Source organism: Pantoea sp. BJFS-204 (assembly GCF_049310725.1).
Taxonomy (GTDB): domain Bacteria; phylum Pseudomonadota; class Gammaproteobacteria; order Enterobacterales; family Enterobacteriaceae; genus Pantoea; species Pantoea agglomerans.
On record NZ_JBMOWE010000002.1, the window covers coordinates 400062 to 455672 of the forward strand.

57 protein-coding genes, 3 tRNA genes, 1 other RNA gene and 1 riboswitch (1 of these 62 cut by a window edge) are annotated in these 55611 nt (G+C 57.9%); of the genes, 21 read left to right on the forward strand and 40 right to left on the reverse strand.

Going from position 1 to position 55611, the window contains the following annotated elements; translation table 11 throughout:
• The 4 genes from ACO6VX_RS08550 to ACO6VX_RS08565 all read right to left on the reverse strand — a co-directional run.
• On the reverse strand, positions 1 to 219 hold the beginning of the coding sequence (locus ACO6VX_RS08550; protein WP_010260279.1) for an MFS transporter. It extends 969 nt beyond the left edge of the window; the window shows 219 of its 1188 coding nt (coding positions 1–219); its start codon is at positions 217 to 219; its stop codon lies beyond the left edge, outside the window.
• Positions 220 to 289: 70 nt separating this feature from the next.
• On the reverse strand, positions 290 to 1240 hold the full coding sequence (dusC, locus tag ACO6VX_RS08555) for a tRNA dihydrouridine(16) synthase DusC (RefSeq protein WP_022626007.1): 951 nt from the start codon (positions 1238 to 1240) through the stop codon (positions 290 to 292).
• Positions 1241 to 1242: 2 nt separating this feature from the next.
• Complete coding sequence (rhlE, locus tag ACO6VX_RS08560) at positions 1243 to 2622, reverse strand: ATP-dependent RNA helicase RhlE (RefSeq protein ID WP_422458079.1); 1380 nt, start codon at positions 2620 to 2622, stop codon at positions 1243 to 1245.
• 217 nt (positions 2623 to 2839) lie between these two features.
• Positions 2840 to 3232, reverse strand: coding sequence for a YbhQ family protein (locus tag ACO6VX_RS08565; RefSeq protein WP_010669681.1), 393 nt, complete (start codon positions 3230 to 3232; stop codon positions 2840 to 2842).
• Between the two features lie 179 nt (positions 3233 to 3411).
• On the opposite strand from ACO6VX_RS08565, the gene ACO6VX_RS08570 reads away from it, so the two are divergent.
• The 3 genes from ACO6VX_RS08570 to ACO6VX_RS08580 are packed head-to-tail and all read left to right on the forward strand — an operon-like array spanning position 3412 to position 6379.
• The gene (locus ACO6VX_RS08570; RefSeq protein ID WP_022626009.1) at positions 3412 to 4173 is read left to right on the forward strand and encodes an endonuclease/exonuclease/phosphatase family protein; all 762 of its coding nucleotides are present in this window, start codon (positions 3412 to 3414) and stop codon (positions 4171 to 4173) included.
• Positions 4170 to 5414: a cardiolipin synthase ClsB gene (clsB, locus tag ACO6VX_RS08575; protein ID WP_010260263.1), complete on the forward strand. Its 1245-nt coding sequence runs from the start codon at positions 4170 to 4172 to the stop codon at positions 5412 to 5414. Before ACO6VX_RS08570 ends, clsB begins: the two co-directional genes overlap by 4 nt.
• A complete protein-coding gene (locus tag ACO6VX_RS08580) occupies positions 5414 to 6379 on the forward strand; it encodes a lysylphosphatidylglycerol synthase domain-containing protein (RefSeq protein WP_033757029.1) in 966 nt (321 codons plus the stop codon). Before clsB ends, ACO6VX_RS08580 begins: the two co-directional genes overlap by 1 nt.
• Positions 6380 to 6429: 50 nt before the next feature.
• On the opposite strand, the gene ACO6VX_RS08585 is transcribed toward ACO6VX_RS08580, so the two are convergent.
• Positions 6430 to 7137 carry a Bax inhibitor-1/YccA family protein gene (locus ACO6VX_RS08585; protein ID WP_422458080.1) on the reverse strand — a complete coding sequence of 236 codons (708 nt, stop codon included), beginning with the start codon at positions 7135 to 7137 and terminating at the stop codon, positions 6430 to 6432.
• A 246-nt stretch (positions 7138 to 7383) separates the two neighbouring features.
• Positions 7384 to 8478 carry a DUF1615 domain-containing protein gene (locus tag ACO6VX_RS08590; protein WP_422458081.1) on the reverse strand — a complete coding sequence of 365 codons (1095 nt, stop codon included), beginning with the start codon at positions 8476 to 8478 and terminating at the stop codon, positions 7384 to 7386.
• Between the two features lie 106 nt (positions 8479 to 8584).
• Between ACO6VX_RS08590 and ACO6VX_RS08595 the strand changes: the two genes are divergently transcribed.
• Entirely contained in the window at positions 8585 to 9370 is a 786-nt protein-coding gene (locus tag ACO6VX_RS08595; protein WP_033785489.1) for an OBAP family protein, read from the forward strand.
• Positions 9371 to 9475: 105 nt separating this feature from the next.
• On the opposite strand, the gene moaE is transcribed toward ACO6VX_RS08595, so the two are convergent.
• From moaE to moaA, 5 genes are all read right to left on the reverse strand, one after another.
• Positions 9476 to 9928 (reverse strand): molybdopterin synthase catalytic subunit MoaE, encoded by a 453-nt coding sequence (gene moaE, locus ACO6VX_RS08600; protein WP_010260246.1) that lies wholly within the window; start codon positions 9926 to 9928, stop codon positions 9476 to 9478.
• A 1-nt stretch (position 9929) separates the two neighbouring features.
• Entirely contained in the window at positions 9930 to 10175 is a 246-nt protein-coding gene (gene moaD, locus ACO6VX_RS08605; protein ID WP_010260243.1) for a molybdopterin synthase sulfur carrier subunit, read from the reverse strand.
• On the reverse strand, positions 10168 to 10653 hold the full coding sequence (moaC, locus tag ACO6VX_RS08610) for a cyclic pyranopterin monophosphate synthase MoaC (protein ID WP_159227192.1): 486 nt from the start codon (positions 10651 to 10653) through the stop codon (positions 10168 to 10170). The genes moaD and moaC overlap by 8 nt, the downstream gene beginning before the upstream one ends.
• Before the next feature lie 2 nt (positions 10654 to 10655).
• The gene (gene moaB / locus ACO6VX_RS08615; RefSeq protein WP_033766726.1) at positions 10656 to 11171 is read right to left on the reverse strand and encodes a molybdenum cofactor biosynthesis protein B; all 516 of its coding nucleotides are present in this window, start codon (positions 11169 to 11171) and stop codon (positions 10656 to 10658) included.
• Positions 11172 to 11185: 14 nt separating this feature from the next.
• On the reverse strand, positions 11186 to 12172 hold the full coding sequence (gene moaA, locus ACO6VX_RS08620; RefSeq protein WP_022626014.1) for a GTP 3',8-cyclase MoaA: 987 nt from the start codon (positions 12170 to 12172) through the stop codon (positions 11186 to 11188).
• Positions 12162 to 12295: riboswitch (molybdenum cofactor riboswitch) on the reverse strand. (Overlaps the previous gene by 11 nt.)
• A gap of 204 nt (positions 12296 to 12499) precedes the next feature.
• On the opposite strand from moaA, the gene ACO6VX_RS08625 reads away from it, so the two are divergent.
• Positions 12500 to 13423, forward strand: a complete 924-nt coding sequence (locus tag ACO6VX_RS08625) for a gluconeogenesis factor YvcK family protein (protein WP_010260233.1) — start codon at positions 12500 to 12502, stop codon at positions 13421 to 13423.
• Here ACO6VX_RS08625 and uvrB read toward each other — a convergent pair.
• Positions 13407 to 15428, reverse strand: a complete 2022-nt coding sequence (uvrB, locus tag ACO6VX_RS08630; RefSeq protein WP_010260230.1) for an excinuclease ABC subunit UvrB — start codon at positions 15426 to 15428, stop codon at positions 13407 to 13409. The genes ACO6VX_RS08625 and uvrB overlap by 17 nt on opposite strands.
• Before the next feature lie 2 nt (positions 15429 to 15430).
• Here uvrB and ACO6VX_RS08635 point away from each other — a divergent pair, with 2 nt between their 5' ends.
• Entirely contained in the window at positions 15431 to 15628 is a 198-nt protein-coding gene (locus ACO6VX_RS08635; RefSeq protein WP_022626015.1) for a hypothetical protein, read from the forward strand.
• Between the two features lie 693 nt (positions 15629 to 16321).
• On the forward strand, positions 16322 to 17044 hold the full coding sequence (locus ACO6VX_RS08640; RefSeq protein ID WP_010260222.1) for an ABC transporter ATP-binding protein: 723 nt from the start codon (positions 16322 to 16324) through the stop codon (positions 17042 to 17044).
• A gap of 146 nt (positions 17045 to 17190) precedes the next feature.
• Here the strand turns inward: ACO6VX_RS08640 and bioD are convergent, their stop codons facing one another.
• Genes bioD through bioB form a run of 4 tightly spaced genes read right to left on the reverse strand, consistent with a single transcriptional unit; the run spans position 17191 to position 20780 of the window.
• Entirely contained in the window at positions 17191 to 17862 is a 672-nt protein-coding gene (gene bioD / locus ACO6VX_RS08645; RefSeq protein ID WP_064704682.1) for a dethiobiotin synthase, read from the reverse strand.
• The gene (gene bioC, locus ACO6VX_RS08650) at positions 17859 to 18614 is read right to left on the reverse strand and encodes a malonyl-ACP O-methyltransferase BioC (RefSeq protein ID WP_033771181.1); all 756 of its coding nucleotides are present in this window, start codon (positions 18612 to 18614) and stop codon (positions 17859 to 17861) included. The genes bioD and bioC overlap by 4 nt, the downstream gene beginning before the upstream one ends.
• The gene (bioF, locus tag ACO6VX_RS08655; protein ID WP_033766721.1) at positions 18598 to 19749 is read right to left on the reverse strand and encodes an 8-amino-7-oxononanoate synthase; all 1152 of its coding nucleotides are present in this window, start codon (positions 19747 to 19749) and stop codon (positions 18598 to 18600) included. The genes bioC and bioF overlap by 17 nt, the downstream gene beginning before the upstream one ends.
• Positions 19749 to 20780: a biotin synthase BioB gene (bioB, locus tag ACO6VX_RS08660; protein ID WP_340278105.1), complete on the reverse strand. Its 1032-nt coding sequence runs from the start codon at positions 20778 to 20780 to the stop codon at positions 19749 to 19751. Before bioB ends, bioF begins: the two co-directional genes overlap by 1 nt.
• An 85-nt stretch (positions 20781 to 20865) precedes the next feature.
• On the opposite strand from bioB, the gene bioA reads away from it, so the two are divergent.
• Together bioA and ACO6VX_RS08670 are read left to right on the forward strand one after the other, a co-directional pair.
• Positions 20866 to 22170, forward strand: coding sequence for an adenosylmethionine--8-amino-7-oxononanoate transaminase (gene bioA / locus ACO6VX_RS08665; protein ID WP_122889083.1), 1305 nt, complete (start codon positions 20866 to 20868; stop codon positions 22168 to 22170).
• 75 nt (positions 22171 to 22245) lie between these two features.
• Entirely contained in the window at positions 22246 to 22722 is a 477-nt protein-coding gene (locus ACO6VX_RS08670) for a kinase inhibitor (RefSeq protein WP_013357177.1), read from the forward strand.
• Between the two features lie 343 nt (positions 22723 to 23065).
• Here ACO6VX_RS08670 and pgl read toward each other — a convergent pair whose 3' ends face one another.
• A complete protein-coding gene (pgl, locus tag ACO6VX_RS08675) occupies positions 23066 to 24067 on the reverse strand; it encodes a 6-phosphogluconolactonase (RefSeq protein WP_010669667.1) in 1002 nt (333 codons plus the stop codon).
• A gap of 155 nt (positions 24068 to 24222) precedes the next feature.
• Here pgl and ACO6VX_RS08680 point away from each other — a divergent pair, with 155 nt between their 5' ends.
• On the forward strand, positions 24223 to 25041 hold the full coding sequence (locus ACO6VX_RS08680) for a pyridoxal phosphatase (RefSeq protein WP_010260198.1): 819 nt from the start codon (positions 24223 to 24225) through the stop codon (positions 25039 to 25041).
• Here the strand turns inward: ACO6VX_RS08680 and modC are convergent, their stop codons facing one another.
• The 4 genes from modC to ACO6VX_RS08700 form a co-directional block, all read right to left on the reverse strand.
• Positions 25042 to 26100 carry a molybdenum ABC transporter ATP-binding protein ModC gene (gene modC / locus ACO6VX_RS08685; protein WP_422458082.1) on the reverse strand — a complete coding sequence of 353 codons (1059 nt, stop codon included), beginning with the start codon at positions 26098 to 26100 and terminating at the stop codon, positions 25042 to 25044.
• Positions 26100 to 26789, reverse strand: a complete 690-nt coding sequence (gene modB, locus ACO6VX_RS08690; protein ID WP_069025957.1) for a molybdate ABC transporter permease subunit — start codon at positions 26787 to 26789, stop codon at positions 26100 to 26102. The genes modC and modB overlap by 1 nt, the downstream gene beginning before the upstream one ends.
• A complete protein-coding gene (gene modA / locus ACO6VX_RS08695; RefSeq protein ID WP_422458083.1) occupies positions 26786 to 27559 on the reverse strand; it encodes a molybdate ABC transporter substrate-binding protein in 774 nt (257 codons plus the stop codon). The genes modB and modA overlap by 4 nt, the downstream gene beginning before the upstream one ends.
• Positions 27560 to 27703: 144 nt before the next feature.
• Positions 27704 to 27859, reverse strand: a complete 156-nt coding sequence (locus tag ACO6VX_RS08700; protein WP_010260183.1) for an AcrZ family multidrug efflux pump-associated protein — start codon at positions 27857 to 27859, stop codon at positions 27704 to 27706.
• Between the two features lie 136 nt (positions 27860 to 27995).
• On the opposite strand from ACO6VX_RS08700, the gene modE reads away from it, so the two are divergent.
• From modE to gpmA, 6 genes are all read left to right on the forward strand, one after another.
• On the forward strand, positions 27996 to 28778 hold the full coding sequence (gene modE / locus ACO6VX_RS08705; protein ID WP_022626025.1) for a molybdenum-dependent transcriptional regulator: 783 nt from the start codon (positions 27996 to 27998) through the stop codon (positions 28776 to 28778).
• Between the two features lie 69 nt (positions 28779 to 28847).
• Positions 28848 to 30320 carry a molybdate ABC transporter ATP-binding protein ModF gene (gene modF / locus ACO6VX_RS08710; RefSeq protein ID WP_061901650.1) on the forward strand — a complete coding sequence of 491 codons (1473 nt, stop codon included), beginning with the start codon at positions 28848 to 28850 and terminating at the stop codon, positions 30318 to 30320.
• Between the two features lie 237 nt (positions 30321 to 30557).
• Entirely contained in the window at positions 30558 to 31604 is a 1047-nt protein-coding gene (gene galT, locus ACO6VX_RS08715; protein ID WP_010669661.1) for a galactose-1-phosphate uridylyltransferase, read from the forward strand.
• A complete protein-coding gene (gene galK, locus ACO6VX_RS08720) occupies positions 31601 to 32749 on the forward strand; it encodes a galactokinase (protein ID WP_010669660.1) in 1149 nt (382 codons plus the stop codon). The genes galT and galK overlap by 4 nt, the downstream gene beginning before the upstream one ends.
• A complete protein-coding gene (gene galM / locus ACO6VX_RS08725) occupies positions 32743 to 33777 on the forward strand; it encodes a galactose-1-epimerase (protein WP_422458084.1) in 1035 nt (344 codons plus the stop codon). Before galK ends, galM begins: the two co-directional genes overlap by 7 nt.
• A gap of 151 nt (positions 33778 to 33928) precedes the next feature.
• Positions 33929 to 34681, forward strand: coding sequence for a 2,3-diphosphoglycerate-dependent phosphoglycerate mutase (gene gpmA / locus ACO6VX_RS08730; RefSeq protein WP_033756988.1), 753 nt, complete (start codon positions 33929 to 33931; stop codon positions 34679 to 34681).
• Positions 34682 to 34883: 202 nt separating this feature from the next.
• On the opposite strand, the gene aroG is transcribed toward gpmA, so the two are convergent.
• On the reverse strand, positions 34884 to 35936 hold the full coding sequence (gene aroG / locus ACO6VX_RS08735; protein WP_033785477.1) for a 3-deoxy-7-phosphoheptulonate synthase AroG: 1053 nt from the start codon (positions 35934 to 35936) through the stop codon (positions 34884 to 34886).
• 287 nt (positions 35937 to 36223) lie between these two features.
• Between aroG and ACO6VX_RS08740 the strand changes: the two genes are divergently transcribed.
• The 4 genes from ACO6VX_RS08740 to zitB all read left to right on the forward strand — a co-directional run bounded on the left by ACO6VX_RS08740 (position 36224) and on the right by zitB (position 41292).
• The gene (locus tag ACO6VX_RS08740) at positions 36224 to 36592 is read left to right on the forward strand and encodes a YbgS-like family protein (RefSeq protein ID WP_022626030.1); all 369 of its coding nucleotides are present in this window, start codon (positions 36224 to 36226) and stop codon (positions 36590 to 36592) included.
• A gap of 98 nt (positions 36593 to 36690) precedes the next feature.
• Positions 36691 to 37272 carry a response regulator transcription factor gene (locus ACO6VX_RS08745; RefSeq protein ID WP_022626031.1) on the forward strand — a complete coding sequence of 194 codons (582 nt, stop codon included), beginning with the start codon at positions 36691 to 36693 and terminating at the stop codon, positions 37270 to 37272.
• Entirely contained in the window at positions 37254 to 40331 is a 3078-nt protein-coding gene (locus tag ACO6VX_RS08750; protein ID WP_422458085.1) for an ATP-binding protein, read from the forward strand. Before ACO6VX_RS08745 ends, ACO6VX_RS08750 begins: the two co-directional genes overlap by 19 nt.
• A complete protein-coding gene (gene zitB, locus ACO6VX_RS08755) occupies positions 40309 to 41292 on the forward strand; it encodes a CDF family zinc transporter ZitB (protein ID WP_422458086.1) in 984 nt (327 codons plus the stop codon). The genes ACO6VX_RS08750 and zitB overlap by 23 nt, the downstream gene beginning before the upstream one ends.
• On the opposite strand, the gene pnuC is transcribed toward zitB, so the two are convergent.
• The 3 genes from pnuC to ACO6VX_RS08770 form a co-directional block, all read right to left on the reverse strand.
• A complete protein-coding gene (gene pnuC / locus ACO6VX_RS08760; protein ID WP_010260155.1) occupies positions 41286 to 42008 on the reverse strand; it encodes a nicotinamide riboside transporter PnuC in 723 nt (240 codons plus the stop codon). The genes zitB and pnuC overlap by 7 nt on opposite strands.
• A gap of 24 nt (positions 42009 to 42032) precedes the next feature.
• Entirely contained in the window at positions 42033 to 43094 is a 1062-nt protein-coding gene (gene nadA, locus ACO6VX_RS08765; RefSeq protein WP_022626034.1) for a quinolinate synthase NadA, read from the reverse strand.
• A gap of 126 nt (positions 43095 to 43220) precedes the next feature.
• Complete coding sequence (locus tag ACO6VX_RS08770) at positions 43221 to 43763, reverse strand: methylated-DNA--[protein]-cysteine S-methyltransferase (protein WP_010260149.1); 543 nt, start codon at positions 43761 to 43763, stop codon at positions 43221 to 43223.
• 158 nt (positions 43764 to 43921) lie between these two features.
• On the opposite strand from ACO6VX_RS08770, the gene ACO6VX_RS08775 reads away from it, so the two are divergent.
• The gene (locus ACO6VX_RS08775) at positions 43922 to 45397 is read left to right on the forward strand and encodes an AlkA N-terminal domain-containing protein (protein ID WP_191913726.1); all 1476 of its coding nucleotides are present in this window, start codon (positions 43922 to 43924) and stop codon (positions 45395 to 45397) included.
• Positions 45398 to 45760: 363 nt separating this feature from the next.
• Here the strand turns inward: ACO6VX_RS08775 and ACO6VX_RS08780 are convergent.
• The 15 genes from ACO6VX_RS08780 to cydA form a co-directional block, all read right to left on the reverse strand.
• A non-coding RNA gene (locus ACO6VX_RS08780) (RtT sRNA) lies at positions 45761 to 45894 on the reverse strand.
• Positions 45895 to 45937: 43 nt separating this feature from the next.
• A tRNA-Lys gene (locus tag ACO6VX_RS08785) sits at positions 45938 to 46013 on the reverse strand.
• Between the two features lie 46 nt (positions 46014 to 46059).
• Positions 46060 to 46135: transfer RNA gene (locus tag ACO6VX_RS08790), tRNA-Lys, on the reverse strand.
• 70 nt (positions 46136 to 46205) lie between these two features.
• Positions 46206 to 46281, reverse strand: a tRNA-Lys gene (locus ACO6VX_RS08795).
• 164 nt (positions 46282 to 46445) lie between these two features.
• Positions 46446 to 47234: a cell division protein CpoB gene (cpoB, locus tag ACO6VX_RS08800; protein ID WP_187499863.1), complete on the reverse strand. Its 789-nt coding sequence runs from the start codon at positions 47232 to 47234 to the stop codon at positions 46446 to 46448.
• Positions 47235 to 47243: 9 nt separating this feature from the next.
• A complete protein-coding gene (gene pal / locus ACO6VX_RS08805; protein ID WP_010260771.1) occupies positions 47244 to 47774 on the reverse strand; it encodes a peptidoglycan-associated lipoprotein Pal in 531 nt (176 codons plus the stop codon).
• Positions 47775 to 47824: 50 nt separating this feature from the next.
• Positions 47825 to 49120, reverse strand: a complete 1296-nt coding sequence (tolB, locus tag ACO6VX_RS08810; RefSeq protein WP_340278099.1) for a Tol-Pal system beta propeller repeat protein TolB — start codon at positions 49118 to 49120, stop codon at positions 47825 to 47827.
• 115 nt (positions 49121 to 49235) lie between these two features.
• The gene (gene tolA, locus ACO6VX_RS08815; protein ID WP_163792456.1) at positions 49236 to 50537 is read right to left on the reverse strand and encodes a cell envelope integrity protein TolA; all 1302 of its coding nucleotides are present in this window, start codon (positions 50535 to 50537) and stop codon (positions 49236 to 49238) included.
• A 27-nt stretch (positions 50538 to 50564) separates the two neighbouring features.
• Positions 50565 to 50993, reverse strand: a complete 429-nt coding sequence (gene tolR / locus ACO6VX_RS08820; protein WP_010260764.1) for a colicin uptake protein TolR — start codon at positions 50991 to 50993, stop codon at positions 50565 to 50567.
• Between the two features lie 13 nt (positions 50994 to 51006).
• Complete coding sequence (gene tolQ, locus ACO6VX_RS08825; protein ID WP_010260762.1) at positions 51007 to 51693, reverse strand: Tol-Pal system protein TolQ; 687 nt, start codon at positions 51691 to 51693, stop codon at positions 51007 to 51009.
• Positions 51690 to 52094 (reverse strand): tol-pal system-associated acyl-CoA thioesterase, encoded by a 405-nt coding sequence (gene ybgC, locus ACO6VX_RS08830; RefSeq protein ID WP_010260759.1) that lies wholly within the window; start codon positions 52092 to 52094, stop codon positions 51690 to 51692. Before ybgC ends, tolQ begins: the two co-directional genes overlap by 4 nt.
• Positions 52095 to 52272: 178 nt before the next feature.
• A complete protein-coding gene (ybgE, locus tag ACO6VX_RS08835; RefSeq protein ID WP_422432120.1) occupies positions 52273 to 52566 on the reverse strand; it encodes a cyd operon protein YbgE in 294 nt (97 codons plus the stop codon).
• Positions 52566 to 52670 (reverse strand): cytochrome bd-I oxidase subunit CydX, encoded by a 105-nt coding sequence (gene cydX / locus ACO6VX_RS08840; RefSeq protein WP_010260755.1) that lies wholly within the window; start codon positions 52668 to 52670, stop codon positions 52566 to 52568. Before cydX ends, ybgE begins: the two co-directional genes overlap by 1 nt.
• Positions 52671 to 52685: 15 nt before the next feature.
• Positions 52686 to 53825, reverse strand: coding sequence for a cytochrome d ubiquinol oxidase subunit II (cydB, locus tag ACO6VX_RS08845; RefSeq protein ID WP_010671299.1), 1140 nt, complete (start codon positions 53823 to 53825; stop codon positions 52686 to 52688).
• Between the two features lie 11 nt (positions 53826 to 53836).
• Complete coding sequence (gene cydA, locus ACO6VX_RS08850) at positions 53837 to 55408, reverse strand: cytochrome ubiquinol oxidase subunit I (RefSeq protein ID WP_422432122.1); 1572 nt, start codon at positions 55406 to 55408, stop codon at positions 53837 to 53839.
• Positions 55409 to 55611 lie beyond the last annotated feature (203 nt).

Genomic DNA, 55611 nt, shown 5'->3' on the forward strand with positions numbered 1-55611 from the left:
CAGACGGCCCGACTGCGGACGGCTGAGCAGCGTCGCAAAATATTGAATGCTGATAATCAGTCCGGCGATAAAGGAGCTGAAGCCAAGATGATTTTTGACGAAGCCTGGCAGCACGGCCAGCGGCAGTCCGACAGAGAGATAGCAGAAGAAGGTGAAGATAATAACAGAGAGGATTCGTTTGTTGAGCTGGCTGTTGCTCAACACAGCGGAGTCAGACATAGCAGGCAAGGGGTCCAGGAAATTTTTCCCACTATACCGTCAGGCCGCTAAGGGGTCGCCTGATTTTTTATCACAAACCATGAACATGTGCGTGACGATCAATCGCCTGTGCAATGTCGCCCGACGATTTTAACGCACGGATTTCGCTGAATAAGCCATCGGCTTCGCCATAGGCTTTGCGCAGATAACCGAGCCACTGTTTGATACGCGCCACGTGATAGAGGCCGGTATCGCCCTGCTTTTCCAGCCGGCTGTATTTCTGTAATAACCGCACCACATCAGGCCAGGCCATCGGCGGCTCGTTATATTTCACTACCCGGCTCAGGTTGGGGATGTTCAGTGCGCCACGGCCAATCATCACCGCATCGCAGCCGGTTACCGCCATACAGTGTTGCGCGCTTTGCCAGTCCCAGATTTCGCCATTAGCAATCACCGGAATGCGCAGCCGCTGACGAATGTCGCCAATCGCCTGCCAGTTGATCGCCTCTGCGCGATAGCCCTCTTCTTTAGTCCGCCCATGCACCGCCAGCTCGCTGGCACCGGCCTGTTGCACCGCATCGGCAATCTCCAGACTGCGGGCGCTGGAGTCCCAGCCGAGCCGCACTTTCACCGTTACCGGCAAATCTGCAGGCACCGCTTCACGCATCGCTTTCGCGCCGCGATAGATCAGATCGGGATCTTTAAGAAGAGTTGCGCCGCCTCCGCTGCCGTTGACCAGTTTAGAAGGACAACCACAGTTGAGATCCACACCCCATGAGCCCAGCTCCACCGCACGTGCGGCGTTCTCGGCTAACCATTCGGGATGCTGCCCCAGCAGCTGCATACGCACCCGCGTGCCGGAAGGCGTGCGGCTGGCGTTATGCAGTTCGGGGCAGAGACGGTAGAAAGATTTTACCGGCAGCAGTTGATCGACCACGCGCAAAAACTCAGTGATGCAGAGATCGTAGTCGTTCACTTCCGATAACAGCTGGCGCACCAGTGAATCCAGCACGCCCTCCATCGGTGCCAGTAAAACCCTCATACTCAGACGTTTCCGGTACGCTTCGCTGCTGCCGGACGACGCGGACGGGCTGCGGGCCTATCGCCCTGAGGAGCGGCCTGGCTCTGACGACGCGCCTGAGGACGCTTTTCGCCGGATGAAGATGAGCGCGATGCGCCTGCACCCTGTCCGCCCTGGCTGCGACCACGGCCGCCGCCACCGCCACCTGCACCACCGCGAGACTGCTGCTGACGACCGTTGATGATCGGCTCCGCTTTGATGCTCGGATCGGGTTCATAACCTTCAACGGCCAGACGCGGGATTTCACGCTTCAGCAGACGTTCGATATCACGCAGCAGTTTATGCTCATCGACGCAGACCAGTGACAGTGCGACACCGGTCGCCGCCGCACGGCCGGTACGGCCAATACGGTGAACGTAATCTTCGGCGACGTTAGGCAGCTCATAGTTCACGACGTGTGGCAGCTCTTCGATATCCAGGCCACGGGCCGCGATATCGGTGGCAACCAGGACGCGAATTCCGCCTGACTTAAAGTCGGCCAGCGCGCGGGTACGTGCACCCTGGCTCTTGTTGCCATGGATCGCGGCGGCGGAGATGCCATCTTTGCCCAGCTGCTCGGCAAGATGGTTCGCGCCGTGTTTGGTACGGGTAAAGACCAGCACCTGCTGCCAGTTGCCTTCGCCAATCAGCTGCGACAACAATTCACGCTTACGCTTCTTATCAACGAAAGCCACCTGCTGCGCGACCTGCTCGGAGGCGGTGTTGCGGCGAGCCACTTCAATCATTTCCGGGTTGGTCAGCAGTTTCTCAGCCAGGCCTTTGATCTCATCAGAGAAGGTGGCAGAGAACAGCAGGTTCTGACGTTTAGCCGGCAGACGCGCCAGTACGCGACGGATGTCGTGGATAAAGCCCATATCCAGCATACGGTCCGCTTCATCCAGCACCAGAATTTCGACCTGTGACAGGTCAACCGCATTCTGTTGTGCCAGATCCAGCAGGCGTCCAGGCGTTGCCACCAGGATATCGACGCCGCCACGCAGTTTTACCATCTGTGGATTGATGCTGACGCCACCAAACACCACCATGGAACGCAGCGAGAGATATTTGCTGTAGTCGCTGACGTTTTCGCCAACCTGCGCCGCGAGTTCACGGGTTGGGGTCAGGATCAGGGCGCGCACCGGGCGACGACCGCGGATGGGCGTGGCAGAGGCAGAGAGTTTTTGTAACATCGGTAAGGTAAAGCCGGCTGTTTTGCCGGTGCCGGTCTGGGCGCTCGCCAGCAGATCGCGGCCTGCCAGCACAACAGGAATCGCCTGGCGCTGGATAGGTGTGGGTTCGCTGTAGCCTTGTTCGGCGACCGCGCGCAAAATATCGGCACTCAGGCCGAGAGAGTCAAAAGACATTAAGTGATTTACTCCGGTCCGCTCTGACCGTGATTCACGGTGTAGTTTTCAGAGGGATAGTGACGCCAGCCAGGGCTGACGCGTGAAAAGGGCGCAAACTACGATGCGTAAGCGGGCGAGTGTAACAGCTTTGAGAGCAGTGTGCGAGATAGCTCACATTTCCTGACACAACTTAACCGCCTGAAAACAGGAAGGCCACCTTCCGGTGGCCTTCAACTTAACTACGTTTGTTTTCGATTCGTCGCGGTGGCTCTTTCACCAGCAGCGAGACCAGCGCCGGACCCAGCAACATCACTACGCCGAGACACGCCAGCAGCAGGTTGTTGTGGTAAATCCGCGACACCAGGAACAGTGTCATCATGGCGGCGCCAAAGTAGTAAGTGGTGGTCGCTTCTTCAAGATAATCGCCGAGAGTACGTAAACGGGCAATGCGCTGTGTCACCAGCATGGCAACAAAAACCAGTGCGTACATCGCCACCAGCGTACTGCAGACATCAACCAGCGCTTTGTGCTTCCAGCCCCAGATCAGTGCAGCGATCACCAGCAGATGCATAGCAATATGCAACAACGTTTGACCCGTGATAATTTGAATACGATTAGACCATTTCATTCAGTTCTCCTGGCAGACCCAACAGGTCGCCCAAGTGCTACCGGCACAAGCCGGAAACGATTTCCTCAATGTAAAACAATTTTCGGATAACGCCCTAATTTTCGCCCTCTTTCACCACCCATTTGTGACAAAGACTACACTTTGATTCTATTGATGATGAAAAGGAGTGCGTCGCGAGTATGCCACAAAACAAGCAAGGATTTTCAATAAAAGTCCTGACGATCAATACACATAAGGGTTTCGCCCCTTTCAATCGCCGCTTCATCCTGCCCGAATTACGCGACGCCGTTCGCGCAACGGAGGCGGATGTGGTCTTTCTGCAGGAGGTGATGGGCACGCATGCCATCCACTCCCTTAACCATGAGGAGTGGCCCGATTCTCCTCATTATGAGTTTCTGGCCGACACCATATGGAACGATTTCGCCTATGGGCGTAATGCGGTCTATCCGGAGGGGCATCACGGCAATGCGGTGCTGTCTCGCTTCCCAATCGCCGACTATGAGAACCGGGATATCTCGGTGGCGGGCAGTGAAAATCGCGGCATGCTGCACTGCCAGATCGCCCTGCCCGAGCCGCACGGCACGCTGCATGTCATCTGCGTTCATCTGGGTCTGAAAGTGGCCCATCGTCACGCGCAGATGAAGAAAATATGTGAAATGGTTAACTCACTGCCGCCCGACGCGCCGGTGGTGGTGGCGGGCGATTTCAACGACTGGCAGCGACGCGCTAACTCCATTCTGAAACATGGCGCAGGCCTGAAAGAGGTATTCAGTATGAAAACCGGACGCCCGGCGCGCACCTTCCCGGCGCGCTTCCCGATCCTGCGGCTCGACCGCATCTATGTCCGCAACGCCACCGTCAGTCATCCGTGGGCGCTGCCGCGCAAGCCCTGGTCCCATCTTTCCGACCATGCGCCGCTGGCGGTGGAGATTCACCTATGAATTTTAGCTGGCAGGAAGGCAACCGGCTGCTGTTGCTGGAAAATGGCGAAGCGTTTTTCCCGCGGGTCTTTGGCGCCATTCAGCGGGCGGAACGTACGGTATTAATCGAAACCTTTATTCTGTTTGAGGATGACGTGGGCAACGCCCTGCACCGCGAACTGCTGGCGGCAGCCCAGCGCGGCGTGCGGGTCGAAGTGATGGTCGATGGTTATGGCTCTGCCGAACTCTCCGACAAATTTGTTAACAGCCTGACCAGCGCTGGCGTGCGTTTCATCTATTACGATCCGCGTCCGCTGGTGATGGGGATGCGCACCAACGTTTTCCGCCGCCTGCACCGCAAAACCGTGGTGGTGGATGACGTGGTGGCCTTTGTGGGCGGCATTAACTTCTCGGCCGAGCACAACACCGATTATGGCCCGGAAGCCAAACAGGATTATGCGGTGCAGGTCAAAGGCCCGGTGGTGGGCGACATCGCCCGCTATCTGCAACAGGCGATTGGCAGCGAACAGAATACCCGCCGCTGGTGGGGATCGCGCTCTCATCGTCCGGCGGTCAACGCCACGCCCGGCGATGCTCAGGTGCTCTATGTTTATCGCGATAACGACGAGCATCGCGACGACATCGAAGTCCACTACCTGGAGATGCTGCGCGAGGCGAAGCGGGATGTGATTATCGCCAACGCCTACTTCTTCCCGGGTTACCGGCTGCTGCGTGAGATGCGCAACGCCGCGCAGCGTGGCGTCCGGGTACGACTGATTGTGCAGGGCGAACCGGATATGCCGATTGTGAAAGTGGGCGCGGAGCTGCTCTACAACTATCTGGTCGATGGCGGCGTCGAAGTCTACGAATATATCCGTCGCCCGCTGCACGGCAAGATCGCGGTAAAAGACGACTACTGGGCCACCGTCGGCTCCAGCAATCTCGATCCGCTCAGCCTGTCACTTAACCTTGAAGCCAATCTGATCATCCACGACAGGCCGTTTAACCAGACGCTGCGCGATAACCTGGAAGCGCTGCTGGCCAACGATTGCCAGCGCGTGCAGGAAGATCGCTTACCGCCGCGCAACTGGTGGCAACTGAGTAAAAGCGTGGTGGTATTCCACTTCCTGCGCCATTTCCCGGCCATCGCTGGCTGGCTGCCGGCGCATACGCCGCTGCTGGCCCAGGTGGGTGAGCCGGTACAGCCTGAAATGGAGACGCAGGATCGCGTTGAAACTGATAACCCGGGAGCAAAATCCTGATGGCAAAAAAACATCCACGCTGGCAACTGGCGAAAAAAATTCTCACCGTACTCTTTTTCATCGCGGTGGTGGTTCTGCTGGTGGTCTACGCCCGCAAAGTGAACTGGGAAGATGTTTATGACGTCATCGTTAACTACAACCGCTTTGTGGTACTGACCGCCGCCGGACTGGTGGTGCTGAGTTACCTGGTGTATGGCTGCTATGACCTGATTGGACGCGCCTACTGCGGCCATAAGCTGGCGAAGCGGCAGGTGATGCTGGTGTCGTTTATCTGTTACGCCTTCAACCTGACGCTGAGCACCTGGGTAGGTGGCGTCGCGATGCGCTATCGGCTCTATTCACGGTTAGGGCTGGATAGCGGCACCATTACCCGCATCTTCTCTCTGAGCATCGCCACTAACTGGCTGGGTTATATTCTGCTGGCGGGCGTGGTATTCAGTGCGGGCATGGTGTCGATCCCCAGTGGCTGGTTTATTGGTGAAACCACCCTGCGGCTGATTGGTGGCGCTCTGCTAGTGCTGGTGGCGGTCTACCTCTGGGCCTGTGCCTTCTCAAAGCAGCGTCGCTGGACGGTAAAAGGCCAGACGCTGCAGCTGCCCTCGCTGCGCATGGCGCTGCTGCAGTTTGCGGTTTCCTGTGCCAACTGGATGGTGATGGGGGCGATTATCTGGCTGCTGCTGGGACGAGACGTCGGTTATCCGATGGTGCTGGGCGTGCTGCTGATCAGCAGTATTGCCGGTGTAATTATTCATATTCCGGCGGGCATTGGCGTACTGGAAGCGGTCTTCCTGGCGCTGCTTAGCGGTCAGCACGCCTCGCATGGCACTATCATTGCGGCGCTGCTGGCTTATCGCGTGCTCTACTTTATCCTGCCGCTGCTGTTAGCGCTGGTGCTCTATCTGGGGCTGGAGAGTCGGGCGAAGCATCTGCGTCAGAAGAACGAGCAGAAGTTGCAGAAGTCGTAATAAAAAAGGGGAGGCGCAGACAGTGCACCTCCCCCGCTACTCCCTCAGGCTTAACGGCGGTTGCCGAAAATCCGCAGCAGCAACAGGAACAGGTTGATAAAGTCGAGATACAGCGTCAGTGCGCCCATAATCGAGTAGCGACGCAGGTTTTCCGTATCGCGGGCATCGATCTGCTCACCGATATTTTTCAGTTTCTGCGTGTCATAGGCCGTTAATCCCACAAATACCACCACCCCGATGTAGGTAATCGCCCACATCAGCGCCGGGCTTTTCAGCCAGAAGTTCACCAGCGACGCCAGCACGATGCCAATCAGCGCCATAAACAGCAGGCTGCCAAAACGGCTGAGATCGCGTTTGGTGGTATAGCCGTAGAAGCTCATCGCGCCAAACATACCCGCCGTGATAAAGAAGGTGCTGGCGATCGAGGAGTTAGTGTAAACCAGGAAGATACTCGCCATGGTCAGGCCGGTCAGCGCCGAATAGAGCATAAACAGCCCGGTTGCCACGGCCCCGCTCAGGCGATGCACCATGCCTGACAGGAAGAAGACCAGCCCCAGCTGCACGATAATCAGTCCGAAGAAGGTGATGCGGTTAGCAAACACCAGCTCCATGATCGCTGGCGTGCGCGCAGCGTACCAGGAGACAAACGCCGTCAGTAACAGACCGCAGGTCATCCAGCCATAAACCTGCGCCATATAGGCTTGTAAACCGCGAGATGCGGATTGAACAATGGAATCATTTCGTGGATATCGGTCCATGATGCACCTCTTGTTAAACGGATTAGGACCGGCTCCACACAGGGAACCGGATGAATAACCTGGTCTGGCAGGCATACGTTGTTTCTGTTTCAGCCCGTTGGGCCAGCGACAGCGCGACACAACCGCCACGGGCCCATACGGCCTTATGAGGATGCGCACAGTTCAGGGCCAGAATAACAATAAAAGTCGCCCGGAACTGGCTCTAAGTGTGGCACAGCTCAGCTCAACTGCGCCACAACATGCCGCTTAACGTTGCGACAGGCACTGCTGATAACGGCTGTCGACACGCTGCGCAAACCACGCCGTGGTGAGATTACGGGTAATTTTCGGGCTTTCCAGCTTGATGCCCGGCAGCATTTCACGCGGTAATTTTCGACCCGCCATTTTATCCGCCAGGGTAAAGACCTGTTTCCAGAGTTCGCTGTCGCTGAACGACGCTTTCTCCCCTTTCTCCAGATCGCGGCGAATGTCGCTGTTGCTCATATCGATCTGCTTCGACAGCGTGCGCACCGCCAGTTCGGTACCGCCCGCCGCATCCGATCCATAAAGAATCAGATCGCCATCCAGTGCCAGCTTCATGCCGGTGGCGCGCGACACCGCCGCCTGGAAGGCCGCATTGCGGCTGGCATACCAGCCCGCATTGTAGTCGGCAAAGCGGTAGAGCGGCTGGCTGTAGTCAGCCGGATAGCCGAGCAGGTGCATCGTCCCGAAGTAGATCCCGCCATGACGGGTAAAGACTTCACGCCGGATGGTGCCATCGATCGGCCACGGGTAGCCTTTGGCATGCGCTTCGGCAAACGCAATGCTGACCTGCATCGGCCCGCCGGTGTGGATTGGATTGAGATTACCAAACAGCGTCTGGCCCATCGGCACCATATCGATCAGGTCATCGAAAATAGCGCTCAGCTCTTTCTCACTGCGTACTTTGTCCAGCCGGGCGGCGTAGCTTTCACCGGTAGGCGATTTGATCTGCAGCGCGGTACGCACCAGGAATGCCGGAACGTGCACCTGCGCCGCACGGCGATTGATCTCGCCCCAGGCGATTTTTGGCAGACCCGGCACGGCGGCCTCGGCGCTGAAGTTGCTCTCCTGATCCGCCACGGCGATCACCGCGCAGAGGTTGCTGGCGCTGGGATCGATCTGCTGAGTGCGGAAGGTGGTGTAGATATCGTCGCTCCACGCCGCTTTATTGCTGACGTGCGACGGCAGCAGCCGCTGGATCTGCGCTTTGACATCTTCAGGCTGCCGCACCGGCGCCTCAGGGGTTTTCTTGCTGCTACAACCTGCCAGCACCAGGGCGGCGACCAGTGTCAGACGTTGCAGAATCGGGGTGGATGACATGCCTGTCCTCAGAATGAACCAAAGCTCTACTCTACCATCGCCAGAGTTTCACAGGCAGGCGAGAACTGAACTAAGGTTATCTTTTTTACCGTTAAAGGAACTTACGATGTTTAAACTCTGGCCTGTTGCGGCGTTCAGCCTGTTATTAACCGGCTGCGGCGCTAATAATACGCCTGCCCAGGTAAAATCTCCGGGCGCCCCCACCACCTCCTCGCTTAAGGTGCTGGAGACCGGCGCCAGCGTGATGCAGTCACGTCCGCCCATCGACGCCATCAACACCTATCTCGACGGATTCCATTTTTATAACGGCGATAAGAACGGTCAGATGGAGGCGCACCACTATGTCACCGTGCTGAATGACGATGTGATGCAGGCGGTGATTTACGACGGCAACACGCGCGATGCACGGCTGATGGGCGTGGAGTACATTATCAGCGAACGGCTGTTTAACACCCTGCCGCCCGAAGAAAAGAAGCTCTGGCACAGCCATCAGTATGAGGTGAAATCGGGCACGCTGATTGCACCAGGCTTACCGGAAGCCGCCGACCACGCCCTGATGAAGCGCATTGTGAACACCTACGGGAAAACCTGGCACACCTGGCACACCGATCGCGACAAAACGCTGCCGATCGGCATTCCGGCGCTGATGATGGGCTTTACGGAGGATGGTCAGATGGACTCGCGACTGCTGGCGGACCGCGATCGTCGTTTTGACGTCGACAGCAAAAAGATCCGCGCCCAGCGTGCGGATATCGTGGCGCATCCTGCCGCAGCAGGTGCCAATGCCTGGCAACAGGGCCAGGTCATTCAGCTGAAGCGCACCGCCGGCGGCGGCGAACACAGCCACGGTCAGACCGGTTTTGGTCCGGCTGAGCAGCTAAAGCAGCCTTAATCCCGCGCTAAGCGTCGTGATGTCCGGGGATGCGGGCAGCGGCGTGTCTGCGGTTAACGGCTCAGCGGGCGCAGACACTTCTGCCCGCTAAGCCGTTAATACAGCTTAGTCCCAGCGCTGAGCCGCCTGGTGGTCGCTGTCGCGGGCATCCACCCAGCGATCGCCCTGCTCTGTCGCTTCTCGCTTCCAGAACGGCGCGCGGGTTTTCAGGTAATCCATGATGAACTCTGCAGCGGAAAAGGCGCTGCCACGATGGGCACTGGTCACGCCCACCAGCACGATTTCATCGCCGGGAAACAGTTCGCCCACGCGATGGATCACCGTGACGCGCTGCAGCGGCCAGCGTTCGCGCGCCGCATCAACAATCTCCTGTAGCGCTTTTTCGGTCATGCCGGGATAGTGCTCCAGCGTCAGTGCCGCGACGTCGTTGCCCAGATTGTGGTTACGGACTTTGCCGGTAAAGGTCACTACCGCACCATCTTCATCACAGGCCGCCAGCCAGCGATACGCTTCCGCCATATCAAAGGGCGCGGGACCGACGCGAATCTGCGTTTCCATCTTAGCCTCCGGTCACGGGCGGGAAAAAGGCCACTTCATCACCGGCGTGCAGCGGATGACTCATCGGCACCAGCGTCTGATTCACCGCCGCCAGCAGCTTGCCCGACTCGAGCGCCAGCGCCCAGCGGTCATCGCGATCTGCCAGCGCACTGCGCAGCGCGGCCACATCCGGATAATCAGCACCGACCTCAAGCGATGAGGTGCCGATCAGCTCACGGACCTGGGCGAAAAACAGCACCTTAATCATGCGCGACCGCCTGGAAATCGCCGCTTTTGCCACCGCTCTTGCTGATTAACCGCAGCTGATCGATAACGATATCTTTCTGCACCGCTTTGCACATGTCGTAGATGGTGAGCGCGGCAACAGACGCGGCCGTCAGCGCTTCCATCTCCACGCCGGTTTTGCCGGTCAGGCGACAGAGCGTGGTGATGCGGACCCGGCTGTGGTCCGGTTCAGCCTCCAGGTTCACTTCCACTTTGCTCAGCATCAGCGGATGACAGAGCGGAATCAGTTCCCAGGTGCGTTTCGCCGCCTGAATACCGGCGATGCGCGCGGTGGCAAAGACATCCCCTTTGTGGTGGCTGCCTTCGATAACCATCTGCAGCGTTTCTGGCTGCATTAGCACCAGCACTTCTGCCCGCGCTTCGCGCACGGTTTCCGCCTTGGCGGAGACATCCACCATGTGCGCTTCGCCCGCGGCGTTAATGTGTGTGAGTTGAGACATACTTACCGTTTCTTAAGATGTGAGACAAAATTACAGGGCACGGTGCGCGCATCAAGCTGGTCAGCGATAATGCGTTCCCAGGCGGTGCGGCAGGCACTGGTGGAGCCCGGCACGGCCAGGATCAGCGTCTGATTAGCCAGACCGGCAATCGCACGCGACTGCAATGTCGAACCGCCAATCTCTTCATAGGAGATCATCCGGAACAGTTCGCCAAATCCATCAATCTCGCGGTCGAACAGCGGCAGCAGCGCTTCCGGCGTGCTGTTTTTCAGGTTAAAGCCGGTTCCGCCATTAATAATCACGACCTGAACATCTTCACTGGCGATCCAGCGCGACACAGTGGCGCGAATACGATAGAGATTATCCGGCACGATGGCGTGATCGACCACCTCATGCCCCGCTTCGGCTGCGGCTTCGCGCAGATAGTCGCCGGAGGTATCGTCACTGGCATCGCGACGATCTGACACTGTCATCACCGCAATCTGCACTGCCTGAAATTCGCTGGCTGGTTTACCCATACTGCCTCCTGAAATTAGCCGCCAATGTAAGAGAGATTCTGTGTGATGCCGGTGTTGCCCTGATGCAGAAAGTGCGTCTGCTTTTTCTGCCCCAGACTGCTGGCGATGCGCGCCTGCAGTTCGGCTTGCTGGTCGTCTGACGCCAGCAGATCGCGCAGCGGCACACCGCCGTCACCAAACAGGCATAGGTGCAGATTACCGTGCGCCGAAACGCGCAGACGGTTGCAGCTGGCACAGAAATCTTTGGCGTAGGGCATGATCAGACCAATCTCGCCGACATAATCGGGATGGTAAAAGACCTGCGCCGGGCCGTCGCTGCGTCCGCTCTCACGACGCTGCCAACCCTGGGCGATCAGCTGATCGCGGATGACCATGCCGGAAACATGCTGATCGCGGAACAGCGTGCCGCCGTCGCCGGTCTCCATCAGTTCGATAAAGCGCAGCTGAATCGGACGGGTGCGGATCCAGTCGAGGAACGTAGCCAGATTACGGCTGTTGAGATCGCGCATCAGCACGCTGTTGACTTTGACCTGGCGAAAACCGGCGTCGAGGGCAGCATCAATACCGCTCATGACCTGATGGAATTTATCCTGACCGGTAATGGCGTGAAACTGACGGGCATCCAGGCTGTCGACGCTGACGTTGAGTGCGGTTAACCCCGCGTCACGCCACTGTTTCACGTCACGCGCCAGGCGGTAGCCATTGGTGGTTACCGCGATCTGGCGAATGGAGGCGTTTTCGCGCACCGCCGCAATGATGTCGGTGAAATCACGGCGCAGCGACGGCTCACCGCCGGTCAGCCGCACTTTTTCCGTTCCGGCAGCGGCAAAGGCCCGCGTGACGCGGCGGATTTCATCCAGCGAGAGAAAGCTTTTGTTACGAATTCCCTGCGGTTTGTAGCCGTCAGGAAGACAGTAGGTACAGCGGAAATTACAGACATCCGTGACCGACAGGCGCAGGTAATAGAACTTACGCGCGTATGCATCAGTAAATTGTGACACCAGAACACCTTTCCAGATTGGGAGATGCAGTCATTTCTTCCTGCACCCTGGCAGCTCGATGGCTACGGCCTGAACCCCCTATCCGCAGACGTAGGCATTCAGGCTTGAGTGTACGCTGACCCGTTGATCAGCGCGGTAAGCATGATGGTAGCGTGATTTTGGCCACTCTTCCATTTGCTGTTTTCGCTATATATTCTTATACATATCGAATTTTCACCGCATTTTCGCGACAGGATACGTTAAAATGCGATCCAGATTTTGACGTAAGTCATCCGCGCGGGCTTAGCGATTAGAGCCTCGCCACGCGAACGGATATTAAGGAGAAGTATGAATCGCACACTGGCCGATCTTGATCGCGTTGTGGCACTGGGAGGCGGACACGGTTTAGGCCGCGTCATGTCTGCCCTTTCCCCGCTGGGCTCGCGTCTCACCGGCATCGTCACCACCACCGACAACGGCGGATCGACCGGCCGTATTCGTCGCTCAGAAGGCGGCATCGCCTGGGGCGATATGCGTAACTGCCTTAACCAGCTGATTGCAGAACCCAGCGTCGCCTCGGCGATGTTTGAGTACCGTTTTGCCGGTAATGGCGAACTGGCCGGACACAACCTGGGTAATCTGATGCTGCGGGCGCTGGATCATCTCAGCGTTCGTCCGCTGGAAGCGATCAACATCATCCGTAACCTGCTTAAGGTTGACGCCTTTTTAATCCCGATGTCAGAGCAGCCGGTGGATCTGGTGGCGATGGATGTTGAAGGCAACATGGTTTATGGCGAAACCGCAATTGACGAGATGAAGCAGCCGCCGCAGGAGCTGATGCTGCACCCTAACGTTCAGCCAACGCGGGAAGCGCTGCAGGCGGTTGGTGAAGCGGATCTGATCCTGATTGGACCCGGCAGCTTTTACACCAGCCTGATGCCGATTCTGCTGATGGAAGAGATGGCGCAGGCCTTGCGTCGCACGCCTGCCACTATGGTGTTTATCGGCAATCTGGGCCGCGAGCTGAGTCCTGCCGCCGCCAGTCTCTCAGTGGCTGATAAGCTGCAGATGATGGAGCGTTATATCGGCAAGCGGGTGATTGATGCGCTGGTCGTCAGCCCGGCGGTGGACACCCGAGGCATTGAAAACCGGCTGATTGTCCGTGAACCGCTGGAGGCCGCAGATATCCAATATCGTCACGACCGCCAGCTGCTACGGGTGGCGCTGGAACACGCCATTCAGGGCTTTAACGGCGCTACGAGGCCGCAATAAACAGCGTTCGCAGTTCATGTAGCTGATCGCGCACGTTGGCCGCCTGTTCGAACTCCAGGTTCTGCGCATGCTGCTGCATCTGCCCTTCCAGCTCGTGGATCTTCTTCTGCAGAGCCTGCGGCGTTAACAGCTGGAAATCGGCCAGCGCCTGGGCTTCGCCAGGACGGGCGGGTTTCGCTTTGCCGCGGGTTTTCACCACGTTTTTGCCCAGTTCCAGAATATCGGTGATCTTCTTATTCAGGCCCTGCGGCACGATGCCGTTCTCTTCGTTGTGCAACTGCTGTTTCTCACGGCGGCGCTCGGTCTCTTCAATGGCGCGCGCCATCGACGGCGTGATTTTATCCCCGTAGAGAATCGCCTTACCGTTGATGTTACGCGCCGCACGGCCAATGGTCTGAATCAGCGAGCGTTCGGAGCGCAGGAAGCCCTCTTTATCCGCATCGAGAATCGCCACCAGCGACACTTCCGGCATATCCAGCCCCTCACGCAGTAAGTTAATGCCCACCAGCACATCAAACTCGCCCAGACGTAAGTCGCGGATAATCTCCATACGCTCTACCGTGTCGATATCGGAGTGCAGATAACGCACCTTCTCACCATGCTCAGACAGATATTCGGTGAGATCTTCCGCCATGCGTTTGGTCAGCACCGTCACCAGTACACGTTCGTTGATCGCCACGCGCTGACGGATTTCTGACAGCAGATCGTCGACCTGGGTACCGACCGGACGCACTTCGATGATCGGATCCAGCAGACCGGTAGGACGCACCACCTGATCGATCACTTCGTCGCCCGACTTTTCCAGCTCATATTTGCCCGGCGTCGCCGAAACATAGATGGTTTGCGGGGCCAGTGCCTCAAACTCTTCAAACTTCATCGGACGGTTATCCAGCGCCGACGGCAGGCGGAAGCCATACTCCACCAGCGTCTCTTTACGCGCCCGGTCGCCTTTATACATGCCGCCAATCTGCGGAATGGTCACGTGCGACTCATCCACCACCAGCAGGCCATCGGCGGGCAGATAGTCAAACAGCGTCGGCGGCGCTTCGCCCGGTCCGCGTGCGGAGAGGTAGCGTGAGTAGTTCTCAATGCCAGAGCAGTAGCCCAGCTCGCTCATCATCTCCAGATCAAACTGGGTACGCTGAGTAATGCGCTGCTCTTCCAGCAGCTTATTGTTCTCCAGCAGCACCCGGCGGCGGTCCGCCAGCTCAACTTTGATATCTTCCATCGCCTGCAGAATACGCTCACGCGGCGTGACGTAGTGCGTCTTGGGGTAGATGGTAAAGCGCGGCACGACCGAATCGATCTGGCCAGTCAGCGGGTCAAACAGCGACAGACGCTCAACCTCTTCGTCAAACAGCTCGACGCGCAGCGCAATATCGTCCGACTCCGCCGGGAAGATATCGATCACTTCGCCGCGCACCCGGAAGGTACCGCGCTGGAACGCCTGGTCGTTGCGGGTGTACTGCAGCTCTGACAGACGGCGCAGAATACTGCGCTGATCGATAATCATGCCGCGGGTCAGGTGCAGCATCATTTTCAGATAGAGATCGGGATCGCCCAGACCGTAGATAGCCGAAACCGACGCCACCACAATGACATCGCGCCGTTCCAGCAGCGCCTTGGTGGCCGACAGACGCATCTGTTCGATATGTTCGTTCACCGACGCATCCTTTTCGATAAAGGTGTCGGAGCTCGGCACATAGGCTTCAGGCTGGTAGTAGTCGTAGTAAGAGACGAAAAACTCGACGGCGTTATCCGGGAAAAACTCTTTCATCTCGCCATAGAGCTGGGCGGCCAGCGTCTTGTTGGGTGCCAGCACCATGGTCGGACGGTTGAGGTCGGCAATCACGTTGGCGACGGTAAACGTTTTACCGGAGCCGGTTACGCCTAATAAGGTCTGATGGGCCAGTCCATCCTCCAGCCCCTCTTCCAGGCGACGTATCGCCTCAGGCTGGTCGCCCGAAGGTTTAAAGGCGGAGTTCAATTTAAAGGCTTTGCTCATGAATGCAGTTCCTGCTGGAGAAGTCGGCGGGCAGGCACTTATTTTACTCTGCTATGGTGATTTTGCCAGAAAATAATACTGGATATAAAAACAGTATTGGTGCAATGTTAACGCCAGCAGGATGGCACCTGATGTCCCTGCAGGCTGGCAGCGTTATCGCTCAGCTTGTTGCGCAATGTTATCCCCAGGAAGGGATCTGATTTAACATTTGTCAATAGAGTGTCACAAAATTACAGTACGGTTACCTGACAGATAATTCTCAGGCTTGTTTTTTGATAAACAACTGATTTTACTGACATAAGGCTATGAGGCCAGATTCTCGTCATTATGTTACCAGGCCGCGTATTTCCTCGCTTCCAACTGGTTTTCATTACCTAATGCACAAGGTTATCCACAGGAATGGTGGATAAGTGATGGCAGCCCCGACGCCATCAGCTGTGTATAATTTTTCCCTGCCTTCTCACCACCGTGAAAATAATTTTTTTTGCGTTAAATTTCGCGTCGCCTGCTGACGGATTATTCTGCAATTTTAATCTGTCACTGGGTGCCGCACGCAAATTTTCACGCCTCATACTAAGATTCTTAATCGGACTTGCTGCCACGTTACAGTTCGTCTGCACCAGAAACAGCGCTCCAGGGCACTGCAAAAGTGCAGGCGCGTGATCACCGTGGCGAATTGATAAGTTTTTCTCACCTTTCTTCCCTGACACGAGGCGCTCCGGCAGGAAACAGGGCCGTTTTTAGATCTGGCCTGGGAATTGCAGGAGTCAGTAGCGTTAACGCGCTGAATGCGCACTGTGCTGCAATGGCGAGGCTGCCGTTGCTGATGACTTGTTTGCCAGACGACAGAGCGCGGAAGCAATCAGGCTAATGATCGGGAAGGAGAGTGTCAGATGCTGAGTTTACGTTCGGTAAATCAATTTTACGGTCAAAACCATATTCTGTGGGATGTGGACCTGGATCTGTCGCCTGGCACCTGCACCGGCATTCTGGGCCGTCCTGGCATGGGTAAAACCACGCTGGTGAACTGCATCATGGGCAGATTGCCAATTAACAGCGGCTCTATCTCCTGGAAAGAGGATGGCTCGCCGCCGGAAGATCTGCTGCTGCAACCGGCTGAACAGCGGGCGCAGATGGGGATTGGCTATGTGCCGCAGGGCCGCCATATTTTTACCCAGATGAGCGTGGAAGATAATCTGCTGATTGCCCTGCTGGCGGGTGCCAGCCAGCGCGATCGGCATCGCGCCATTCCCGAAATGGTGTTCGACCTCTTCCCGGCGCTCTACTCTCTGCGCCAGCAGCGCAGCGGCGATCTGCCGATCGATCAGCAGCAACAGCTGGCCCTGGCGCGCGCGCTGGTGCTGCAGCCCAAACTGCTGATTCTGGATGAGCCGACCGACGGGATGTCGCCGTGGCTGGAAGAAGAGATGGGCAATCTGATCCGTCGGCTTAACCTCGACTACGGGCTGACCATCCTGCTGCTGGAGCAGCGCCTGTCGCTGATCCGTCGCGTGGCGGACTATTTCCTGCTGCTGCACCGCGGCCGCAATGTGGCGCAGGGCAGCATGGAACAGCTTGATGACCACACCGTCGATAAATGGCTGACGGTGGCCTGACACTCAGCGCCTGCCCCACCGGGCGTAAGTGTTGCAGGCAGGCTGGAGACGGAGCGCGCGGAACCACCGGAGCGTGTACACATCGCGTCAGGATGGTGAGCACTGCCCGGATTCAGCATGACAAATAAAATAGCCAGGCCAGGCGGTTACTCCGGCAACGTCAGGTATTGACCACAGGACGCCTGCTGCGACGCATCAGTGAGAAACGGGATGGTGCCCAGACAGGGCGCAGGTAACCTATTTTTCAGGCTGGTGAGATACTCCTGATAGCGTTTACCCGGAGGTTCAACGGTGTTGGCGATCCAGCCCACCAGCGGCAATCCGCTTGCCCGCACCGCGTCAGCGGTGAGCATGGCGTGATTGATGCAGCCGAGCTTAATCCCTACCACCAGAATCACGGGCAGCTTTTCGCTGACCACCCAGTCCGCATAAGTGTGCGTCTCCGACAACGGGGTATACCAGCCGCCCGCGCCCTCTACCAGAATCCAGTCAGCCAGCGGTTGCAGCGCCGCCAGACCCGCCGACAGCGCCAGATGGGTGATCGGCCTGCCCTCTTCGGCGCTGACGATGTGCGGCGATGTCGGCTCAAGAAACGCCAGTGGATTGACCTGCTGATAGGTTAACGGCACGCTGCTGTAACGCTGCAGCGCCAGCGCATCGCTGTTACGGATGCCCTCTGGCGTCATCTCACAGCCTGAGGCAACCGGCTTATAGCCCGCACAGCGATAGCCCGCTGCGGCTGCCGCCTGCAGCAGCCCGCCGCTGGCCACGGTTTTACCGACCTCGGTGTCGGTGCCAGTGATAAACAGGCGTTTCATGATGCACTTACTCCATAGATTAAATGGTAACTCAGGCGATAGCCGTGCCGATCGCGCGGCCAGTGCGCCTCTAACTGGTTGAGCCGTTGTCGGGTTAATACCTGCCCGTCACGCCCCTGATGCAGATGAGTCGCGCCAATCCCCTTCAGGGAGCGCATGGCGCTGAGCGCATCGGGAAAATGCAGGGTCACTACTTCTGAGGTACAGCGCAGCTGCTCTGCGTGGCAGGCCGCCGCAATCTGTGGCTCGCTGAGAAAGCGATTAGCGTGAGGCAGCGCATCCAGATGGGACCAGGCTTCATGAACCTCCTGCAGCGAACCGTCGCCCAGAGTGGAAAACAGCAGCGTGCCATCGGGCCGCAGCACCCGCCGGAACTGGCTCAGCGCGCCGGGCAGATCCTCGCTCCACTGCACCGCCAGGTTGCTCCACACCAGATCAATCGTGTTATCCGCCAGCGGCAGCGCGTCGATATCACCGGCCAGATAGTGCTGCGCCGCGTCATTGTCCCGCGCCTGTTGCAGCATCTGCGGAGAGAGATCCAGTGCCGTTACCTGTTTGCCACGTTCGCGCCACAGTCTGCTGTACCAGCCGGTGCCGCAACCGGCATCCAGCAGCTGCAGACCGCTCTGTGCGGGCGCCTGTGCCAGCAGGGCATCGCCGCTGAGGCGTTGCAGCGCCGCATGGGCATCGTAATGGCTGGCCGCCCGGCCAAAGGCGCGTGCCACCGCCTGCTTGTCAACCCGCAGCGTCATGCAGCGCCTCCAGTAACCGGTCAATATCCTCGGGGCGATGAGCCGCGGTCAGGGTGATGCGCAGCCGGGCCGTCCCCGGCGGCACGGTCGGTGGCCGGATCGCGCTGACCCAGCAGCCCGCCTCAGCCAGCCGCTGGGAGAGCGCCATCGCATCACCATTTTCGCCCACCAGCAGCGGCTGAATCGCGCTGCCGGAGTCCATCAGTTGCCACGGCAGCGAGGCCGCACCGCGCCGGAAATGCCCGATGTTCTGCTGCAGTTGCTGGCGCAGGGCATCGCCCTGCTGAACTTCACGCAGCGCCGCCTGCAGCGCGCTCGCCTGCGCCGCGGGCATCGCGGTGGAGTAGATCAGATGTCGGCTGAACTGCAGGAAATAGTCGGCGGTGGCTGCGTCGCACAGCAGCGCGGCACCGCTGACGCCAAAGGCTTTGCCAAAGGTGACCACCAGCAGTTCCGGTTTAACGTCCTGCTGCCAGCAGCTGCCGCGCCCCTGCTCACCCACCACGCCGATGCCGTGCGCATCATCCACCAGCAGCCAGCCCTCTGCCTGGCGCGTCTGTTGCGCCAGGGCGGCCAGCGGCGCACTGTCGCCATCCATGCTGAAAATACCTTCCGTCACCACCAGCGTTTCGCCCTCACAGGGAGAGGCGAGCCGGGCTGCCAGGCTCTCCGGCGCGTTGTGATGGAAACGTCGTAGCTGTGCCGGACTATGGCTGGCGGCGTCGAGCAGCGAGGCGTGGCTGAGTTTATCGGCCAGGATGCGATCGTTTTTCTCGCCCAGCAGATGAATAACTGCCTGATTGGCCGCAAAGCCAGAGATAAACAGCAGCGCACGGTCGTAGCCGAGCCAGTCGGCCAGCTGCGCCTCAAGATCGGCGTGCTGACGGTGATAACCGGTGACATGCCCTGAAGCACCGGCACCTGCGCCCGCCTGCGCCGCGCCCTGTTGCCAGCCCGCAATCACCGCCGGATGCTGGGTTAAGCCGAGATAATCATTGCTGGAAAAGTGGAGATAGCTGCGGCCGCCGCTGTGCAGCGTGCGGGTCGATTGCTGATCGATCACCCGTCGCTGCCGCCAGCCATCGGCCGCCCGGCGCTGCGTCAGCGCCTGACGGATACGTTGCTGCCAGCCCATTACAGCGCCGCGTTGTAGAACTGTTCAGTGTCGGCATGGAATAGCTGCTCGCTGAGTTGCTGCTCCTGCTGCTGATCGCCGTGCTGAGTGTGAGTAGGCTCCGGGTTAAGACCCAGTTTGCGGAACAGCACGCGGTCTTTGTCCTCTTCCGGATTCGGCGTGGTCAGCAGTTTGCAGCCGTAGAAAATCGAGTTCGCCCCGGCCATAAAGCACATCGCCTGGGTCTGCTCACTCATCTGCTCACGGCCCGCTGAGAGGCGCACATGCGAGGTCGGCATCATGATGCGCGCCACCGCGATGGTGCGGATAAAATCGAACGGTTCCACATCATCGTTATCTGCCAGCGGCGTGCCTTTGACCTTCACCAGCATATTGATCGGTACACTCTCCGGCGGCGTTGGCAGGTTGGCTAACTGCACCAGCAGACCGGCGCGGTCGTTAACGGTTTCGCCCAGGCCGACAATGCCACCCGAACAGACCTTAATGCCGGCGTCGCGCACTTTGCCCAGCGTATCCAGACGTTCCTGATAGCTGCGGGTGGTGATGATGGAGCCGTAGAATTCCGGTGAGGTGTCGAGGTTATGGTTGTAGAAATCGAGACCCGCGCCCGCCAGTCGCTGCGCCTGGTGCTCGCTGAGCGTGCCCAGCGTCATGCAGGTTTCCATTCCCATCGCCTTCACGCCTTCCACCATCTTCTCCAGATAGGGCATATCGCGCTCGTGCGGATTTTTCCACGCGGCACCCATGCAGAAACGGGTTGAACCGGCGGCTTTGGCCTGACGCGCTGAGGTCAGCACCTCTTCCACTTCCATCAGACGCTCCGACTCCAGGCCGGTCTTGTAGCGCGCGCTCTGCGGGCAGTATTTACAATCTTCCGGACAGGCGCCGGTTTTAATCGACAGCAGGGTACTGACCTGCACCTGGCGCGGATCGAAGTGCTGCCGATGCACCTGCTGCGCTTTAAACATCAGTTCAAGAAAGGGTTGATCAAACAGCGCTTGCGCCTGTGCAATTGTCCAGCGTTGAGCCATTACTTACTCCAAAAAGGGTGTCATCCCGACGAAAAGCAGGGTTATACTTGTAAACTATATTTTTTTATTTTGGTTTACAACTCCGATGACTATCCCCGTTTTCTCCTCAGACGATGCCCGCTTTGACCGCCAGCATATCTGGCATCCCTACACCTCCATGCAGGATCCGCTGCCCTGCTACCCGGTGGTCGCCGCACAGGGTTTTCAGCTGAAACTGGCCGATGGCCGTGAGCTGGTGGATGGGATGTCCTCGTGGTGGGCGGCGATCCACGGTTACAACCATCCGCGCCTGAACCGGGCACTCACAGAGCAGGTCACCCAGATGTCGCACGTGATGTTTGGCGGCATTACCCATCCGGCGGCGGTGGCGCTCTGCCGTCAGCTGGTGGCGATGACGCCTGAGGCGCTGGAGTGCGTCTTCCTGGCCGATTCAGGCTCGGTGGCGGTGGAAGTGTCGATGAAGATGGCGCTGCAGTACTGGCTGGGGCGTGGCGAGACGCGTCAGCAGTTCCTGACGCTGAAACGCGGCTATCACGGCGATACCTTTGCAGCGATGTCGGTGTGCGACCCCGAGAACTCGATGCACAGCCTGTGGCGCGGCTATCTGCCCGAGCATCACTTTGCGGCGGCCCCGGCCTGCGGCTTTGATGATGAATGGCACCAGCCTGATTTCGATGATTTCGCCAGGCTGATAGAACAGCATCACCGGCAACTGGCAGCCGTCATTCTGGAGCCGATTGTGCAGGGTGCGGGCGGCATGCGTTTCTACCATCCGCGCTATCTGCAGCAGGTACGGGAAGCCTGTGATCGCTATGGCGTGCTGTTGATTGCAGATGAGATCGCCACCGGGTTTGGCCGTACCAGCAAACTTTTTGCCTGCGAGCATGCGGGCATTACCCCGGATATTCTCTGCGTCGGCAAAGCACTGACCGGTGGCATGATGACGCTGGCGGCGACCCTGACCAGCCGCGAGGTCGCGGACACCATCAGCCGCAGCGCGGCGGGCTGCTTTATGCATGGCCCGACCTTTATGGGCAATCCGCTGGCCTGCGCGGTAGCGGCGGAGAGCCTGACCATGCTGGCGGAAGGTCACTGGCAGCGCCAGGTGACGGCGATCGAACAGCAGTTACGGGCTGAGCTGCTACCGCTGCGCAGTTCACCGCAGGTGGCCGATGTGCGCGTGCTGGGCGCGATTGGCGTAGTGGAAACCCATCAGGCGGTTAATATGGCGGCGCTGCAGCAGTTCTTTGTTGAACAGGGCGTCTGGATCCGGCCTTTTGGCCGGCTGATTTACCTGATGCCACCCTACATCATCACGCCGCAGGCGCTGAGCAGGCTGGTGCAGGCGATTGGCGGCGCGCTGGAGCATTCTCAACATTTTGCCGCCTGAAGCGGGCTGACCGCTGGCACTGACGGCACTTTTGGTTATGATGACAGGCTATTCATCGACAATTAAGGAGATGTGATGCGCGTTTTTAGTCAGGATTTTAATGACGGCGAGAAAATGCCTGAAAAGCATGTTTTCAACGGCATGGGTTATCAGGGCGAGAATATCTCTCCCCATCTTGCCTGGGAAGCGGCACCAGAGGGTACCAAAAGTTTTGTGGTGACCTGCTACGATCCTGATGCCCCGACCGGTTCCGGCTGGTGGCACTGGGTGGTGGCGAATATTCCGGCCAGCACGACGTCACTGCCGCAGGGTGCCGGTTCCGGCAAAGCATCACTGCCAGCAGGCGCAATCCAGACCCGTACCGATTTCGGTCAGGCGGGCTACGGTGGCGCGGCGCCGCCACAGGGCGAAACCCATCGCTACATTTTCACCGTGCATGCGCTGGATGTGGAGACGATTGAAGTAGATGAAGGCGCCAGTGGCGCAATGGTCGGCTTTAATGTGCATTTCCACGCACTGGCGAGCGCCTCGCTGACCGTGAATTATCAGTAATTCAGCACGCCAGACTACTGGCAAACCCAAGGCTGGGTGACCTGGCAGCAACGTATTAGCTCAAAACGCAGGGAACGGCGTCAGAAGAGGAAAGCGTCCCACGCCCAGGGACAAAAACGCCGGGAGCGTTTTTGAACAACGCAAAGCGTTGGCCCGGCTACGGGCGCACCTCAGGGATGAGGTGCGTAATCGCGGGGGCAGAGCGTGCCATGGATGGCGGTTTTTGCGTCTTTCCGATCTGACGCCGTTCCCTGTGTCTGCTCGATCTCACAGCTGGGCTGCGGCAGACTTCGTCAACTATCTCATACCTCTCCCTGACAGGAGAGGCGTTTTTCGTAGCGGGTTACGCCTGTAACTGATGAATCACAACCCACATCGGGCCCTGCCCCACCGCATAACGTCCCAGCGGCTTTAACAGCCCTTTCGGTTCGGTAATCGCATAAACTTCGATGTGATGAGATTTCTGTCCCGCCGCTACCAGATAGCGTCCGCTGTGATCGATATTAAATCCGCGCGGCTGCGTTTCCGTCGGCTGGAACCCTTCCAGGGTCAGCTCATCGCCCAGGTCGCTGACGCTGAAGACTGCCAGCGTGCTGCTGGTGCGATCGCAGGCATAGAGGAAACGGCCATCCGGCGTCAGATGAATATCGGCTGCCCAGCGCGTACCGCTGAAGTCAGGCGGCATCATATCCAGCGTCTGCACGCTTTCTGCTTCGCCTTCGCCCGTATTTAATGCCCACACCTCAACCGTGCTGTCGAGCTCGTTCACGCAGTAAGCGTACTGACCGCCCGGATGGAACTGCATATGACGCGGGCCAGCGCCTTCTACCGTCGTGACCTGCGTCTGTTTACGCGGCGTCAGCTGACCATCTTCGCCCAGCGTAAACAGACAGATACGGTCCTGCTTCAGAGCCGGCACGTAGAGCGTCTTGTTGTCATTATCGATGTTGGCCGAGTGACAACCATCCAGTCCGCTGATCACCTGCAGCGGGGCCTGCGGGATGCCGTCATCGCCAATCGGGCTGACGCTGACGCAGGCATCATTGTAGGAGCCGCAGAACAGGAATCTGCCCTGGCGATCGGTGGAAATGTGAGTCGGGCTGCCGGGCAACGGCGCCTGACCCGCTTCGGTCAGCGTACCATCGGCGGCAATGCGAAACGCCAGCACGCGGAAATTGGGACGCACACCGACATAGAGAAAATCGCGGTTCGGACTCACCACCATCGGCTGAACCTGGCCGGCGACATCGGTCACCTGAAGCAACGTCAGCCCGCCCTCATCATTCATCTGCCAGACGTGGATCTGCTGGCTCTCGGGACTGGCGGTGTAGACAACTTGTTTCATGCATTCTCCTTTTTTGCTGCCTGATCATGATCTGTGAATCACTGTAGCCTGTTTTATTGCCCTACGCTGGGATCATTTGTGCCCTGTTTTTTGTCTCCGGGCCGTGGTGAGGTGTAGACTTCAGCCCCTGCAAACCAGGAAAAACGAGAGGATTAATGAACTACCGTGTAATTGCCCTCGACCTCGACGGCACGCTGCTGACCCCAGCCAAAACGATTCTGCCGCAGTCAATCGAAGCGCTAAATCAGGCACGCCAGGCGGGCGTTCATGTCGCTATCGTGACCGGACGCCATCACTGCGCTATCCACCCTTTTTATCAGGCGTTACAGCTGGATACACCCGCAATCTGCTGTAATGGCACCTATTTGTATGATTACCAGGCGAAAAAGGTGCTGGCGTCCGATCCCCTCGACCCGCAGCTGGCGTTGCAGGTGATTGAGATGCTGAATCAGCAACAGATTCACGGGTTGCTCTACGTGGATGATGCGATGCTCTATCAGACCCCGACCGGCCACGTGATGCGCACCCTGAAGTGGGCCGAATCGCTGCCGGCCCACCAGCGTCCACTGTTCCGCCAGGTGCCCGACCTGGCCCAGGCGGCACGCGACGCCGGTTCGATCTGGAAGTTTGCCCTGTCGCACAACAACATCCCGGAACTGCAGCAGTTCGCCACCAGGGTGGAAGCGGAACTGGGGCTGGCCTGCGAATGGTCGTGGCACGATCAGGTCGATATCGCCAAAGGCGGTAACAGCAAAGGCAAACGACTGGCGCAGTGGGTTGAATCACTGGGGCTGAGTATGTCCGATGTGATCGCGTTCGGTGATAACTATAACGATCTCAGCATGCTGGAAACGGCCGGACTGGGCGTGGCGATGGGCAATGCCGATGAGGCGATTAAAGCGCGGGCGAAAATGGTCATCGGCACCAACCTTGAAACCGGTATTGCCGATACCCTCTATCAGTACGTGTTGTAATCAGGGCGTCACCGAGACGCTTTTGATCTGGGCATAAAGCCACTGATCCGGCCGGATGCCCAGCTCATCCCGCGCCCACGGCGTGATGCGCGCCCAGAGTTCGCTAATGCCGATGCGCAGCTTCACCTCAACCTGGTCCCCGACCTCCAGCAATTCCACCACCTGTGCCGGTAAAATGTTGCGGATAGAGCTGTGTTGCGGCGGTTGCAACGCCAGCGAGACATCGGCCGAGGCAATGCGAATACGCAGCGGGGTTTTAACCGGCTGATTCACCCGGCTGACCCAGATGTGCTGATCGCCCAGCGACAGCGCGGTCATCGGATAGTCGGGATGCTGTTCCAGCACCTGCACCCGCAGCACGCTGGTCAGTTCACTCACCGGCAGCCAGGGCCGCATCGCGCTGCTGCTCCAGACCCGCTCCAGCGGACCAAAAGCTTTGACCTTGCCCGCATCCAGCACCAGCACGTTATCAGCCAGCTGCAGGATCTCCTCCAGACTGTGCGAAACGTAGAGCATCGGAATCTCAACCTGCTTCGCCAGCTTTTGCAGATAGGGCATCAGTTCACGTTTGCGTGGCAGATCCAGAGACGTCAGCGGCTCATCCAGCAGCAGCATATCCGGTGCGGTCAGCAGCGCACGGCCAATCGCGACCCGCTGCTTTTCCCCGCCCGACAGCGACAGCGGAAAGCGCGGCAGCAGCACCTCCAGACCCAGCAGAGAGACCAGACTGTCGAACTGCGCTTTCATCTTAGGTGCCATACCATATTGCAGGTTGCCACGGACCCGATAGTGCGGGAACAGCCGCGCATCCTGGAACACATAACCGATACGCCGTTTTTCCGGCGGCAGCGCAATCTTCTGCTCTGCATCAAACAGCAGGCGATCGTGTAGCTGGATCCGTCCCCTTTGCGGCTGAGTCAGCCCGCTGATCGCGTTGATCAGAGAGGTTTTTCCGGCGCCTGACACGCCGAAAATAGCGGTGATCCCTTTGGCCGGGATCTGCAGGTCGACCTCCAGCACGTGATCGCCCTGCTGCTGCATAATGTTGAGTGATAGCATCAGTTTCCCATCCGCTTACGGCCTGCACGTGCCAGCCATTCCGACGCCAGCAGTGACGCCAGCGCCAGTACGATCGCGATGACGCAGAGCCGTGCCGCCGCCCCTTCCGCACCGGGCGTCTCTATCAGGGTAAACATCGCCAGCGGCAGCGTGCGCGTCTCGCCGGGAATATTGGATACAAAGGTGATGGTGGCGCCGAACTCGCCCAGCGATCGGGCAAACGCCAGCACCGTTCCAACGATCACGCCCGGCAACGTCAGCGGGAGTGTAATGGTGAAAAAGACCCGCCAGCGTCCGGCGCCCAGCGTGCGCGCCGCCTGCTCCAGCCGGCTATCCACCGCCTCCAGCGCCAGCCGGATGGCACGCACCATCAACGGAAAGGCGATCACGGCAGAGGCCAGTGCGGCACCGCGCCAGCTAAAAGCAAAGCTGAAACCAAACCAGTCATAAAGCTTTTCGCCTATGATGCCGCGCCGCCCCAGGCTAATCAGCAGCAGATACCCCACCACCACCGGCGGCAGCACCAGCGGCAGGTGGATCAGGCTGTCGAGCAGCGCTTTACCAGGAAAACGGCAGCGCACCAGAATCCAGGCCATCAGGATGCCAAACGGCAGACTGCCCATCACGGCTATGCCAGAGACTTTAAGGCTAAGCAGTACCGCCTGCCATTCGGGATCGCTGAGTATCATTTCGTCGGTGTGAATCCGTAATGTTTAAAGATAGCCGCGGCCTGAGGCCCTTTCAGATAATCATAAAACGCTTTAACGGCAGCGTTGTCGTGATCGTTCACGATCGCCATCGGATATTCTACGGGTTTATGGCTGGTTGCCGGAAAATGCCCGACGACCTGCACTTTGTCGCTGGCGACCGCGTCGGACCCGTAGACAATGCCATAGGGCGTTTCATTACGCTCGACCAGCGCCAGTGCTGTCCGCACATTATTGGCTGGCGCTAACGAAGGCGCAACGCCTTCCCAGGCACCCAGCTTTTGCAGCGCCTCTTTGGCGTAGATGCCCGCAGGAACGTGGTCCGGATCGCCGACTGCCAGACGCTCACCGTGCAGCAAGGTTTTCCAGTCAGTCTGCGGGTCCAGCGTCACCGCTTTCGCGGCGGCACTGCGTGGCGCAATCAATACCAGATCGTTGCCCAGCAGGGTATAGCGGCTACTGGTAATCACACTTTTTTTCGCCACCGCATCATCCATCCACTGCTGATCGGCAGAGATAAAGAGATCGGCAGGAGCACCCTGCTCAATCTGGCGCGCCAGCGTTGAAGAGGAGGCAAACGAAGAGACCACCGTCACCCCCTTTTCCTGCTTGTAACGGCTGGCAATATCCTGCATCGCGTTGGTCAGTGAAGCCGCGGCAAACACAGTGATGTTGTCGGCGGCCACAGCCTGCCCGGCCAGCGAAACGGTGATCAGGGCCGCGACGCCCCAGCGATAGTGTTTAAATGACATGATTTTCTCCGGCTATTCGTTGTGTAGCGGATAATATAGCGCAATGTCAGTGAGGTTCAGTAAATTATCGGCAGGGGGAACAAAAGGTTAAATCAGGAGAGATAAAAACGACCACGCCCGCGCAGATGGCGGGCGTGGCAGCAATTAATTGTGCGAACGGGCTGAGGATTTTTCGCGATGACCAATTTTAGAGATGACGTTAAACACTTCACCCAGGCCATAAATCATGCCCAGCATCAGCGCCATCACGACAGGCACCATCAATATGGCAACGGCGAGGCTTTTAAGTAATTCCAGCATGGAGAGTCTCACTCTGCTAACAAAAAAGAGATTGTAACGGGTCAGCAAAATTTTGCGCAGCCCTTTTCGTGCTTTTACTTTGGTCACAAAACGCCGCTATCATCGGCCTTCGCCTTAACCCTTTGCCGGAGCTGTCATGGAAGCCGAACTGTCCCTTCATATCCGTTTACAACAGAAACTGTTTGCCGATCCGCGACGTATTGAGCTGCTGAAACGCGTACAGCAGACCGGGTCGATCAGTCAGGGTGCGAAGCTGGCCGGTATCAGCTACAAAAGTGCCTGGGATGCGATTAATGAGATGAACCAGATGGCGGATGAAACGCTGGTGGAGCGGGCCACCGGCGGTAAAGGCGGCGGTGGCGCAACGCTCACCCGCTACGGTGAACGCCTGATTCAGCTGTTCCAGCTGATGGAGCAGATCCAGCAGAAAGCCTTTGATGCGCTACAGCAGGATACGTTACCGCTCGACAGTCTGCTGGCGGCCATCGCCCGCTTCTCGCTGCAGACCAGCGCCCGTAACCAGCTGTTTGGCACCGTCGTCAGTAACGATGCGCAGCAGGTGGTCCAGCATCTGCTGATTCAACTGGCCGATGGCGTCACGCAGCTTAATGTGGCGCTGACCCAGCGCAGCGCCGATCGCCTGCAACTGGCCGCCGGTAAAGAGGTGCTGGTGCTGATCAAGGCGCCGTGGATCCGCATCAGTCGTGACGCCGCACAGGATGACAATCAGCTGGCAGCGACGGTCAGTGCCATCGAACCCGGCGAGCAGATGAGTGAAGTGCTGATGAAGCTCGCCAGCGGCGAAACCCTGTGCGCGACCCTGAGCAACGATCAGCTGCAGCAACTCAGGCTGCAGCCCGGCGACGCCGTGATCGCCAGTTTCAATGCGGAACACGCCATCGTCGCCACCCTGCTCTAGCCGTTGATTTGACTTCATTACGGGCAATGGTTACAACTCAGTGACACGATGCAAAAAATGGAACAGAACATGGCTTCATTGCACATTTCGCAAGGCACATTTCGTCTTAGCGATACCCGGATACTGAGCCTGAATCAGGTGGAGCTGCAGCGCGGCGAAAGCTGGGCGTTTGTCGGTGCCAACGGCAGCGGCAAATCATCACTGGCGCGCGCACTCTCTGGAGAACTGCCGCCGCTGGCCGGTTCAGTCAGCAGCGACTTCAGACGGCCGGTCCGGCTGTCGCTGGAGCAGCTACAAACACTGGTGGCGCAGGAGTGGCAGCGCAACAACACCGATATGCTCAGCGAAGGTGAAGAGGATACCGGGCTGACCGTGGCAGAGGTGATTCAGGCGGAGGTGCAGCAGCCCGAGCGCTGCGAGCAGCTGGCACAGCAGTTCGGCATCGAAGCGCTGCTTTCACGCCGCTTCAAATATCTCTCTACCGGCGAAACCCGCAAAACCCTGCTCTGTCAGGCATTGATGAACCAGCCAGATTTGCTGATTCTGGATGAGCCGTTTGACGGGCTGGATGTGGCGTCGCGCGCCAGCCTGACCGACACGCTGCGCGGCCTGCAGCAGCCGACATTTACCCTGGTGCTGGTGCTCAATCGCTTTGACGATATTCCCGACTTCATTCAGCAGGTTGGCGTGCTGGCGGAGTGCACCCTCACCCACAGCGGGCCACGCCAGGCCATTTTAACGGAAGCGCTGGTGGCACAGCTGGCACACAGTGAACAGCTGATGGGAATGGCGTTACCTGAGGCGGATGTGCCGGATCAGCTGCCATCGCTGGCGGATGATGCGCCGCGCGTTATCCTGCGCAACGGCACCGTCTCGTATAACGATAAGCCAGTAATTCAGGGGCTGAACTGGCAGGTCAACGCGGGCGAGCACTGGCAGATTACCGGCCCGAACGGCGCCGGAAAATCGACCCTGCTCAGCCTGGTGACCGGCGATCATCCTCAGGGCTACAGCAATGATTTAACCCTGTTTGGCCGCCGTCGCGGCAGTGGTGAAACCATCTGGGATATCAAGCAGCATATTGGCTATGTCAGCAGCAGCCTGCATCTCGATTACCGCGTCAGCACCAATGTGCGCACGGTGATCCTGTCGGGCTTCTTCGACTCTATTGGTCTCTATCAGGCGGCTTCTGACCGACAAAAAGCGCTGGCGCAGCAGTGGCTGGCACTGCTGGGGATGGATAACGGACAGGCCGATGCGCCGTTCCACTCGCTCTCATGGGGACAGCAGCGGCTGGTGCTGATTGCCCGCGCGCTGGTTAAGCATCCGACGCTGCTGATACTGGATGAGCCACTACAGGGGCTCGACCCGATTAACCGCCAGCTCGTGCGGCGCTTTGTCGATGTGCTGATTGGCGAGGGACGGACTCAGCTGCTGTTTGTTTCGCATCACGCGGAAGATGCGCCCGCCTGCATCACACATCGCCTGAGCTTTATCGCCCATGACGGCGGCTATCACTATCAGCAGGAAACCCTGCACTAAGGCTCTTGTAACGCGTCACCCCACGCCGCTGCTGCGGCGTTTTAAAGCACCCTTGTGTAAGCGCTACCATTCCACATCACCTTTCACGCCATATATCCGCACACAATGCCACGAAATAAGAATATTCAGCTTGTGTAAACGATACCATTTATCCAGACTTGATCACGCTTTCGGGCGCGCTGATGTGCTACTTTTTACCGATGCCTCTTTGGCTTTTGACGCTTACCAGGATCTAACATGGAAAAATTCAACCCGGTCGATCACCCGCATCGCCGTTACAATCCACTGATTGATCAATGGATTTTAGTTTCACCTCATCGGGCCAAACGTCCGTGGCAAGGCGCGCAGGAAACCCCGGCGGTCAATACGTTACCGGCGCACGATCCGGACTGCTTCCTGTGTGCCGGAAACACCCGCATCACCGGCGACAAAAACCCGGACTATGCGGGCACCTACGTCTTTACCAATGACTTTGCTGCGCTGATGACCGACACGCCAGACGCGCCTGAGAGCGACGATATCCTGATGCGTTGTGAAAGCGCTCGCGGCACCAGTCGGGTCATCTGCTTCTCGCCCGATCACAGCAAAACCCTGCCGGAGATGTCGCTGAACGCGCTGGAAGAGGTGGTGCGTACCTGGCAGGCAGAGACCGCCGATCTGGGTCAGCACTATCCCTGGGTGCAGGTGTTTGAGAACAAAGGCGCGGCGATGGGCTGCTCCAACCCGCATCCGCATGGTCAGATCTGGGCCAACAGCTTCCTGCCGAATGAAGCGCAGCGTGAAGATGATCATCAGCGCGACTATTTCGCTAAACATGGCTCGCCGATGCTGGTCGATTATCTGGCACGTGAACAGCAGGATGGCAGCCGCACCGTGGTGGAAACCGATCACTGGCTGGCGGTGGTGCCGTGGTGGGCCGCCTGGCCGTTTGAAACCCTGCTGCTGCCGAAAGCGCACGTCAAACGAATTACCGACCTCAATGAGGCGCAGCGTACTGACCTGGCGCTGGCGCTTAAGCTGCTGACCAGCCGCTACGACAACCTGTTCCAGTGCTCATTCCCCTACTCCATGGGCTGGCATGGCGCGCCGTTTAACGGCGAAGCCAACGATCACTGGCAGTTGCATGCTCACTTCTATCCGCCGCTGCTGCGCTCAGCAACGGTGCGTAAATTTATGGTTGGCTATGAAATGCTGGCCGAAACCCAACGCGATTTAACGGCGGAACAGGCGGCGGAACGTCTGCGTTCTGTCAGCGACGTTCACTTCCGTGAGGCACAACAATGAGCTTAAAAACCATCACGCAGCAGCTTTTCTCTGACACCTTCGGTTACGCCGCTACGCATACCATTCAGGCACCGGGCCGCGTTAACCTGATTGGCGAGCATACCGACTATAACGACGGCTTCGTGCTGCCGTGCGCCATCGATTACCAGACGGTGATTGCCTGTGCCCGCCGTGACGATCGCCAGATTCGGGTGGTCGCTGCGGATTATGAAAATGCGCAGGACACATTCTCTCTCGATGAAGAGATCGTCAGCCTGCAGGAACCGATGTGGGCCAACTATGTGCGCGGCGTGGTGAAACATCTGCAGCAGCGACATGCCGATTTCGGCGGTATCGATATGGTGATCAGCGGCAACGTGCCTCAGGGCGCGGGCCTCAGCTCATCTGCGTCGCTGGAAGTGGCGGTCGGCACCGTGGTGCAGCAGCTCTATAATCTGCCGCTGGATGGCGCCGCCATTGCCGTGAATGGTCAGGAAGCGGAAAACCAGTTCGTCGGCTGTAACTGCGGCATCATGGACCAGCTGATCTCAGCGCTGGGCCGGAAAGATCACGCCATGCTGCTCGACTGCCGCACGCTGGGCACGCGTCCGGTGTCGATGCCGGAAGATATCGCGGTGGTGATCATCAACTCCAACTTCCGTCGTACCCTGGTTGGCAGCGAATACAACACGCGTCGTGAGCAGTGTGAAGCGGGCGCGCGTTTCTTCAATAAGAAGGCGCTGCGTGACGTTGAACTGGCCGAGTTTGAAGCGGCACAGGCGCAGCTCGACCCGCAGGTGGCAAAACGCGTGCGTCACGTCCTGACCGAGAACGCCCGTACCCTGGAAGCAGCCGATGCGCTGACGCAGGGCGACCTGACCCGTATGGGCCAGCTGATGGCCGAATCTCACGCCTCGATGCGTGACGACTTCGAGATCACCGTGCCACCGATCGATACCCTGGTAGAGATCGTGAAAGCGCAGATCGGTGAGCGCGGCGGCGTGCGTATGACCGGCGGCGGCTTTGGTGGCTGTATCGTCGCGCTGATGCCACTAGATCTGGTCGATCAGGTCAAAGCCGCCGTAGCGGAGCAGTATGAAGCAGCGACCGGCATCAAAGAGACCTTCTACGTCTGCAAAGCCTCTGAAGGAGCCGGCCAATGCTGAACGACGTCAACTCCCACGCGCCCGACGGTCAGCCGTGGCGCATAACGGTGCTGCGCAATGCCAACGGCATGCTGGCCACCTTTATGGACTGGGGCGCAACCTGGCTCTCCGCCCGCGTGCCGATGCAGGATGGCACGGTGCGTGAAGCGCTGCTCGGCTGCGCCACGCCCTCTGACTATCTCCATCAGGATGCCTATCTGGGCGCGACGGTCGGCCGCTACGCTAACCGCATCGCCGGGGCAAAACTGAATAAACTGAACCGCCAGCTGGTGCCGAACCAGGGCGCACATCAGCTGCATGGCGGACCGGAAGGCTTTGATAAGCGCCGCTGGCAGATTGTCAGCCAGTCTGACAGCGAGGTGCACTACCGCATTGATTCGCCCGATGGCGATCAGGGCTATCCCGGCAATCTGATTGCCGATCTGCGCTATCAGCTGGATGACCAGAACTGCCTGAGCATTAGCTATGAAGCGCGCTGCGATCAGCCCTGCCCGGTCAATCTGACTAACCACGCCTACTTTAACCTTGATGCGCATCATGGCGACGCCCGCCAGCATCGCTTACAACTGCACGCCGACCATTATCTGCCGGTCGACAGCGAAGGCATCCCGAATGCGCCGCTGAAAGAGGTTGCCGGAACCAGTTTTGATTTCCGCGAGGCCAAAGTCGTGGCACAGGAGTTTCTGGCAGACGACGATCAGCGAGCGGTGAAGGGCTATGACCATGCGTTTCTGCTCAACAGCGCAGGCGACGACACTCAGCCTGCGGCAGAACTCTGGTCGGAAGATGGCAGACTGCAGCTCAGCGTGACCACTTCGGCACCGGCGTTGCAGTTCTACTCCGGCAACTACCTGGCGGGCACCCGTGCCCGTGAGCAGGCGAGCTATACTGCATTTCAGGGTATTGCGCTGGAGAGCGAATTTTTACCGGATTCGCCTAATCATGATGAATGGCCTCAGCCTGATTGCTCGCTGCAGCCGGGAGATCGCTGGGAATCCGTGACGCGTTATCGCTTCACGCCACGCTGAGCCTCCGGCTGAAAAACGCGCAGTGCGTCACACACAGGCTTACGCGCTGCCCGCTTTTCCGTTATGGTATGGCGCAATCAGCTCGCGTGTCAGGCGGGCAGCAGCAGGTTTCCAATCTCACAGAAACATCACAGTATTAAGGAGTTAAGCTATGGCTGTAACTAAGCTGGTTCTGGTGCGACACGGCGAAAGCCAGTGGAACAACGAAAACCGCTTTACCGGTTGGTATGATGTTGACCTTTCTGAGAAAGGTCGTGGCGAAGCCAAATCAGCAGGTCAGCTGCTGAAAAAAGAGGGCTTTGTTTTCGATTTCGCTTACACCTCAGTACTGAAGCGTGCCATTCACACGCTGTGGAATGTGCTGGATGAGCTGGATCAGGCCTGGCTGCCGGTTGAGAAAACCTGGCGTCTGAACGAGCGTCACTACGGTGCGCTGCAGGGTCTGGATAAAGCGGAAACCGCTGCCAAATATGGTGATGAGCAGGTTAAGCAGTGGCGTCGCGGCTTTGCCGTTACTCCGCCAGAGCTGGATCGTTCAGATGAGCGCTTCCCGGGCCATGATCCGCGTTACGCGAAACTGACCCCAGAGCAGCTGCCAACCACCGAAAGCCTGGCGCTGACTATTGACCGCGTTATCCCTTACTGGAACGAAACCATTCTGCCGCGCATCAAAAGCGGTGAGAAAGTGATCATTGCCGCACACGGCAACTCACTGCGTGCGCTGGTGAAATATCTGGATAACCTGAGCGAAGATGAAATCCTCGAACTGAACATCCCTACCGGCGTACCGCTGGTTTATGAGTTCGATGAAAACTTCAAACCGTTGAAACGCTACTACCTGGGCGACCAGGACGAGATTGCCGCGAAAGCCGCAGCTGTTGCGAATCAGGGTAAAGCGAAGTAATTTCTCGCTGAAATGCAAAAAGGCCAGACGAAAGTCTGGCCTTTTTTATTGGGCTGCGCGCACGAACGCTGCGCACTGTGTTCGTTGTCAGAATAAAGAGATCAATGAGCCAGGCAACAACTGATTGGCTCAAAGCGCAGGGAATACGGTCAGAGGCACAATCCTCAACGCGAACCGGGTCAGACCTTGTCAGTTATCCCACTCAGCCGCGGCGCTGTTTAACCGCTGCCGCCAGCTGACGCAGCACCTTGTCGGTATCTTCCCAGCCGATACAGGCGTCGGTGACGCTTTTGCCATAGACCAGCGGCTCGCCGCTCTCCAGGCTCTGGTTGCCCTCCACCAGATGACTCTCAATCATCACACCGACAATCGCCTGCTCACCGTTAATCAGCTGCTGTGAGACATCGTCTGCCACGATCATCTGACGCTGGAACTGCTTGCTGCTGTTGGCGTGGCTGAAATCGATCATCACCTGCTGTGGCAGACCCGCTTTTGCCAGGCCCTCTTTGACCTCTGCAACATGCTGCGCACTGTAGTTCGGCTCTTTGCCGCCGCGCAGAATGATATGGCAGTCACCGTTGCCGCTGGTTTCCACAATGGCGGAGTGACCATACTTCGTCACAGACAGGAAACAGTGCGGCGATCCCGCCGCGTTGATGGCATCGATCGCCACCTTAATGGTGCCATCGGTGCCGTTTTTGAAGCCGACCGGACAGGAGAGACCGGACGCCAGCTCACGGTGTACCTGGGATTCCGTGGTGCGCGCGCCAATCGCGCCCCAGCTCATCAGGTCAGCCACATATTGCGGGGTAATCATATCCAGAAACTCGCCCGCCGCCGGTAAGCCGCTGTCGTTAATATCCAGCAGCAGTTTACGCGCCAGACGCAGACCGTCGTTGAGCTGGTAGCTGTTATCCATGTAGGGATCGTTGATCAGCCCTTTCCAGCCCACCGTGGTGCGCGGCTTTTCAAAATAGACCCGCATCACCACTTCCAGCTCGCCTTTCAGCTCATCACGCAGCGCCAGCAGGCGGTCGGCATACTCTTTTGCCGCTTCAGTGTCATGAATTGAGCAGGGGCCGATCACCACCAGCAGGCGATCGTCCTTGCCCTGCAGGATCTGATGAATCGCCTGACGGGCCTGTGAAACGGTCTGTGCAGCACGATCGGTCGCCGGGAATTTTTCGAGCAGCGCAACCGGAGGTAACAGCTCTTTAATCTCTTTGATGCGTAAGTCATCGTTCTGGTAATTCATACTGATTCCATATTATTTCTGGCCCGGCGCCCGCCGGACACAACCTGCCCAATGTAGCCCGAAGCGCCTGGGGTGTAAATTCCCGCTGCGGGTTAAATGTGCGGGTGATATTTGCATTAATCAGGTTAGCGACTAGACTTTTTAATGGTAAGCACTGAGGAACGTCCCGCTTACCAAATTAAATCACCCTGTTTAAGCCAACCGGCGAATTATATTTCGTCAGGGATTTTCTTACCCGAAATTGCACCTCTGGGCTTAAAGCATCTTCATTTATTAACGGGAGCATAATGATGAAAAAGTTTGCCTTACTCTTTTTGACAGCAGCAATGACACTGAGCAGCGGTGCGGTACTGGCTGCAGACAGCAGCAGCAATAACGGTACATCGAATCAGGCAGCCAGTGCAGGTGCAGCAGCGGGCGGAGCGAAAGAGAATCTGCCGCCAAATAATGTCGATAACAGCAAAATTAATAACACTGGCAACGATACCAATCCTGCAACGTCTGGCAGCACCACCAGCCATGGTAATATGTCTGCTAACGAAATGGACCAGAACGCCCAGTGTAAAGATGGTAAATGTCCGAACATCAATAAAAAAGTTCAGACTAAAGTGGGCGGCGGTGACGTAGATACCAAAACCGACGGCACCACCCAGTAATTCTGTTTAGCCAGGAGAGCTGACGCTCTCCTGGTTTTTCTCCCCTCTGTCCCACTCTTCCGCTATGCTAATCCTGTGAATTTTACAGGAAATCCTTCATGGCCGTTTTGCTTCTGATTGACGATCATCCGCTGGTTGAAGTGGCACTTGAAGCCGCTCTGAGCCAGTCGCCCTTTCCGGTTCAGCTCCTCTCTGCCAGCAGTGAAAAAGCCGCCCGTCCCCTGCTTCAGCAGCCACTGGACATCATCGTGCTGGATATTGGCCTGCCGGACAGCGATGGGCTGGAGTTTTTGCGTCGCCTGAAGATCCATCGGCCCGACTGTCCGGTATTGATCTACTCTGCTCAGCAGACCCGCCACTATGTGCGTCGCGCCCAGGCGCTGGGTGCCGCCGGTTATGTGGTGAAGAGCCAGCGCATGGCGCAGCTGCTTAGCGCTATCCTGGCGGTGCTGGGCGGTCAGACGGCGTTTCCGGTGATGGATGATGAGCCGGAACTCCCGCTGACCCAGAAAGAGCGTCAGATTCTGGCGCTGCTGGCCAGCGGCCTCTCCAATCTGCAAATCGCCGCCCAGTTGCACATCAGTAATAAAACGGTCAGCACCCATAAAAAGAACATTCTGGAAAAAACCGGCGCCCGTTCAGTGGTGGAACTGGCTGACCTGTGGAAGGCGCAGCAGTGAGAACTCTCCTGCTGTTGCTGCTGTTGCTGTGCGGCTCCGTTGTGGCTGAGGTGCGTCCGGTGAGCAGCATCAATCTGCCGATGATGCTGCCGGTGACACACGCGGAAACCATGCAGGGCAAAATTCTGCGTGTTGGCCTGCTGGAAGAGAACCACGCCCCCTGGACGATGCGCATCGGCAACGACCTGTATGGCATCAATGCTGACTATCTTTCCGCACTGCGCCAGCTGACTGGCGCGCAGTTCAGCCTCAAACTCTACAGCGATCAGCCGCATCTGATGCAGGCGCTGAACAGCGGCCAGATCGATTTTGCGCTTGGCATGTGGATTTCTCCCCTGCCAGCCGGCGCGCTGAGCAGCGATAACTGGTACAGCAGCCCGCTTCGGGTCTACCGCAATCAGCAAAACCAGCGTGCCGTGATGTTTAACAGCCAGAATGCCCAACTGGCGATCAGCGAAAGCACGCTGGCACAACTGCCGCCTGCGCTGGCGGCCCGCCACAGCTGGCGACGCTACAGCAGTGATCTGCAGGCGCTCTATACCTTGCTGAATCAGCAGAATGATTATGTGGTGGCGGATGAGACCAGCGCCGGTTTTCTGCTGAGCCAACTGCAACAGGGCCAGATTTATCAGATCGCCTCACACATCGAGGCCGGACAGCTCAACCTGCGCGCGGTCTCCCGCGATCCGGAGCTTATCAGCTGGATTAATCAGAGCCTGCGTCAGTTGCCAGCAGAACTGATGAACACGCTGCAGGCGCGCTGGAGCAGTACCCTGCCGCGCTATCAGGATACGCAGACCCTGATGCTCAGCCCCACTGAACGCGCCTGGATTGCCGATCATCCGCGTATTACTTACACCGCCGAACCGGACAACTATCCCTGGAGTTATCGCGATGCCAGCGGGACCGCCAGAGGCTATGGCGTGGATTTGCTGAAAGCGATAGCTCAGAGCACCGGCCTGCAGTTTGAACCGGTGTGGGTCAGCAATCCGCGTCAGGCGAACACGCTGATCGGTCAGCAGCAGGCGATGCTGCAGCTGATGCAGCCGCTGAACGGCGATGCGATGCAGAGCACCTCGCTGCCGGTGTGGCGCGCACTGTGGGGCATCTACAGCCTGCAGCCCGATACGCTGGCGCACTGGCGCGACCTGCGCGGCAAGCGGGTCGGCGTGTTGCAGGATGACCTGGCGCTGCGTCTGCTGCCTGCGGATCTGCAGCCGCAGCAGTTTGCCGATCGTAATAGCCTCTATGACGCGCTGGCAAAGGGGCAGATCGATGCGCTGGTGGATAACGTGCTCTCCGCCCGCTGGCGTATCGCCAGCCGCGATGATGCGCGCATCCATCTCGCCTTTGCCGCCAGCGACATCGCCTGGCCGATCGCGCTGGGTGTGACGCCTGACCAGCCGGTGCTGCGCACCCTGCTGGATCGCGCGCTGCAGCAGATCCCGGCTGACACACAGAGTCAGATGCGCGACAGCTGGTCAACCCCGCCACAGCCCGGCAGCGTGATGGTGATGCGTTCGCTGCCGATGATGGTGCTGGCGGTGGCAGGTGCGGCCATTGCGCTGCTGCTGCTGCTGCTGGCGCGCCGCTACTGGCAGCAGCGCCGGGAGCGTCAGCAGCGTGAACAGGCTGAGCACGCCAATGCGATGAAGAGCCAGTTCCTGGCGACCGTCAGCCATGAGCTGCGCACGCCGATGCAGGCGATCCTCGGACTGCTGGAGCTGGAGAAGCAGCAGCACAGCAGCCAGAACCTGACGCTGCTGCACAGCAGTGCGCAATCGCTGCTGACGTTGCTGAATGATCTGCAGGATCATGCGCGCATCGAGAGCAACAGTTTTACCCTGGCGCCCCGTCCGCTGTCGCTGGCGCAGTGGCTCAATCAGCAGCAGCACTTTTATCACCCGTTAATGCGCGAAGACGGCCCGCATCTGATCGTCGAGGCGCTGACGCCGCTGCCTGATGCCGTGATGATCGATGCCGATCGCCTGCAGCAGGTGGTCAACAACCTGATGACCAATGCGCTGAAATTTACCCGCCACGGCGCGATTCGTCTGACGCTGGCCGCACAGCAACAACAGTTGATTCTGACGGTGAGCGACAGCGGCAGCGGTATTCCGCCAGAGGAGCAGCAGAAGCTGTTTGATCCCTGGTATCAGGCGCCGTCCGGTAAATCGGTTTCGGTGCAGGGCAGCGGCCTGGGGCTGTTTATCTGCCGGGAAATGGTGCAGCGGATGGGCGGCGACATCCGGCTCGCCTCTGAAGCCGGTCACGGCACCCAGGTCACCGTGACGCTGCCACTGGCGGTCTGCGCACCAGCAAACCACGTGGATGAAACTGCCCTGCCCGACCTTCCACAACTGCGGGTGGCGATTGTCGATGACCATCCGACCAATCTGCTGGTGATGCAGCAGCAGCTGTCGCGTTTTGCGATTCAGGCTGACATCTTTGAGCAGGGACGCGCGCTGCTGCAGGCCGATGCGCAGCAGCCTTATGACCTGCTGTTTATCGACCAGATGATGCCGCGGCCTGACGGCACACTGCTGCTGCGGATATTGCGGCGGCGTGACCGTCAGCGGAAGCGTCAGGCGATGCGGGTGCTCTGCTCCGCGGATGCCCAGCTGCTGTCACGACCGCTGGAGGCGCGGGAGCGGGTAATAATAAAACCGGTGCAGTTAGCCGATCTCAGCGCGCTGCTGGCTGAGTGGCAGGAAGATCCGCTGGCGGCGCTGGATGATAATCTGTGGCAACTGGCGCAGCAGAATGAGAAATTCCTCCGCCGTCTGAGCCAGACGCTGCACAACACGGTGACGCAGGATCTGGCCGTGATGCGCGAAGCACGCGAGCGCGAGGCGTGGATACCGTTCGCCGAAGCGGCGCACCGGATGAAAGGAAGCTGGTTACTGGTGGGACTGGAGCACGGCGCACAGCTCAGCCAGCAACTGGCGGAGCAGGCAAAACAGCATCAGGACACGTCTGAGACGTGGCAATTACTGATATTATTAGCAAACAGGTTACTGAAAAAACTGGAATCTTATGGCACATACCCACACTCATAGCGGGCAGGATAGTAATCGCACGCGTCTGGCGGCCGCCTTCGGGGTGACCGTTGTCTTTATGGTGGCTGAAGTGATTGGCGGCTGGCTCTCGGGTTCACTGGCGTTGCTGGCGGACGCAGGGCATATGCTGACCGATGCCGCCGCGCTGCTGATGGCCCTGCTGGCGGTGCAGTTCTCGCGCCGTAAACCCAATGCACGCCACACCTTTGGCCTGCTGCGTCTGACCACGCTGGCCGCATTTGTTAACGCCATTGCGCTGCTGGGCATTACCGCACTGATCGTCTGGGAGGCGGTGCGCCGCTTTGCCAACCCGCAACCGGTGACCGGCGGCCTGATGCTGGGGATTGCTATTGGCGGCCTGCTGGCCAATATTCTGTCGTTCTGGCTGCTGCATCACGGCAGCGAAGAGAAGAATCTCAATGTGCGGGCCGCGGCGCTGCATGTGATGGGCGACCTGCTTGGCTCGGTGGGTGCGATTGTCGCGGCGGTGATTATTATGCTGACCGGCTGGACCCCAATCGATCCGATTCTGTCGTTGCTGGTGTCACTGCTGGTGCTGCGCAGCGCCTGGGCGCTGCTGCGTGAGAGTCTGCAGGAGTTACTGGAAGGGGCGCCGCGTTCGCTGGATGTGAACCGGCTGATACGTGATCTCACCCTGAACATCGCAGAGGTGCGCAATGTTCACCATGTGCATCTGTGGCAGGTGGGCGAAAAGCCGCTGCTGACGCTGCATGCGCAGGTGATCCCGCCTTACGATCACGATGCGCTGCTGCATCGTATCCACGACTATCTGCGCCAGCACTATCAGATTGCGCATGCGACCGTGCAGATGGAGTATCAGCCCTGTGCCGGTGCCGAGTGTGAACTCGGCTTAAGCGGCGCTGCCGCCACCGGCCATGATCACAGCCATTCACACGACCATGAGCATGCTCACGCTAAAGGCGAAGTGCACACTCACTGAGCCGACAGCGCGCGGGAACCCTGTTGCCGCGCGCTGCGGATCCACATGCGTGAGCCGTTCAGCGCAATCAGCGTCAGAATCACATACTCCAGCGACATCGCATAGACGCCCTGTCGGGCAAAAATCATCACGCTAATCACGTTGATGATGACCCACAGCAGCCAGTTCTCAACATATTTGCGCGTCATCAGCACCATCGCCGCAATCGACAACACCATCATGCAGGAGTCCCAGAACGGGAACGCATCCGGCTGCAGCGCGGGCATCGCCACCGACAGGCCAAGGCCGTTCATCAGCGTGACAGCCGCACGGGTTAACAGCGCAAACACCGGATCGATATAGAGGGTCATCAGTGCAATCGCAATCACACAGCCCGCCGTCCAGGCCAGCGCCTTAGGCAGCGGCAGCCAGCGGATTTTCAGCGCCGCCTGATGATCGGAGGTTTGCCGACTCCAGGCGTACCAGCCGTAGATATTGGCGGCAAAAAAGAAGAGCTGCAGCAGCAGGCTGGCGTAGAGCTGGATCTGAAAGAAAATCACCGCAAACAGCGTGACGTTAATCAGGCCAAAGGGATAGTTGATGATTTTTTCCAGGCTGGCAAACCAGATGCAGAGTAAGCCCGCCAGCGTGCCGATAGCCTCAATCCATGAGAGATCGTAGCCTCCGGCACCCAGAGGAATGTGAACCAGAATATTGTGTGTGCTGAAGAAGTCCATGCTGAGCACCTGTCCGGAAAACGCTTACGCGTTTCCCTTCACGTTGAGTTTAAGTTCCGCTGCAAAGGATAGCATGCGATTAAGCGGCAGTAACGCCGCCTCACGAAGCGTCTCATCCACCTGAATCTCATGTTCCACCCCACCCGACTCCAGCGCCTCTGCGATGGCTTTAAGGCCGTTCATCGCCATCCAGGGACAGTGAGCACAGCTGCGGCAGGTGGCACCTTCACCGGCTGTGGGCGCTTCAAGCAGCTCTTTATCCGGCACCGCCTGCTGCATTTTGTAGAAGATGCCGCGATCGGTCGCCACAATCATCTGCGGATGCGGCAGGGATTTGGCGGCCTGAATCAGCTGGCTGGTCGAGCCGACCGCATCCGCCAGATCGACAATCGCCTGCGGTGACTCAGGATGCACCAGCACTGCCGCGTCGGGATAGAGCGCTTTCATACGCTGCAGCGCCTGGGTTTTGAACTCGTCGTGCACAATGCATGCGCCCTGCCAGCAGAGCACGTCCGCACCCGATTTTTGGGTGACGTAGCGGCCAAGATGGCGATCCGGCGCCCAGATAATTTTTTCGCCCAGACTGTCGAGGTGCTCAATCAACTCGACCGCAATGCTTGAAGTCACCACCCAGTCGGCCCGCGCTTTTACCGCCGCCGAGGTATTGGCGTAGACCACCACAGTGCGATCGGGATGGGCGTCGCAAAAGGCATTAAACTCTTCAATCGGGCAGCCGAGATCCAGTGAGCACTCCGCCTGCAGCGTCGGCATCAGTACGGTTTTCTCCGGGCTGAGGATTTTGGCGGTTTCCCCCATAAAGCGCACGCCCGCCACCAGCAGTGTCGTCGCCGAATGGTTGCTGCCAAAGCGTGCCATCTCCAGCGAGTCCGAAACGCAGCCGCCCGTCTCTTCTGCCAGCGCCTGAATTTCCGGATCGGTGTAGTAGTGCGCCACCATCACTGCGTTTCGCGCCTTCAGCAGCGCTTTAATTTTCTCACGGTAGAACGCCTTCTCGTCGTCACTCAGACGAGCGGGTTTGGGCGGAAAGGGATAAACGGCGCTTTCTGGATCGAACATCACACTCATGACACAGCTCTCGTTTTGTCTAATTAACGAAAATCGCCTGTTCCGGCGACTTATGGCGTTGAATCCGCCATCGTGTTTTATATGCTAAACACGATAGCGGAAAAGCCTGGCTGTGTCGTGCGATATTTATTCTGTCTGCATCACAGCGCCGACCCTGCCGGGCTGCGTTTCATCTGCCAGTACCAGCGGTTTTTGCGGCGCTTCCAGTGCCAGCAGAAAGGCTTTGATATCCAGTCCGCCCGCAAAGCCGGTCAGCTTGCCGTTGGCTCCAATCACGCGGTGGCACGGTGCGACAATCGAGAGCGGATTACGCCCATTGGCCGCCCCGACGGCACGCACCGCCAGCGGATGGCCGATCTCCCGCGCAATCTGGCTGTAGCTGCGCGTCTCACCAAACGGGATAGCCACCAGCGCCTGCCAGACTTTTTTCTGAAACTCAGTGCCGACAAAATCGAGCGGCAGCTCAAAGCAGCGACGAGCACCGGTGAAGTACTCGCTGAGCTGACGCTCAGTTTCGATCAGAATGGGATGATCGTCATCGCGCGTTTGCGGCAAAAACCGGGTGCGTTTGGGATCGTCGTTTTCCCACAAAATACCCGCCAGGCCGCTATCGCTGGCGACCAGTTTCAGTTCACCCACCGGGGTGACTATCGGTTTGAAGTAGTACATGGTGATTCTCCCGTCACGGTTCTGTCGCCTATTATCGCACTTTTCATCAGCCTGACTGGCTGTTTTCGGTCATGGCGATAAACTGTTGTGCTGTCCGAAAACAGCCAGTCTGCCGGGATTCACCGGTGTAGGCTGCGCTTATTTACCGGAGAACTGCCATGCTCGATCCCGACATTGCCTATCAGGCGCTGACCTCTCGTGATACCCGCTTTGACGGCGTTTTCTTTGTTGGCGTGACCTCAACCGGTATCTATTGTCGTCCGGTCTGCCCGGTCAAAGCGCCGATGCAGAAGAACTGCCTTTTCTTCAGCAGCGCGGAAGCGGCGGAGAAAGCCCGCTTTCGCCCCTGCCTGCGCTGTCGGCCTGAACTGGCACCCGGTAATGCGCCGGTTGATCAGCCGCATCGTGTGGCAGAGCGGCTGGTTCAGCGTATCGAGGAAGGCATGCTGGAGGAACGTGAAGGACTGGAGGCAATTGCCGCTGAATTCGGTATCAGCCTGCGTCAGCTGCGCCGTATTGTGCAGCAGGAGCTGGGTGTCTCGCCGCTGGAACTGAAGCAGACGCGGCGCATGCTGCTGGCTAAACAGCTGCTGACCGAAACCCGGCTGCCGATTATTGACGTTGCCTATGCCAGCGGCTTTGGCAGCCTGCGGCGCTTTAATGATGTCTTCCAGGCGCGTTACCGCATGACGCCAGGCGCGCTGCGCAGGGACGATACGGGCACTCAATGCGCGCAGCCCGGCGACCGCGTGACGCTGCGGCTGGCCTATCGCCCTCCCTACGACTGGGCGGCGATAATCTGGTTTTTGCAGACGCATCTGATGAAAGAGGTCGAGGCGGTGGAAGATGGCAGCTGGCGACGCACCGTGGTGCTGGGTCGCTGCCGGGGCTGGGTCTCTGTTTCGCATCTGCCGCAAAAGAACGCGCTGCAGGTGACGCTCTCCACCTCGCTGACGCCGGTTCTGCCTCTGCTGCTGCGCCGTCTGCGCGATCTGTTCGATCTCGACGCACAGCCGCAGCGTATCGCCGCCTGTCTGGCGCAGGACCCACTGCTGGCACCCAGCCTGATCTCGCATCCGGGTCTGCGTGTGCCTGGCGCATTCGACGCCTTTGAGCTGGGCGTGCGCGCCATTATCGGCCAGCAGGTGACGGTCAAAGCGGCCACCACGGTCAGCAGCCGTTTTGCCGCCGCCTTTGGCGAACCCTGTGAGACGCCGTTCGCCGATCTGACCCGCTACACCGCCCATCCTGAACGCATCGCCGGACTGACGGTAGACGATGTCGCGCCGATGGGGATTGTCAGTGCCGCCCGCTCCCGCGCCATCATCGCCTTTGCAAATGCCTGCGCCAGCGGAGATCTGCGTCTTAGTGCCGCTCAGGCGCCAGACGAGGTCATCAAAAAGCTGGTCAGCCTGCCGGGTATTGGTCCCTGGACCGCGCACTACATCGCGATGCGCGCTTTGCGCTGGCCGGATGCCTTTCCCAAAGAGGATATTGCCATCCGGAATAACCTGGGCGGCATGTCATCGAAAGAAGCGGAGGCGCGATCGCAGTCATGGCGTCCCTGGCGCAGCTATGCAGTGATGCATATCTGGGAGAGCCTGGCAGTAGCAAAGGCAAAGAAAAAGCCGTGACGGCGAGAGTGGGGGCAAATCTGCCAGCAATACAGAAGCTCAACGCGCAGGGAACAGGGTCAGAAGAGGAAAGCGTCCCGCGCCTGGGACAAAAACGCCGCGAGCGTTTTTGAACAACGCAACGCGTTGGCCCGGCTACGGGCGCACCTCAGGGATGAGGTGCGTAATCGCGCGGGCCGAGCAGGTCATGGATTGGCTTTGGCGTCTTTCCGATCTGACCCTGTTCTCTACGCAGGCTCGATCTCACAGCGGAACGGGCCGGAGTTTGCTCACAACTTCAAAAACCAATCACGTTTTGCTTTGAAAAAGTAATCAGATACCGCAGAAATAAAAAAAGCGCCCTGAGGGCGCTTTTTTCTTAATTGGTGGGTCGTGCAGGATTGCCTCGGCCCATCCGGGGCCTCGCCCTTCGGGTGATGCTGTCGCATCAGCCTGAATCGCCTGGCGATTCAGTCGAACCTGCTGCAGGTTCTCACCCTGCACGGGGAACGCCGTGCCGCAGAAACAAAAAAAGCGCCCTGAGGGCGCTTTTTTCTTAATTGGTGGGTCGTGCAGGATTCGAACCTGCGACCAATTGATTAAAAGTCAACTGCTCTACCAACTGAGCTAACGACCCGCTGGGGGCTTACAACCGTTCAACACGCCAGGCGGCTGAGATAAGATGGTGGGTCGTGCAGGATTCGAACCTGCGACCAATTGATTAAAAGTCAACTGCTCTACCAACTGAGCTAACGACCCATCTTAGGTTGTGAAGCAATGCTGAAGTGTTCTTCTTAAAACTGCGCGGTAAAAGCGCGTCTGAGGAAGATGGTGGGTCGTGCAGGATTCGAACCTGCGACCAATTGATTAAAAGTCAACTGCTCTACCAACTGAGCTAACGACCCATCTTCAGGCTTACCAGACACTTTGCAATGTGTCCCGGCAACGGCGGCATATATTACTGATTTAGCGGGGTAGCGCAACTCTTATTTCTGCTAAATGCTTCAGTTGCTTACCTTTCATACGGCAAGACCAGAAATCACACGATATCTGGCCTGAACCGTACAGATTACAGACTGGTCAGACGTTTTTGCGCCTGCTTAGCAGATTCGGTGTCTGGATAAAGTTTGATCACCTGCTGGAAGACCGCTTTAGCTTTCGCTGTGTCTTTTTTCTCCTGCATGATGACGCCCACTTTCAACAACGCTTCTGCAGCTTTCGGCGACTTCGGATAGTTTTTCACTACCGTGGCGTAATAGTAAGCCGCGTCGTCCTTTTTGCCTTTGTTATAGTTCAGCTGTCCCAGCCAGTAATTGGCGTTCGGCTGATAGGTCGAATCCGGGTAACGTTTTACCCACGCCTGGAGCGCGCTGATCGCCTGATCATACTGTTTCTTCTCCAGAATCAGCGCCACAGCCGCATTGTAATCGCTGTTAGCGTCACCGGTCTGCGCAGGTGCGCTATCCGTTGATGCTGCCGCGCCTGCGGTTGCTGCTGCGCCGGTATCCGCTGCGGCATTACTGCCCGCTGCCTGCTGACCGCCGCTGGCACTGCTCAGGCTGTCAATCTGCTGGTAAAGCTGCTTCTGCCGCTCAACCACCTGATTCAACTGATACGTGTTTTGCTGGATTTGCCCACGCAGCGCGTCGATATCACGCTGGTTATCGCTCATCTGCTGCTGCAATTGCTGCATCAGCTGTGCCTGGGCATTAGAAATTCGTTCAAGAGTGGTGACACGGTCTTCGACCGAGCCGGAGCCAACGCTACTGATTGACGCTTGGGCATTAGCGGCCCAGGGGGCCGCTACGCCAATCAGTAACGACAGACTCAACAGGTGATGTCTGAAGTTACTAACCATGTGATTCTCTTAGTAGACCAGAACGGCACGACGGTTTTTAGAATACGCTGCTTCGTCATGACCCAGAACAGCTGGCTTCTCTTTACCGTAAGATACGATAGACATCTGATCAGCCGACACGCCTTTGCCCTGCAGGTACATTTTAACCGCGTTAGCACGACGTTCGCCCAGGGCGATGTTGTATTCCGGCGTACCGCGCTCATCCGCATGACCTTCGATGGTCACTTTGTATGACGGGTTGCTGCGCAGGAAGGTTGCATGCTGATCCAGCATCTGTGCGTAATCAGACTGAACGTCATACTTGTCCAGGCCGAAGTACACGATGTTGTTCTGCTGCAGCTGCTGCATCTGCAGACGAGCCTGCTCGTCAGAAGACATGTTGCCGCCGTTGCCGTTCATGCCAGAATTTGCACCGTAAGCGCCGCCATCAGCACCCATGCCAGTCTGGTCATTGTTGTTGTTCTTGTGTGAGCTACAAGCCGCTACTGCCAGAACCGGCAGAGCCAGCATCAAACCCTTCAGCACTTTGTTCAGTTGCATTTCAAAATCCCATTATTGTTTATTGTTTGTGATGTCTGAACTGTCAGACATTACAGATACGGCGACCAGGCAGGAAATTTTACCTGTCCATCAGTTGCCGGAAGACGCGCTTTGAAACGGCCGTCGGTAGAAACCAACTGCAACACGGAACCCATACCCTGAGTAGAGCTGTAGATTACCATTGTGCCATTGGGTGCCAGGCTCGGCGTTTCATCCAGGAACGTGTCCGTTAACGTTTGAACGGCTCCCGTTTCCAGATCCTGTTTGGCGACGTGTTGAGCACCACCGTTGGTGCTAATCATCACCATTGACTTACCATCTGTTGCGACATCCGCATCCTGGTTCTGACCGCCTTCCCAGGTAATACGTTGTGGCGCGCCACCGTTAAGTCCGACTTTGTAGATTTGTGGAGCACCAGCCTGATCGGAGGTGTAAGCCAGCGTCTGGCTGTCCGGGAACCAGGTCGGTTCGGTGCTGTTATAGCGACCATCGGTAATCTGACGCGTCTGACCTGAGGCCAGATCCATCACATAGAGGTTCAGGCTGCCGGTTTTAGAGAGCGCGAACGCCAGTTTAGAGCCATCCGGCGAGAACGCTGGGGCACCGTTGTGACGTGGATAGGAGGCGATCTGACGGATAGCACCGTTCGACAGCGTCTGAACCACCAGCGCAGATTTGCCGCTTTCAAAGGTCACGTAAGCAACTTTGCTGCCATCCGGAGACCAGGCTGGCGACATCAGCGGCTGTGGTGAACGATGCACGACAAACTGGTTGTAACCATCGTAGTCAGCAACGCGCAGCTCATACGGGAACTGGCCGCCGTTGGTCTGCACCACATAGGCGATACGGGTACGGAAAGCGCCCTTGATGCCGGTCAGCTTCAGGAACGTTTCGTCACTGGCCGTGTGAGCGGCATAACGCAGCCACTGCTTCGTCACTTTATAACTGTTTTGAGCCAGCACGGTACCGGGAGCACCGCCGGTGTCGACCAGCTGGTACGAAACCTGATAGCTGCCATCCGGGTTAGACGCGACCTGACCGACGACCACGGCATCAATGCCGAGTGCACTCCACGCGCCAGGCTGAACTTCCTGCGCGCTGGCAGGCTGCTGTGGCAGACGCGAGCGATCCAGTGGATTAAATTTGCCACTGTTGCGCAGGTCAGCTGCAACGATGCCGCCGATATCTTCCGGCGCTGCGCCAGCACCGGCCCATTTAAACGGCACCACGCCAATCGGGCGCGCAGTGTTGACACCCTGGGTGATCTCAATTCGAACTTCTGCATGCAGCATGGCTGCCCACAGCAGGATAAAAAAGCCTAACGTAACGCGAAGAGCTTGCTTCATTTTATCTCCCTTATCTGAACCTCAGTCCACGATAATTGGCACTGTTCCTGGAAACCACGAGTACAACTTAAGTACGGCACGCTAAACATAGATCAACTTGCCGCCCGTTACTGCATTATTGCGGTTTAAAACGCATTGGGGCGTTTTTAAACACTTCGTAGACCGCCTGCGAAGGCGGCTTCGGAATACGTGCCTGTTTTGCGGCAGCAATCGCGGCCTGACAGAGCGCGGGATCGCCACCCTCTGACTTAACATCAATCAACAAGCCATCAGGCGCAAGTTTAATCCGCAAATCACAGGTTTTTCCGCGATACAGATCCGCATCATAGAATCGGCTCTGAATCGCACTCACAACCTGACCCATGTAGGAGTTGATTTCCGCGCCTGATGCACCCGCTTTCTTCTGGTTTCCCTGCCCTGCTGCGCCGCCAGAGGTGCCGCTTTTCGGTGCATTTTTACCGGAAGCGAGTCCACCCAGCAAATCATCGACATCGCTGTCGTTGGCCGCATCGGCGGCGGCTTTGGCTTTAGCATCCGCTTTGGCCTTTGCGGCAGCATCGGCTTTGGCTTTCGCCGCGGCATCGGCTTTCGCTTTGGCGGCTGCTTCCGCCTTCTCTTTGGCGGCCTCTTTAGCCGCTTCCGCTTTCTCTTTTGCTGCTTCTGCGGCTTTCTCTTTCGCCGCCTCTGCGGCTTTTTCTTTGGCCTCAGCTGCTTTTTCTTTAGCCTCTTCAGCCGCTTTGGCTTTGGCATCCGCCGCCGCTTTCACTTTGGCCTCAGCCGCGGCTTTCGCATCTGCTTCAGATTTCGCCTTCGCTTCCGCAACGGCTTTCTCTTTTGCTGCAGCGGCAGCGGCGGCTTTCGCCTGCTGATCAGCCTGCTTCTTTGCTTCGGCTGCGGCCTGTTTCGCCTGCTCAGCCGCAGCTTTTGCCTGCGCATCTGCCTGAGCTTTTGCATCCGCTTTGGCTTTGGCAGCCGCCGCTTCCGCCGTTTTTTGCTGCTCCTGCGCCTGCTTAGCAGCGTCTTCGGCAGCTTTCTGCTGCTCAGCCTGCTGTTTCGCCTCTTCTTTCGCGGTTTCCTGCGCGGCTAAACGCTCTTTTTCCAGCGCTTTCAGACGCTGCTGTTCAGCAGCCTGTTTCTGTTGCAGCTCTTCAGCCTGCTGCTGCGCCTGCTTTTTACGCTGCTGCTCAGCCCGCTGGCTGTCACTTTGCTGGTTCTGCTGACGATTGTATTGACTCACGACGGCACCGGGATCGACCATCACTGCATCAATATCACTGCCTCCGCCACCCGCACTGCTGGCGTCAATGTGCTCATTAAACGAGCTCCAAATCAGCAGCGCGATCAGCACGATATGCAGAATCACCGAAATGATTATCGCGCGCTTTAACTTCTCGTTTTGCTCGGTTGCCTTCGACACACTCGGTTCCCAAAAAACGGTTCGATTTTAAATCGGCTGCGTCATCAAACCGACAGATTTAACACCCGCCTGGTGCAGCAGGTTGAGCGCTTTAATAATTTCATCGTAAGGCACCTCTTTCGCGCCCCCGATCAAAAAGACCGTCTTAGGATTCGCTTCCAGTCGACGCTGCGCTTCGCTGATTACCTGCTCTGGCGGAAGTTGATCCATACGATCGTGATCCACGACCAGGCTGTACTGACCCACGCCCGCCACTTCGACAATCACCGGCGGATTATCATCGCTGGCAACGGTTTTCGAATCGGTCGCATCAGGCAGATCCACTTCCACGCTCTGGGTAATAATGGGCGCCGTTGCCATGAAGATCAGCAACAGCACCAACAGGACGTCCAGTAGCGGAACGATGTTGATTTCCGACTTCAGGTCGCGGCGTTTGCGACCACGTACTCTGGCCATCATTAACCTCTATTTACTTAGCGCTATCGCTGGAGAAAGCCTGGCGATGCAGAATGGCAGTGAACTCTTCCATGAAGTTGTCGTAGCCCTGCTCCAGTTTGTTTACGCGCTGGTTCAGACGGTTGTACGCCATCACCGCCGGAATTGCGGCAAACAGACCGATAGCGGTCGCAATCAACGCTTCAGCGATACCCGGTGCAACCATCTGCAGGGTTGCCTGCTTCACGGCACCCAGTGCGATAAAGGCGTGCATGATCCCCCAGACGGTGCCGAACAGTCCGATATAAGGGCTGATAGAACCGACGGTGCCGAGGAATGGAATGTGGTTTTCCAGCGCTTCCAGCTCACGGTTCATCGAGATGCGCATCGCACGGCTCGCACCATCAATGACCGCTTCCGGCGCATGGCTGTTGGCGCGATGCAGGCGGGCGAACTCTTTAAAGCCGGAATAGAAAATCTGCTCCGAACCACCCAGTTCTTCCCGGCGCTCCTGGCTCTCCTGATAGAGGCGCGAGAGTTCGATGCCGGACCAGAATTTGTCTTCAAACGCCTCCGCTTCTCTTCCCGCCGCATTCAGAATACGTGTGCGCTGAATAATGATGGCCCAGGAGGCAATAGAAAAGCCGATCAAAATCAACATGATAAGTTTGACCAGAAGGCTCGCCTTCAGGAACAAATCAAGAATGTTCATGTCAGTCACTGCTTGAACTCCGCGACAATAGACTTGGGAAGCGCAATCGGCTTCATTAGATGTGGGTTAATGCAGGCAATCAGGACTTCTGCCTCATTGAGCACTTTGCCTTCAGTATTCACGATACGCTGAGTGAACGTCATGGTAGCCCGTGTCATTGATGTGACCTCGCTCTGGATCTCCAGAAGGTCATCAAGACGCGCCGCCGCCAGATAGTCCACCGATATACGCCGTACCACAAAAGCGATCTGCTGTTCTAACAGCGTCTGCTGATTGAAATGGTGCTGTCGCAACATTTCAGTACGTGCTCGTTCATAAAAAGCGATATAGCTGGCGTGATAAACCACACCACCGGCATCAGTATCTTCGTAGTAGACCCGAACCGGCCAGCGAAACAGCGTTGTACTCACTCTACATCCCGGCCTCGTTTTAAACGTTGTTACTATACGCAAGAGAATTGGGGTTGGGAATGGCTCGTCAGAGCCAGGCGAAAATAATTATCGCTCCGTAACAAACGGAACGATTTCAGGGAGATTAATTGACCAGACGCTGACAAAAATTCACTGACAGCGCCGATGAGACGGGGTCTTAAAGATAAAAACGGTAAAGCGCAATAAATAGCACCAGCATGGCGGGTAACGGGGCAAACAGCGCCTGCCATCGGGTTTGCTGTGGCCGGAAGCCCACACCGTGGATCACCCCACTGCAGACCGCCCAGATCAGCACCAGCCCCTGCAGAGCCGGTAACTGGCCTGCCTGATTGGCAAAGCGTGTCGGATCCCACATCACGCCGCCTGCGGTCAGCAGCGCCAGCAGCAGTGTAAGGGCCCGTAACGGGCCCTTATCCATCAGATCATACAGCATCCGAATTAGCGTTCGCATCAGTGAGGCTCATCCTGCGCTTCAATGTGCTCAATCGCCAGCGCGGTCACGATACCAAAGGCACAGGCCAGCAACGTGCCGAGAATCCAGGCAAAATACCACATGCGACGTCTCCTTAATTAATAGAGTGAGTGACTGTTGCTTTCAATATGCTCTTTGGTGATACGACCAAACATCTTCCAGTAGCACCAGGTGGTGTAGGCCAGAATGATCGGCACAAAGATAGCGGCGGCAACGGTCATGGTTTGCAGCGTCAGCAGGCTGGACGTTGCGTCCCACATGGTCAGGCTCACACCCGGCACCGTGCTGGATGGCATGATGAACGGGAACATTGCAATACCGGCTGTCATGATGACGCAGGCCAGCGTCAGTGAGGAGAACAGGAACGCCCAGGCGCCCTTCTCAACCCGCGAGCAGAGTATGGTCAGCAGCGGCAGCACAGCGCCCAGCAGCGGGAACAGCCACAGCACAGGGTGGTTCTGGAAGTTGACCATCCAGGCACCCGCTTCGCGCACCACGGTTTTGCCCAGTGGGTTAGAGGCGGCGAAGTGATCCATAGTGCTGGTCACCACATAACCATCGATACCATATTTCACCCAGACGCCCGCCAGGATAAAGCAGACCATCATCACCAGGGCGGCAAGTTGTGCTGCGGTGCGTGAACGCAGATGCAGTTCGCCGGTAGTGCGCATCTGCAGATAGGTTGCACCCTGCACCAGAATCATCGCCACACTGACCACACCCGCCAGCAGCCCAAACGGATTCAGCAGCTGGAAGAAGTTACCGGTATAGAACAGGCGCAGATACTCATCGGCATGGAACGGCACGCCCTGTAACAGGTTGCCAAACGCTACGCCAATCACCAGCGGCGGCACGAAGCTGCCAATGAAAATCCCCCAGTCCCAGGCACCGCGCCAGCGATTGTCTTCAATCTTCGAACGGTAATCGAAGCCGACCGGACGGAAGAACAGCGACGCGAGCACCAGAATCATCGCCACGTAGAAGCCAGAGAAGGCTGCCGCGTAGACCATCGGCCAGGCGGCAAACAGCGCGCCACCTGCGGTGATCAGCCAGACCTGGTTACCGTCCCAGTGTGGAGCGATACTGTTAATCATGATGCGACGTTCAGTATCATTCCGGCCCAGAATGCGTGTCAGCATCCCGACACCCATATCAAAACCATCTGCGACGGCAAAGCCAATCAGCAGTACGCCAATCAACAGCCACCACACAAAGCGCAGAACTTCATAATCAAACATGGTCGCTCTCCTTATCCCTGTACCGGCTGGGTGATTGCCGTGATCTGCTCATGATGATAACGCCCGGTTTTCAGGCTGCTCGGCCCAAGGCGGGCGAATTTGAACATCAGGTACATCTCAGCCACCAGGAACATTGTGTAGAGTCCGCAGATCAGGATCATGGAGAACAGCAGATCGCCAACGGTCAGGGAGGAGTTGGCTACCGCAGTCGGCAGCACTTCACCGATAGCCCACGGCTGACGACCATACTCCGCCACAAACCAGCCTGATTCGATAGCGATCCACGGCAGCGGAATACCAAACAGCGCCGCTTTCAGTAACCAGCGATTTTTACCGATGCGGTTACGCAGTACGCTCCAGAACGCCAGCGCGATAATGCCCAGCAGCAGTACGCCACACAGCACCATGATGCGGAAGGCAAAATAGAGCGGAGCGACACGCGGGATAGAGTCCTGCGTCGCCTGTTTAATCTGCGCTTCGGTTGCATCAGCCACGTTGTCGGTATAACGCTTCAGCAGCAGACCGTAGCCGAGATCCTGTTTGTGACTGTTGAACGCGTCACGCACCGCCGGATCCTGGCTGCCACCGCGCAGCTCATTCAGCAGGGCATAGGATTTCATGCCGTTGCGGATGCGCACTTCATGCTGTGCCATCAGATCTTTCAGGCCGGTTACCGGCGTATCGGTAGATCGGGTGGCGATCAGGCCCAGCAGCCAGGGGATCTGTACTGCGTATCGGTTCTCCTGAGTGGCCTGATCGGGCAGGCCAAACAGGGTAAACGACGCCGGTGCCGGCTGGGTTTCCCACTCCGCTTCGATAGCGGCCAGTTTGGTTTTCTGCACGTCCCCCATCTCGTAACCTGACTCATCGCCCAGAACGATGACTGACAGCACCGCCGCCATGCCAAAGCTGGCCGCGATAGCGAACGAGCGTTTAGCAAAGGCGAAGTCACGGCCTTTCAGCATGTACCAGGCGCTGATGCCCATAATAAACATTGCACCGGTGGTGTAACCGGCTGCCACGGTGTGCACGAATTTCACCTGCGCGACCGGGTTCAGCACCAGCTCTGAGAAGCTGACCATCTCCATGCGCATGGTTTCGAAGTTGAACTCAGAGGCGATCGGATTCTGCATCCAGCCGTTAGCCACCAGAATCCACAGCGCCGACATGTTTGAGCCCAGCGCCACCAGCCAGGTGACGGCGAGGTGCTGCACTTTGCCCAGGCGATCCCAGCCAAAAAAGAACAGGCCAACAAAGGTGGATTCCAGGAAGAACGCCATCAGACCTTCAATGGCGAGCGGCGCACCGAAGATATCGCCGACGTAGTGAGAGTAATATGACCAGTTAGTCCCGAACTGAAATTCCATGGTCAGGCCGGTGGCGACACCCAGCGCAAAGTTAATACCGAATAATTTGCCCCAGAACTTCGTCATATCTTTATAAATTTGTTTGCCGCTCAGGACATATACCGTTTCCATGATCGCCAGCAAAAACGCCATACCCAGCGTTAAAGGGACGAACAGAAAATGGTACATCGCCGTTAAGGCAAACTGTAACCGCGACAGCTCGACGATATCTAACATAAGGACTCCTTGCTCCTCGCTATGCCTCCGTCACGCGCGCGAACAGATCGAACGCAATCAGAGTCAGCAACGACTGTTTATTGATTCCAGTTTTTTATTACCCGCAGAACAGGTCTGTGAGCTGCCCGAACAGGCGAGTAGCGAATGAAGCAGCTCAGAAAATTGTCAATCAGCGCTTTCGTTAACGCGTGCTTTAACAGGAG

Coding starts and splice junctions, on each gene's coding strand:
- aroG (WP_033785477.1), bottom strand. CDS start 35,936: ATGAATTACCAGAACGATGACTTACGCATCAAAGAGATTAAAGAGCTG.
- ACO6VX_RS08775 (WP_191913726.1), top strand. CDS start 43,922: ATGCTCGATCCCGACATTGCCTATCAGGCGCTGACCTCTCGTGATACC.
- ACO6VX_RS08640 (WP_010260222.1), top strand. CDS start 16,322: ATGCTGAGTTTACGTTCGGTAAATCAATTTTACGGTCAAAACCATATT.
- galM (WP_422458084.1), top strand. CDS start 32,743: ATGCTGAACGACGTCAACTCCCACGCGCCCGACGGTCAGCCGTGGCGC.
- ACO6VX_RS08590 (WP_422458081.1), bottom strand. CDS start 8,478: ATGTCATCCACCCCGATTCTGCAACGTCTGACACTGGTCGCCGCCCTG.
- ACO6VX_RS08585 (WP_422458080.1), bottom strand. CDS start 7,137: ATGGACCGATATCCACGAAATGATTCCATTGTTCAATCCGCATCTCGC.
- pal (WP_010260771.1), bottom strand. CDS start 47,774: ATGCAACTGAACAAAGTGCTGAAGGGTTTGATGCTGGCTCTGCCGGTT.
- galT (WP_010669661.1), top strand. CDS start 30,558: ATGGAAAAATTCAACCCGGTCGATCACCCGCATCGCCGTTACAATCCA.
- uvrB (WP_010260230.1), bottom strand. CDS start 15,428: ATGAGCAAAGCCTTTAAATTGAACTCCGCCTTTAAACCTTCGGGCGAC.
- ACO6VX_RS08700 (WP_010260183.1), bottom strand. CDS start 27,859: ATGCTGGAATTACTTAAAAGCCTCGCCGTTGCCATATTGATGGTGCCT.
- ACO6VX_RS08625 (WP_010260233.1), top strand. CDS start 12,500: ATGAATCGCACACTGGCCGATCTTGATCGCGTTGTGGCACTGGGAGGC.
- bioB (WP_340278105.1), bottom strand. CDS start 20,780: ATGGCTCAACGCTGGACAATTGCACAGGCGCAAGCGCTGTTTGATCAA.
- nadA (WP_022626034.1), bottom strand. CDS start 43,094: ATGAGTGTGATGTTCGATCCAGAAAGCGCCGTTTATCCCTTTCCGCCC.
- pgl (WP_010669667.1), bottom strand. CDS start 24,067: ATGAAACAAGTTGTCTACACCGCCAGTCCCGAGAGCCAGCAGATCCAC.
- dusC (WP_022626007.1), bottom strand. CDS start 1,240: ATGAGGGTTTTACTGGCACCGATGGAGGGCGTGCTGGATTCACTGGTG.
- cydA (WP_422432122.1), bottom strand. CDS start 55,408: ATGTTAGATATCGTCGAGCTGTCGCGGTTACAGTTTGCCTTAACGGCG.
- ACO6VX_RS08565 (WP_010669681.1), bottom strand. CDS start 3,232: ATGAAATGGTCTAATCGTATTCAAATTATCACGGGTCAAACGTTGTTG.
- cydB (WP_010671299.1), bottom strand. CDS start 53,825: ATGTTTGATTATGAAGTTCTGCGCTTTGTGTGGTGGCTGTTGATTGGC.
- moaE (WP_010260246.1), bottom strand. CDS start 9,928: ATGGAAACGCAGATTCGCGTCGGTCCCGCGCCCTTTGATATGGCGGAA.
- rhlE (WP_422458079.1), bottom strand. CDS start 2,622: ATGTCTTTTGACTCTCTCGGCCTGAGTGCCGATATTTTGCGCGCGGTC.
- modB (WP_069025957.1), bottom strand. CDS start 26,789: ATGATACTCAGCGATCCCGAATGGCAGGCGGTACTGCTTAGCCTTAAA.
- clsB (WP_010260263.1), top strand. CDS start 4,170: ATGAATTTTAGCTGGCAGGAAGGCAACCGGCTGCTGTTGCTGGAAAAT.
- ACO6VX_RS08580 (WP_033757029.1), top strand. CDS start 5,414: ATGGCAAAAAAACATCCACGCTGGCAACTGGCGAAAAAAATTCTCACC.
- modE (WP_022626025.1), top strand. CDS start 27,996: ATGGAAGCCGAACTGTCCCTTCATATCCGTTTACAACAGAAACTGTTT.
- ybgE (WP_422432120.1), bottom strand. CDS start 52,566: ATGCGAACGCTAATTCGGATGCTGTATGATCTGATGGATAAGGGCCCG.
- tolR (WP_010260764.1), bottom strand. CDS start 50,993: ATGGCCAGAGTACGTGGTCGCAAACGCCGCGACCTGAAGTCGGAAATC.
- modF (WP_061901650.1), top strand. CDS start 28,848: ATGGCTTCATTGCACATTTCGCAAGGCACATTTCGTCTTAGCGATACC.
- bioC (WP_033771181.1), bottom strand. CDS start 18,614: ATGACGCTGCGGGTTGACAAGCAGGCGGTGGCACGCGCCTTTGGCCGG.
- ACO6VX_RS08595 (WP_033785489.1), top strand. CDS start 8,585: ATGTTTAAACTCTGGCCTGTTGCGGCGTTCAGCCTGTTATTAACCGGC.
- gpmA (WP_033756988.1), top strand. CDS start 33,929: ATGGCTGTAACTAAGCTGGTTCTGGTGCGACACGGCGAAAGCCAGTGG.
- tolB (WP_340278099.1), bottom strand. CDS start 49,120: ATGAAGCAAGCTCTTCGCGTTACGTTAGGCTTTTTTATCCTGCTGTGG.
- bioD (WP_064704682.1), bottom strand. CDS start 17,862: ATGAAACGCCTGTTTATCACTGGCACCGACACCGAGGTCGGTAAAACC.
- modA (WP_422458083.1), bottom strand. CDS start 27,559: ATGTCATTTAAACACTATCGCTGGGGCGTCGCGGCCCTGATCACCGTT.
- ACO6VX_RS08570 (WP_022626009.1), top strand. CDS start 3,412: ATGCCACAAAACAAGCAAGGATTTTCAATAAAAGTCCTGACGATCAAT.
- cpoB (WP_187499863.1), bottom strand. CDS start 47,234: ATGGTTAGTAACTTCAGACATCACCTGTTGAGTCTGTCGTTACTGATT.
- ACO6VX_RS08670 (WP_013357177.1), top strand. CDS start 22,246: ATGCGCGTTTTTAGTCAGGATTTTAATGACGGCGAGAAAATGCCTGAA.
- moaC (WP_159227192.1), bottom strand. CDS start 10,653: ATGTCTCAACTCACACACATTAACGCCGCGGGCGAAGCGCACATGGTG.
- ACO6VX_RS08635 (WP_022626015.1), top strand. CDS start 15,431: ATGCAGTTCCTGCTGGAGAAGTCGGCGGGCAGGCACTTATTTTACTCT.
- bioA (WP_122889083.1), top strand. CDS start 20,866: ATGACTATCCCCGTTTTCTCCTCAGACGATGCCCGCTTTGACCGCCAG.
- moaD (WP_010260243.1), bottom strand. CDS start 10,175: ATGATTAAGGTGCTGTTTTTCGCCCAGGTCCGTGAGCTGATCGGCACC.
- modC (WP_422458082.1), bottom strand. CDS start 26,100: ATGCTATCACTCAACATTATGCAGCAGCAGGGCGATCACGTGCTGGAG.
- ACO6VX_RS08680 (WP_010260198.1), top strand. CDS start 24,223: ATGAACTACCGTGTAATTGCCCTCGACCTCGACGGCACGCTGCTGACC.
- galK (WP_010669660.1), top strand. CDS start 31,601: ATGAGCTTAAAAACCATCACGCAGCAGCTTTTCTCTGACACCTTCGGT.
- ACO6VX_RS08770 (WP_010260149.1), bottom strand. CDS start 43,763: ATGTACTACTTCAAACCGATAGTCACCCCGGTGGGTGAACTGAAACTG.
- bioF (WP_033766721.1), bottom strand. CDS start 19,749: ATGGGCTGGCAGCAACGTATCCGTCAGGCGCTGACGCAGCGCCGGGCG.
- zitB (WP_422458086.1), top strand. CDS start 40,309: ATGGCACATACCCACACTCATAGCGGGCAGGATAGTAATCGCACGCGT.
- ACO6VX_RS08740 (WP_022626030.1), top strand. CDS start 36,224: ATGATGAAAAAGTTTGCCTTACTCTTTTTGACAGCAGCAATGACACTG.
- cydX (WP_010260755.1), bottom strand. CDS start 52,670: ATGTGGTATTTTGCCTGGATTCTCGGCACGTTGCTGGCCTGTGCCTTT.
- moaB (WP_033766726.1), bottom strand. CDS start 11,171: ATGGGTAAACCAGCCAGCGAATTTCAGGCAGTGCAGATTGCGGTGATG.
- pnuC (WP_010260155.1), bottom strand. CDS start 42,008: ATGGACTTCTTCAGCACACACAATATTCTGGTTCACATTCCTCTGGGT.
- ACO6VX_RS08745 (WP_022626031.1), top strand. CDS start 36,691: ATGGCCGTTTTGCTTCTGATTGACGATCATCCGCTGGTTGAAGTGGCA.